A 56,155-nucleotide genomic window follows, 5' to 3' on the forward strand; every position below is an offset into this window, starting at 1 on the left:
TTTTCAATTCTACCGAGAGATGAACGAGCAAGGCCGCAGGACCTTTTGGGCCTGCACGGCCGGCTGGACGCTCGATGGCATGGACTTCATGTTGTTCCCGCTGGCGATCGGCACTCTGGTCACCGCGCTCGGTACTGATCCAAAAACGCTTGGTGGTATCGTGTCGTTGACCGTGCTTTGCAGCGCAGCGGGAGGCTGGCTTGCTGGGTATCTGTCAGACCGGATCGGCCGTGTCCGAACCATGCAAATTACGATTCTGATTTTTTCGATTGGAAGTCTCGCCTCTGCGCTTGCTCAAAACATTGATCAGCTCACGATTGCCCGAGCAGCGCTCGGCATCGGATTTGGCGGTGAGGCTGCCGTGGCGGCCGTCACGCTGTCTGAAGTTGTGGCGGCAAAGTCCCGTGGCCGCGCCATGGGTTTCTACCAATCCAGCTACGCGGTCGGATGGGGCCTTGCCCTAATCGTGCAGGCGATTTGCTTCGCAACATTGACCCCGGATTATGCGTGGCGTGTCATGTTTCTTGTCGGAGCGGCTCCGGCACTCCTGATTTTCTTCATTCGGAGGAACGTCAAGGAACCTCAAGTCGCGATTTTGGCGAGAAGCAAGGAGCCGGCCGTTTCCTTCTTCCGTATTTTCGATCCGGCGAATATTCGTGCCACGCTCACAGGCTCTCTTCTGACCATTGGCGCGCAGGGAGGATTCTACGCCCTGATGACCTGGGTGCCGCAATTCCTGCGGAGTGAACGGAAGATCTCCATTCTGGCTTCGACTCCTTACTTGATGACCCTCATCGGCGGCTGCTTCATCGGATATGTCGCAGGCGGTTGGCTTTCCGACAAGTTTGGCCGGCGGCACGTCTTTCTGTTCTTCTCCGCAGCCGCTGCCGCTTCTGTCTACATCTATACCCACCTTCCTTTGAGCGACGCGGAAATGTTGCTGCTCGGATTTCCGCTCGGCTTCTTCGCGGTCGGTTACTACTCAGCTCTCATGGCCTGCTTGAACGAAATGTTTGCCACTCGGGTCCGGGGCGCTGGTGTTGGTTTTACGTACAATGCGGGTCGTGCCGTTGGCGGATTGTTTCCGTATCTGGTTGGCGCCTTGGCCGCGACCACCACACTGTCGAGCGCGATCAGCATCTTCGCCCTGACGTCGTACGGCTTGGTGTTTGTGGTCGCACTCGTTCTGTTGCGTGAAACCAAAGGTTCCGACCTTTCAGTCTAAGGACCCGAGACCAACGGAATCCGCAGCTTAGGCTGCGGATTCTTCTTTTTTTGGGGTGTATATCGATGAGCGGAAGCGAGGGGGCAATGGCCCGACCATTCATTGGAAGGCCTATGCCGCGAGAGGCGACGCGCAGACTGGTCGCGGGACGCGGTCGCTACGTTGATGATATTTCACAAAGCGGGCAGCTGCACGTGGCGTTCCTGCGCAGCCCGCGTCCGCATGCATCATTCAAGATTACCGACATCGCCGACGCGCAATCATCAGCCGGGGTCGTCGCTGTATTGACGTGTGATGAAATTGAAGCGGCCATCGGTCCTTGGCAGTGCGTTCTCTCAAACGCCCCGAATCTGTTCTCTCCTGAGCAACGGGCGCTCGCGCGCGACTATGTCGTTTTTCAAGGCGAGCCGATCGCGATGGTGCTCGCCGAGAGTCGTGCAGAGGCGGAAGATGCGCTCGAACTGATCGCCATCGAATTTGATGATCTTCCCGCCGTGACTTCGCTCAACGAAGCTTTGTCCGGAAGCGCCCGCACTCATGTGAACGCGAAATCCAATCTTGCCTTCGAATACGCTCAGTCGACACCCGCATTGGACGCGACATTCGAAAAGGCGGAACACGTCGTAAGCCGACGGCTGACGTTCAACCGGAAGACCGGCGTTCCACTCGAGCCGAGGTCGGTTCTTGCCTCGTACGACACGGTCGAAGACACGATGACGGTCTATGCGTCCCACCAAATGCCGCATCAGCTTCAGCTGATCATCGCTCGGCTGCTCGGGATGCAGATCAACGACGTCCGCGTGGTCTGTCCTGACGTCGGGGGAGGCTTCGGTGTGAAGATGCACATCTATCCCGAGGAAATGGCGGTATGTGCGGCGTCCAAGCTTATCGGGAAGCCTGTCAAATATGTCGCGGATCGCATCGAGAGCATGCTCTCCGACATTCACGCGAGGGAATACATCGTCGAAGGAAGTCTCGCGATCGATGCGAATGGCCGCATCAGCGCTTTGAAAGTCGACGCTATCCAGGGTCTCGGCGCTTATTCCGTTTATCCGCGCTCGAGCACGGCAGAGGGAATGAGTGCGCTTCGCGCGATGGGAGGACCGTACAAGATCGAGCAATACGGGGCCCGCCTGAGATCGCTTTTGCAGAACAAGGTGATGACCGGTCAATATCGGTCTGTGGGGCATCCGATCGCGGTGGCAATCACAGAGTCCCTCGTTGAAGAAGCGGTGAAGATTCGGGGAGAGGATCCGATCGAATTTCGGAGACGCAACTTCGTTGCTGACAGCGAGATGCCGTGGATGAGCCCGACCGGCGGGCGGATGCTCGACCTGTCTCACGAAAAGTGTCTCGATAAGCTCCTCGCGCTTTGCGATTACGCCAACTTGAAACAGTCGATCGCAACATGGCGAGAGGAGGGGCGCCTGGTCGGATTTGGCCTCGCGAGCTTTGTCGAATTCACCGCGACAGGTCCGGAAGGCTATGGCCGTTCCAATGTCCCGGTATCGTCACTCGATACGGTCGTCGTCACAATGGACCCTTCGGGGACGGTGACGGCGCAGTGTTCAGCTTCGGAGATCGGGCAAGGGATTCAGCTGGGGATCGCACAGGTGCTCGCCGATGCACTTGGCCTCCCGATTGGCCGCATACGGGTCAAGTTGGGAGACACGCAATCCGCCCCGCATGGCGGCGGCGCATGGTCATCCCGCGGGGCAGCGATCACAGGAGAAGTCGCTTGGCGTGCGGGCCGCAAGCTCAGGTCCGAGTTACTTACTGCAGCCGGTGTCTTGCTGCAGGCTCACCCCGATCAACTCGAGGTTTCGGACGGCGAAATTGTCGAGAAAGAAACCGGGCACGTTCGGATGCAGGTTTCCGAACTTGCGGAGGCTATTCAATTTCGCCCTTACGATTTTCCAAGGGATGTTCGTCCGCAACTGACGGTCTCGGACATGGGCGGCCGCGACGGCGATACCTTTCTCCCGACCAATGGCGTTCAGGCGTCGCTCGTCGAGATTGACAAGATGAGCGGCAAGGTGGCGGTCCTCAAACACTGGGTCGTCGAGGATTGCGGCCGCGTGATTAATCCGCTGCTTGTTGATGAGCAGATCCGAGGCGGGGTTGTTCAGGGTATCGGAGAGGCGCTTTACGAACATTGCCGATATACCGAGGATGGACAATATGCGAGCGGCACGCTCGCTGATTATCTCCTTCCGATGGCCGCTGATACGCCGGACATCGTTGTCGCGCACGTTGAGACGCCATATTCCGGATCAATCCTCGGGGCCAAGGGAGCTGGGGAGGCCGGCACTTGTGCCTCGACAGCGGCAGTCCTCAATGCCGTGAATAATGCGCTCGATCAATTTGGCGGCAGGATCGACACTCTTCCTGTTTCGCCCGTTGCGGTATTGAGTGCCTTAGGCGCATTCGAGGAAGGCGCCGTTTCATGAAGCCTGCCAAGTTTGCTTATGCCAAGCCTATAACACTCGGCGAGGTGTTGACGCTTCTCGATGAACATCGCGATGACGCAGCTATCTTGAGCGGGGGGCAAACCCTCGTGCCGATGCTCAACCTCCGCGTGGCTTCGCCACAGCTGTTGATCGACATCAACGCTGTCCCGGATCTCGATGCGATCACGGTCAACGACTCCACCTTGAGCATCGGATCACGCGCGCGTCACAATCAGGTGCTGCGATCCGAGGCGGTTCAGCGAAGTATTCCGGTGCTGGGCCAGGCGCTCCGCCATGTCGCACACGAGGCTGTTCGCAACCGGGGGACTCTCGGCGGCAGTCTGGCACTGGCAGACCCAGCTGCCGAGATGCCGGCATGCATGGTATGTCTCGATGCCGACATCGTTCTTTGCTCGAACGACGGTACCCGTTCAGTCCCGGCCTCGGATTTTTTCCGGGGAATTTACGATACCGATCGACAGCCGAACGAGTTGATTTTGCGCGTCGAGATTCCAATTCCCGACGCATCCTGGCGCTTTACGTTTCACGAGATTTCGCGGCGTCATGGTGATTTCGCGATGGCTGGTCTCGTTTTCGGTATTCGATGCCAGGAAGGGGCGGTGACGGATTGCCGCGCTGTCTTTATGGGGATCGAATCGTTTCCCAGACGTATCGCAGAGGTCGAGTCCGCAATCGTGGGGACGCAGCTCTCCAGAACGGACGCGATCGATCGGGCCGTCGCTCTTCTTTCCACGGCGCTCGAATGCGAGGACGGCGAAGAATATCCCGCCGCGTATAAGCTGCATCTTGCGAAGCAGCTTTTTTCTCATTGCGCCGTCAAAGCATTCAGCGAGTTCACACATGGATAAAGTCGAGGCGGAGGACAGGATTACGATTTCGGTCCGCGTCAATGGCGAGCCGAAATCGGCGTCGACCACGACCCGTCAGTCGCTGGTTGATTTCCTGCGCCACGGATTGGGACTTACCGGAAGCCATGTCGGGTGCGAGCACGGTGTCTGCGGAGCGTGCAACGTCATCGTCGATGACAGCGTGGTGAGAGGATGTCTCATGTTGGCCATTCAAGCGGATGGCGCGCGTATAACCACGATCGATGCTGCGAACCCTGGCCCTGAGGTTGCCGCACTTCAGAAGGCCTTCTTCGAGCGAGCCGCGCTGCAGTGCGGCTTCTGCACGCCTGGGATGATCATGCAAGCTTCTGAGCTCCTGCAGCGCAACGAATCTCCGACCCGCGAAGAGATTCGGGAAGTTCTTTCAGGCAACTACTGCCGCTGCACCGGCTATCACGCGATCATCGATGCCGTTCAAGCGGCCTCAAAAGCCCTGATCGCAACCAAGCGTTAGCAATCCGCCGACGTTCACAGGTCTTTCGGGCGTTGAGCACAACAAAATTGGAGGAAGACGATGGCATTTAACATGGAAGGCGAGATTGAGCTTCCGGCCAGCCGTGAGATGGTCTGGAGCATGCTCAACGATCCAAGCGTTCTCAAGGCGTGTATTCCGGGCTGCGAGGAACTCTCGGAGACGGACGGCGGGTTTCAAGCCAAGGTCAAGCTTAAGGTTGGTCCAGTCTCGGCACGTTTTTCTGGTCACGTCCAGTTGAGCGAACTTGATGTTCCAAACGGTTATCGCATTTCGGGCGAAGGAGAGGGTGGTATTGCCGGATACGCCAAGGGTGGCGCCACCGTGCGGCTGAAAGATTGCGACGTCGGCACGTTGCTGACTTACCAGGTCGATGCGCAGATTGGCGGCAAACTCGCACAACTCGGGCAACGGCTCATCGCCGGCACAGCGAAAAAGTTGGCGGATCAGTTTTTCCAGACATTTCGTGATCAGCTGCAGAAAGAGCCGGCTTAACGCGAGCGCAACAGAATCTTCATAATTGCGACATGTCTCAGAAATGATTTGCCCAAGCTCTTGGGTTTGGTATTCTGGTCGTTTCTTCCTGCTGAGAGGCTCGAATGGGTGAATTGCACGACTGGTTTCGCAACCAGCATCCGGGGTTAAGAACTTACCGAACTCTTAACGAGAAGCTGTTGCAGGCAGCAAAAGACGACCCGACCCATCGCGCGGTATATCGATTGTTGTCGAACCTGGCGTCAGGATACGCGGCGACGTTTGATGAAGAGCCATTACCGATCGAGGTCGCAGAGCGGGCATATCAACGGCTGCTCATGTTAGTGGCCGAGGCTGAACGTTCACTCGGATCATCGGTCGAAACGCAATTGGCGGTCTTGAACGAAATCGCTGCTGCTGAACTTTATTAAAGGAGATTCATTCACATCAGCGTCACTGACGTCGTGCATGTTATTTGCAGAAAATCGCTTGTCGCGCGTCTATTACGTGATATTCTGATTGTTTCTTTTCTCGGAATGAGGAGGGACTGTACCGTGTCTGAACTTCACGACTGGCTCGCTGCACAGCATCCAGGTTTGCGGACCTACAAAGCCTTCAAGGAACGGACAAGCGCCATGGCGGTGTCCGATCGAGAGCACCGAGCCTTCTACAAGCTCCTATCGACGATGGTCGATCCCTTTATCGATACTTACAACGGTGAGGCTTTGCCTAGCGAACTCGCTGAAAAGACGTTTCGCCGTCTGCTTAGGGTCGTGGAGGATGCGGAGACAAAGATCACTCTCTCTCCCGATATAAGAATGAACGCGCTTAATGAAATAGCGTCGGTCGAATTGGTTTAGGCTATCCACGCAAAAAACCGGACAGGGGCGCCGAAAACTGTTCGCCCCTTGCGGCTTTTCGGGTAGCTTCGTCTCAAATCTGAGACGGAGCTGAAATATGGATGCTCGCTATATCGAAATCGGCGAGCGGCTTCGGGCCTACCGCTTGGGAAAGGGCCTGAATGCCGACCAAATCGCGGAAAAGCTCGGCATTTCGCGGGCTGCCGTTTATCGCGTAGAAGCCGGAGATGTCGTCAAGATCGAGACTCTCGATCGATTGGCAGCCGTACTTGAGACTTCGGTGGCTTCGCTTCTGGGCGTCGGCGTAGAGTATTATTCCAACGCCGTTAGCTATTTTGAACGGATGAGGCAAATCGAGCAGAAGTCCGAGCAGGTGATCGCTCACTTCCCGCCGATGTCGTATCTTCTGACCTCCGAAGATTATTCCAAACATCTCAAGCAAACTCTGATCGAGGCGGCTCCGGCGCCGGATAAGGCGTCGAAGAAGTACATTGCAGAGATCGATCAGATCATTGGGATCCTGGACGAACGAAAGAGCGGCAGGCAAAAGCGCCATCTGAGCGTCGTCAACCTTGTGAACCTGCCTGAAATTGAAAGGTGGCTCAAACTCGGTGTCGTCGGCCGCTTCAATCTCTCAGCGGAAGAGGTGGCAAAGCGGCGTCTGGCTGCCCGTCGAGAGGTCGAGCATCTGATCTCGCTCATCGAAAGCGATCCCATGGGAGTGCAGATTGGAATTATCGAGGAGACGCTTCCCAACGTGACCTTCCAATTGTTTCGAACGTCGGAGCGAACACTCCTGGGACTGAGTCCGTTTAGGCTCGGCGGCGAGCTTCCAAATATCAGGACCGGCTTCGCGATGCTGACGAGCGACGAAGAGCCGGTGCGTTTGTACGAGAAGCTGGTGACGGACCTTTGGCGCAGCGCATACAAAGGAAGCGAAGCTGCCGGTGTATTGCGCGCTGTCCTAAGTCGTTCAGGTGTCGGTTCTCGTGCTGTTCGCCGGGCTTCCTAAGAGGATCTGCGCACCGGCTTTGCGCTCACTCTGGACGGAGCAGTCATCGTCTCGATCTTCAAATAAGTGTCGAGCTGTTCGCGCGTAAGCAATTTGTCCTCGAGGACGACGTCAGCGACCTTTCGCTTCTCCGCCAAAGCCTTTTTCGCGACTTTTGACGCGACTTCGTACCCAAGGATTGGACCGAGCGCCGTCACAAGACCGACGGATTGCTCAACGAGAGCTTGGCAATGCTCGCGGTCGACTTCAATTCCAGTGACGCATTTCGTCGTCAATGTGGTGATAGCCGCAGTGAGGTGGCGGAGACTCGACAGCAGACAGTAGGCAATCGTCGGCTCGAATGCGTTCAGTTGCAGTTGGCCACCCTCGGCGCACATCGTCACCGTCAGATCGTGCCCAATGACGATAAACGCGACCTGGTTGACGACCTCTGGAATGACCGGGTTCACTTTTCCAGGCATGATCGACGAACCCGCCTGAACCGGCGGCAGCCTGATCTCAGCAAAGCCGGCGCGCGGGCCGCTCGACAGCAGTCGAAGATCATTGCAGATCTTGGACAACTTCACGGCAATCCTCTTCAAGACCCCGGAGAAAAGTACGAATGCCCCCATATCCGAGGTGGCTTCGATCAGATTGGACGCGGGGACCAATGGCCGGTGCGCTATCCTTGAAAGCTCCTCAACAGCAAGCGCCGCATATCGCGGGTCGGCGTTGATGCCTGTACCAATAGCTGTTGCGCCTAGATTCACTTCGTAGAACAGACGCACAACGTCGTTCAGGCGTCCAACGTCTTCTTTAATCGTTGCGAAGAAGGCGTCAAACTCCTGGCCAACCGTCATCGGGACCGCGTCTTGAAGCTGCGTGCGCCCGATCTTAAGAATGTCTGCTGTCTCGACAGCCTTGGACTTGAAGGCGTAGGCGAGCTCATCCAGCGCCGCAATCAATGGGTCGGTGGCGAGAATTATCGCTAAACGAACCGCCGTCGGGTAGGCGTCGTTGGTCGATTGCGACATGTTGACGTCGTCATTCGGATGAAGCGAAGAGTAATCGCCACGGCTTTTTCCGAGGATTTCCAACGCGACATTGGTCACCACCTCGTTGGCGTTCATGTTGGTTGATGTGCCGGCTCCGCCTTGCACGGCATCTACGACAAACTGATTCAGATATTTTTCATCCGATACGATCAGTTTGCAGGCCTCTTCGATTGCATCCGCTTTTATTTTCGAGAGATGGCCCAAGCGAAAGTTCGCACGTGCCGCCGCCTGCTTCACATAGACCAAAGCGCGGACAAGCTCGCCGAAGCGTCCGATCGTTATTCCCGTAATCGGGAAGTTCTCAATTGCGCGAAGTGAATGAATTCCCCAATAGACATCCAGGGGGATGTCCATCTCGCCGAGAAGGTCCCGCTCGGTTCTCGTCGGAACACGTTCCCGTTCGATGGTGATCGTGGCGGGAACTTTGATTGGTTCGCTCGAGGAGGGCGGCGCGGTTGGTTCGGTCACCGTGGCGCTCCGTAAATCTTCGGCTTTCTCGTTCATTTTGGTTTCTCTTTATCGTCGGCTGCTGGCACTGACGCGGCCGCCGTGCCTCGCTGACCACACCACGGGGTCGGCGAGAAAACGCTCGATCTCGGCCCGTTCCTGCGCGTGGAGGGTGCTTGAATCCGCGCGAAGCAGATCGTTCCATCCCGCGAGGGCGTGCAGCTTCAATCCGGCCTCGGCCAGTCTATCCCTCGCACCGGGAAATGCATCGTGAAAGAAAACGGAAAGAACATGCTCGAGCTGGGCGCCGGCGGCGCGCAGCCCTCGGGCGAAATTGAGCTTACTTGATGCGTCGGTCGTGATGTCGTCCACGAGGAGTACGCGGAGGCCATCGACGGATCCGCCCTCGACTTGAGCGTCTCTGCCAATGCCCAGCGAGCGCTTTCGCACATAGCGAAAGTCCAGGCTGTTTCGGTCCGCCAGGGAGACCGAGAGCGGAATTCCAGCCGTCTCGGCTCCTACGACAGCGTCAAAGGCGTCGGCGGAAAAGTGAGCAATCAGATAATCACTGACCAAGGTCACCAGTTGGTTGCGCACCTCGTGTTCGCCGAACAACAAGCGAACGTCGATGTACACCGGGCTGGCCCATCCGCCGGCCAAGATATACGGCTGCGAAAGGTTGCAGTGAATTGCTCTCGCCCTGAACAACAACTCGCTGACGCGGCGACCGACTTCCTCTGCTGTCATGGAGAAACCCCGCTGATCGACCAAGGCAAACTTTCTCCGCCGCGAAAGACGATGATCTCTTCGTCCTCGACGCCCACCTCGGCAATAACTCTGCTGGGTTTGCGCTCCAAGGTAATTGTTCCCGTGTTTGGCGGAATCCCGTGGAAGCGGGCGCCATTGAGCGACGCGAAGGCTTCGAAACGATCGAGAGCCTCTTCTTCATCGAAGACTTGGACGTAAGTTTGGAGAGCGGTCGCTCCACTAAAGATGCCCGCGGCGCAACAGGTTGCTTCCTTGCGGCTTCTGATATGGGGGGCGGTATCGGTACCGATGAAGAAGCATCGATCGCCGGACGTCGCAGCGCGTCGCAGCGCCAAACGATGCCGTTCATGCTTCGCGACGGGAAGGCAATACAAATGAGGCCGCAGTCCACCCTGGAACAGCGATGTCCGATTGATGATAAGATGGTGCGGCGTGATCGTTGCCGCCATACGCGCAGCATTGGCGCGAACCACGTCGACGGATTCGGTCGTCGTGGCGTGTTCAAGAACGATGCGCAATCCTTGATGTCGCGCCATCAGCGGCAGGAGATCCCGCTCGATGAATATTGCTTCGCGATCAAAGATGTCGACTTGCGGATCGATGGTCTCGCCATGGATCAGGACCGGCATACCGATCCGCTCCATTCGTTCCAGAACTGAAGAAATCCGTTTTAACGACGTAACACCATGACTCGAATTGGTTGTCGCGCCTGCAGGGTAAAGCTTCGCTGCTATCCAAATTCGTTCCTGGAAACCTCGCTCAATGTCGTCGGAAGAGGTTTCGTCGGTGAGATAACAGGTCATGAAGGGCGTGAAGTCACTGCCTTCCGGACGTGCGGCTAGAATACGATCTCTGTAAGCCGCGGCTGCTTGCGTCGTCGTCACCGGCGGCACCAAGTTCGGCATGATAATGCCGCGGGCAAACTGCGCTGTCGTGAAGGGAAGGACGGCTTTGAGTGTCTCGCCATCCCTGAGATGAATATGCCAGTCATCGGGACGGCGGATGGTTACTGCGCAATTTGAGGCACGCGAAGCAGCCGACACAGTATCAAACAGTCGATGAACGCTCATTGCGCGGCGTCCTCTATGGCAGACCTCATCAAGGAAATCGCTGCGAGAAAGTCCGCGATTTCCATCTTTTCATGCGGGTTGTGCGAGCCATTCTCGTTCCGGACGAAAATCATTGCGCTCGGAACCCCGGCATTCGCGAAAACCGCTGCATCGTGACCGGCGCCACTCGGCATTTCCTCATTGGGAAGGCCGAGACGATCCGCCGATGTCTTCAAGCGCCTGATCCAATCCGGGGCCATTGCGGCAGGAGCAGAATCGATGCGGCGATCCAGCCGAAATTCGACGCCGCGTTCCTCGGATATCATGGCGCATTCGGAGAGGAAGAGATCGTAAAACGCTTCAAGCGTCTCTGTGTGTTGGCTGCGAATGTCCAGGCTAAAGCGCACGGTTCCGGGAATGCGGGCGATGGCATGTTCCCGTGCATCGGTCTCGACAATCCCGGATGTGACGACGATATCGCGCCCCCTCTCCAGGAGGGTCCGCCAGTGGCGGTCAAGATGAGTGACAAGCTCAGCGGTGGCGAATACGGCATCGTGCCGCAGCCATCGAGGCACGGCGCCAGAATGGCCAGCCTCGCCAACACAGGTAATTGCCCGATGCCTGATGTTTCCCCGAATGCCGGTTACAATTCCGATGGGGAGATTTCTCGCGAGCAGAACTGGGCCTTGTTCGATATGAAGCTCAACCCAGGCCGCGATTTCCGATGGATCAAGAAGCGTCTCTTGTCTGGACACCCGCTCGATATCCACTCCGACATCGGCCATGCATTCGGAGAGAGTCCTTCCGCCCGAATCCTTCGCGGCCAGATCAACGTCTCGAAGTTTTCCGAAGAGGGCGCTAGAGCCCATATAGGCTTTGCCAAATCGAGCGCTCTCTTCGCCGCGTAGCGCAAGCAATTTCACAGTCCGGCGTGGTCGGACGCCTCGTCTCTTCATATCAGCTAGAATTGCGAGCCCGGCAATCACCCCTGCGGCGCCATCGAAGTTTCCGCCCTGAGGGACCGAGTCAAGATGAGAGCCGCAGGCGATATAGGGAAGTTTCGAATCCTGTCCCAGAAGCGTGACAACCAAGTTTGCAGCGGCATCGCGTTCGGTCATCAGGCCGATGCGCCGTGCTCTGTCTTCCACAATGTCGAGCGCGATGGATTCCCGGTCGCCGTAGCTGTCCCTGGATATGCCAATGCCGTCCGATGTTGTCCGGCGGAGCTCGTCGAAAATGTCGTTGGCGAGTTCAGCGTCGAACGACGCGATGTCGGGATCGCACGTGTTCACAATCATACCGGATCCACCCACGCCAGGTCAGCCTCGTCGGCTTCTTCGATGAGAACCCTGCCTGTGAGGTCGGATGCTCGTGGAATATCGCGATGCAGGCAAAAGGCCGAAAGGTCGTCGATGATCGTCATCATCGCGGAGGGCTGGATAAATGTCGCCGTGCCGACTTGCACCGCGGTCGCGCCGGCAAGCATGTACTCCACCACGTCATCTGCCGTGGATATTCCGCCACACCCGATCACCGGGATCTTCACCGCTCGCGAACATTGAAAGACCTGACGAAGGACGATCGGTTTGATGGCAGGCCCGGACAAACCACCCATGATATTGCCGAGGGATGGCTTAAAGGTTTTCAAGTCGATCGCCATACTGAGGATGGTGTTGGCGACAACGACAGCATCCGCGCCGCCGTCTTCAGCCGCTTTTGCCACCTCGGCAATGTCGCCGGTGTTCGGCGTCAGCTTGACCCAAAGCGGAAGGTCGGTCGCCTCACGTAGCAGCCGCGTCACCGTCGAAGTCGACGTCGCTCGCATGGCAAACGCCTTGCCGTCTTCTTCGATGTTGGGACACGATATATTCGCTTCTATCGCAGCGACACCGGGCAACGAGAGCTCGCGCGCCAAACTCGCAAAGCCTTCGGCGGTTGGCGCCGAGATGCTCACCACGAGCGGGGTATCAAAGTCGGTGTAGTAAGGAATGACCTCTGTAATGAACTGGGCCACCCCCTTCGATGGGATGCCGATTGCGTTAATCAGGCTTCCCGGCCGTTCAACGACCCTAGGCAAAGGATTTCCAGCCCTCAGCTCCCGCGTGATCGTTTTTGTGACGATTGCGCCCAAGCGATCGAAGTCCATCACCTTGGACAGCCCTTCCGCGAAGGTGCCGGATGCCGGCATGATCGGATTTCGCAAGCGAAGGTCGCCGACCTTCACGCTGAGGTCCGGCTGCGGAGCTGCGTTCATGGCAGCGCCTCCAGCAGATTGAAGACCGGCCCGTCCCAGCAGACCCTGCGATTGACCAGTTTTCCCGAGACGTTGAAATCGCGCACGCAGCAGTAACAAAGCCCGATTCCGCAGGCCATCTGCTGCTCCATCGCGATCTGTCCGCTCAGATTGAATTCGACGGCCAGCCGCTGTTGCACCCGCAATAGCCGTTTTGATCCGCACGTGTAGAAGGCGTCGCAGGAGCCAGAGGCAATGAGCGATCGAAGAATCCGTTCTACGTTCGCTGGACCGCTCGTCGCCTCGGAATCCGTGACCGTGATGACCTCGGCGCCTTGCTCCCGAAAGCGGTTCACTGAAACGAGGAGGTCTGGCGTCCTTGCGCTGAGGATAGCTGTCACGCGAATGCCCTTCGCGCGCGCCGCCTCAGCCAATGGAGCTAACGTTGCCAAACCGGCACCGCGGCCGATCGCAACAATGCTGCGAAGTGCAGGGTCGAGCGTAAATCCCTGGCCGAGAGGCCCCATAATATCGAGCTCGTCGCCGGGCCTGAGAGTTTTCAGCCCGCGCGTACCGGCACCCATCACCTTGTAGAGAAATTGCACCTGACGGCGCGCCAAGTCGGCGCCGTAAACGCTCATGGGACGGCGCAGGAATGGCTGCTCGGCAGAAGGGTGAGGGCAGAGCAATTGGAAGAATTGCCCAGGCGCGGCGCTGGCCGCCTGCTCGCCACAGCCCACGACCAACAGGCGATATTCCGAGTTCACTTCCTCGTTGGAGATCACCGCACCTGGCTCGGCCACCACGGTGGGACTCCATTTTGGAGGACGGATCTGATCAGTGTCGGAAACAAGCAGTCCCATTGGCGCCTTAAACAAAAGAGCGGCCAATCACGTGCATTGGCCGCGAAACCATCGGTCGAAGACGAGGAGCATATTTCGCGTTATTCCAAACTTCAAGATAAATCTATTTTTTGAGACAGATTTGTTGCGACAGCCAGTTCGGCCGGTTCCCGATCATTCTTCGATCAACAAGACCAGTGCTTAGTCTTCTGGTGTCGATGTGCAGGTTGGGAGATGTCGATCTCGCGTACGTCATCTCTGGGGCAATCCGCGTTCGGCGGCTGTGACGATCCTTGAGGGAAGTTGTCGCCTCGATCGTGCGGCAACAGGAACGACGTATCTCATTCGCCGACGCCCGCGAGATGCGCCGATATCGGTCGCCGTTGCGCAATGAATGGCGGCGAAGAATGAGGCTGACGTGCGGTAGTCCTCATGACTTCGCCCCGGCAATCATTCGTTTGAGCGACATGGCTCGCTCATCGATCGGTCCGCACGATCTTATTTGTTCGTGATGAGGCGGTGGCAAAGACGATCGTGCCGCAGGGTATGAGCCGACGGCATTTGTCCGGCTTTGCCCCACCACGGGATTTGTAACGCCACAGCTTTTCGCCGCCCCGGTGACGAGTAGGGCGAGAGAAAAACTTTGCTAATTCAACATCTTGTCTGGATTGCGTGCGATCTGCCTGAGGTTGGCTTGGGGCCGGACGACATCTCCTGTGGCAATACGCATCCGACGGTTCGGCGCAGCTTCGGTTATATTATTTCCCATGCGTGCCGTACCATGGTGGGAGCGCCTATGATAAGGCGTATGGCAATAATGCCGGTAAACAGGCGTCTTAATTGAGGAAATGCCGATCATCCCGCTGTGGATGATCCATGCGCGAGTCGAGATGGCACAAAATTTATATAAAAAACGGGCTTTATTCATTGTCGGCGCGGTCGCCCTTGCGGCAGTGGCTTATGGCAGCAAAGCAACCTGGCTGGGTGGAAGCACGACGGCGCAGACGCCCCCACGTCCGCGCCCGGTGTCCGTTGCGATCGCACGTGCTGAGAAAAAGTTAGTCCCGATCGATGTGGATGCGATCGGGACCGTGACGCCGATTTCGAGCGTGGCGCTGAAGTCGAGGGTCGAGACCACCATCGTCGATGTCCATTTCGAGGATGGTGCACGCGTCAAGGAAGGCGATCTTCTGTTCACGCTCGATGCACGTCAGATCGATGCCCAGATCGCGCAGGCGGAAGGAACGCTCGCTCGGGACAAGTCGCAGCTCGCGTTGGCCGAGCGCGATCTCAAACGCTACACGGAGCTGATCGGGAAAGGCGCGACCACGCAGGTCAACGTGGACAATGCGAAGACCGCGACCGACACTGCCATCGCGACCATTCAGGCCGATCAAGCCATCCTGGATAATCTGAAAGTCCAGAAAAGCTATACGCTGATCAAGGCGCCGATCAGCGGGCGTATCAGCGCGGCCTCGGTCAAGGTCGGTAACTTCGTGCGACCGGCGGACACGGCACCGCTCGCGACCATCAACCAGATGGCCCCCGTCTACGTCACATTCGCGATTCCTCAGCGCGTCCTGAGCGATCTCCGTGATGCGATGAAGGCCAAGCAATCCTCGGTGCTCGCGACCCTTCCGGGCACCGGTAAATCGGAAACCGGCACCATTGCCATGGTCGAGAATACAGTCGATCCGACGACCGGAATGGTCACGGTTCGCGGCATCATGGGCAACGAGCGCGAGCTGCTGTGGCCGGGGATTCTGGTCAACACCACGCTCACTGTACGCAGCGAAGATGCGGTCACTGTGCCATCGGTCGCCGTGCAGCGCAGCCAGACCGGCAATTTCGTCTTCATGATCAAGGATGGAAAGGCACACGTGCAGCCTGTCACGATTAGCCGCACGTTCCAGGGCAACTCGGTGATCGACAGTGGATTGGAGGGCAACGAGGATGTCGTTGTCGACGGCCAATTGTTGTTGTCCAACGGCACGCCCGTCGAGCCGCGCACGCGCAAGGCCGGAGCCTGACCGATGAATCTGTCGGAACTCTGCATCCGCAGACCGGTGATGACGACGCTGATGACGGCGACGATCATTGCTTTCGGCGTCTTCGGCTTCCGGCTTCTGCCGGTCTCGGCGCTTCCAAAGGTCGATTTCCCGACGATCTCAGTGACGGCGACGCTTCCCGGCGCCAACGCCTATACGATGGCTGCGTCGGTTGCAGGCCCGATCGAGCGGCAGCTTTCGACGGTCGCGGGCATTTCGTCGATGTCGTCGAGCTCCTCGCAGGGCACGAGCGTCATCACCATCCAGTTCGATCTGAACCGCAACATCGACGGCGCGGCTCTCGATGTGCAGACGGCGCTGACGATAGCCCAGCGTCGCTTGCCGGTCGAAATGCTGATCCCGCCGAGCTTCCGCAAAGTGAACCCGGCTGACTTCCCGATCCTGTTCATCTCGATGAGTTCGGAGACGCTGCCGCTTTCTACGGTCAACGAGTACGGCGACATCACCGTCGGCCAGACGCTTTCGCAGATTCCGGGCGTTGCGCAGGTTCTGATCTACGGGACGCAGAAGTTCGCAATCCGCGTGCAGGCAGACCCGGAGGCTGCCGCGGCGCGCGGACTGTCGCTCGAAGATATTCGCGCGGCCGTATCGCGCGCGAACTCCTCGACGCCGGTCGGCACCATCAATGGGCCGCAGCAGGACATCGCCCTTCAGGCGTCAGGGCAGTTGGATAAAGCCGCCGACTACCGTCAGGTCGTGGTTGCGTGGCGAAATGGCTCTCCGGTCAAGCTGGAAGACGTCGCCAAGGTCTATGACAGCGTCGAGAACGACAAGGTCGCGACCTGGTTCAACGGAACGCGCTCGATCGTGCTCGCAATCCAGAAGCAGCCCGATGCCAACACGGTGGCGGTCGTGGATGCCGTGCGGGCCAAGTTGCCGTCGTTGCGCGCTCAGATCCCTCCATCGGTCACCATGGACGTGACCCTGGATCGTTCGGTTTCGATCCGTGAATCCGTTGCCGACGTGGAAGAAACGCTGCTGATTGCCGTTGGTCTGGTGATCGTGGTCATCTTTCTGTTCCTGCGCTCGGCCTCGGCGACATTCATTCCCGCGCTTGCAGTTCCGATCTCGGTGCTGGGCACCTGCGCCGTCATGTATGCGCTGGATTACTCCATCAACAATATGACGCTGCTTGCGCTGACGCTGTCCGTGGGCTTTGTGGTCGACGATGCCATCGTCATGCTCGAGAACATCGTTCGCTATATCGAGCGGGGCATGAAGCCTTACGAGGCGGCGCTGAAGGGTGCGCGCGAAATCGGCTTCACCATTCTGTCGATCACGTTCTCATTGATCGCGGTGTTCATCCCCGTGCTGCTGATGGGCGGTATCGTGGGCCGCGTGTTCCGCGAGTTCGCTGTGACCATTTCGGTCGCTATCGTGGTCTCAGGATTTGTGTCGCTGACGCTGACGCCAATGCTGTGTGCCCGCGTGCTGAAGAGCCATGACCCAAATCATCGTCCGAATGTCGTGCTGCGCGGGTTCGAGGTCATGTTTGACGCGTGGCTCAGGGCTTACGAATGGGCGCTCGATCGCGTGCTCGCGTATAAGTTCATCACCCTCATGGTGACGTTCGCAACGCTTGCGGCCACGATCTGGCTTTACGTCATCGTTCCCAAAGGCTTCTTTCCGCAGGAAGACACGGGCTTCCTGACCGGCACCACTGAAGCTGCGACCGATACGTCATTCGCGGCCATGAGTGCACGTCAGAAACTGCTGGCGGATTTGCTGCGAGCCGATCCGGCGATTGAATTCGTCAACAGCACCGTGGGATCGGGCGGTCCGAACCCGACGGCGAACTATGGACGGCTGTTCATCGGATTGAAGCCGAAAGATCAGCGCGATCCCGCTCCCGTGGTCATGGCGCGGCTGCGGCAGAAGGCGCTTCAGGTGCCGGGCTTGCAGGCGTTCTTCCAGAGCATCCAGAACCTCAACATCGGCGGACGGCCATCGAAGAGCCAGTATCAATACACGCTGCAAAGCGGAGACACCGACACGCTTTACCGCGTCGCGCCGGAGATGCGTGAGAAGATCGCGAAGGTGCCAGGACTGCAGGACGTCACGACCGATCTTTACGTCAAGAACCCGCAGCTCACGGTGGAGATCGATCGCGAAAAGGCGGCGGTCTATGGCGTAACTGCGGATCAAATCCGCAATCAGCTTTTCAATGCCTACGGCGCGCGTCAGGTCGGCACCATCTATATGCCGTCGAACGATTATCAGATCATTCTGGAGGCGCAGCCGAAATTCCGCGTCGACCCGACCGATCTGTCGAAGCTCTATGTGAAGACCACCAATAATCAGACCATACCGCTCGAAGCGGTGGCAAAGATGGTGCCATCGGTCGGGCCGCTTATGATCAATCACCAGGGGCAGCAGCCGGCGGTGACGATCTCGTTCAACCTCGCGCCCGGCACCTCGCTCGGCTACGCGGTCGATCAGATCACCAAGATCGAGCAGGATTCAAATCTGCCGGCGACGATTGCCACCGGCTTCTCCGGAACGGCGCAGGTGTTCCAGGACTCGTTGCGCGGGCAGGGCGTTTTGATCCTCGCGGCCGTGTTCGCCGCATTCGTGATCCTCGGTATTCTCTATGAGAGCTTCATCCATCCAATCACAATTATCTCAGGTCTGCCGTCAGCCGGTATCGGCGCGATCCTGACGTTGATGCTGTTCAAAATGGAGCTGTCGGTGATCGCGATGATCGGCATCGTGATGCTGGTCGGCATCGTGAAGAAGAACGCCATCATGATGGTGGATTTCGCCATCGAGCGGCGCACCGTCGGGTTAAGCGCCGAACACGCCATTCGCGAAGCGGCGCTGCTGCGCTTCCGCCCGATCATGATGACGACCTTCGCGGCGATCTTCGGTACGCTGCCGATTGCTCTGGGCGCGGGAGCTGGTGCTGAGCTGCGCCAGCCGCTCGGGGTGTCAGTCGTCGGCGGCCTGTTGGTGTCGCAACTCCTGACACTGTTCATCACGCCGGTGATCTACATCTATCTCGATCGCATCGACCGTCGTCTCAAGAAGCGTCTTGACCCGACCTTGCAGGACACACCCGAGATCGAACCGCCGCGCGTCGCCGCGGCCGAGTAGGGCTTGCTATGAGGACGATGAACACGGGCAGTTGGCGTTACGCGATAGCCATCGCAGCGCTGGTGTTGAGCGCGGCGCCGGCGATTGCGGCAGAAGAACCGATCGAAATTTTCGACGCCCACCTGCATTACAACTGGGAGCCGAAGCCGCTCTATCGGTTGAGCGAAGTGCTGGCGCTGTTCAAGACAAACCGCGTCACCGGCATCCTGGCGACAAGCCGTCCTAACATCGGGACCCACGCGCTGATGGATGCAAAGAAGGACGGCCTTTGGGTCGTGCCATTTATCCGGCCTTACCGGATCCGGGCGGATATCCAGACCTGGTTCAACGACCCGGCGAGCTTCGATCTGATTCAGAACGAGTTCAAGCGCGGCTATTATCGCGGCATCGGTGAGTTTCATCTCACCGGGAAAGCGGCAGCCAGTGACTGGGTGAAGAAGACCGTCGACTTCGCGGTCCTGCATGATCTCTATCTTCACGCCCATGCGGACGATGAAGCCGTCGAAATCCTGATGGGGCACAATCCGCGCGCCAAGATCATCTGGGCGCATACCGGGTTTGGTCTGGCCTCGGATCGTGTGTCGGAGATGCTGGCTAAATATCCGCAATTGTGGGGTGAGTTGTCGTACCGCAGCGGCATCACCGGTTCAGGCGGCAAGCTGACGCCTGCCGAAATCTTAGATCGAGAAGCTGGTGCCGCAGCCGCAGGACGCGGTCGCGTTTGGATTGACCACGCGGAACGACGCCCCGATCAGGTCATCGACAAAGTCCACTTCTGAGCCCGCGAGGAAGGGCACGGAAGACGGGTCCACCAGCACGACCGCACTATCACGCGAAATCACGAGATCGTCGTCCGCCTTGGTGCGTTCAACGTCGAACTTGTATTGGAAACCGGAACAGCCGCCGCCCTCGACGCTGATCCGCAACATGGCCCCGTCACCTTCGGACTTCAGAATAGTGCCGATTCGCTTGGCCGCACGTTCCGAAATCGTGACGCTGCCGGAAGAGGCGGTATCGGTGGCAACGGCGGTCATGAGAGATCTCCAACTAACCCACGGAAAGCAGCCCGCGAAAGGCAACCCGCGAAGCAAATTTGAAAGACTCCGCATGCCATAGTTAAGTACCCGGGGCCGCAGAATCAAACGCCGAAAAGTAGAATAACTCGTATGTCCGTTGGAATGGCAGCCCCCCGAGAGCCCTATGGCTCCGACCCCAGCCAAAGCCGGGGCCGGCGATTTGACGAGCCGCCGAGCCTGCGGCGAAGCGCTTTTCGCCGTGATTGTGACCGCGTCATTCATTCCACGGCCTTCCGCCGGCTCAAGCACAAAACCCAGGTTTTCGTGTTTCACGAGGGCGACCACTACCGCACCCGGCTGACCCATACCCTGGAGGTTGCGCAGATCGCCCGTTCCTTGGCGCGGCAGCTTGGTATCGACGAGGATTTGACCGAAGCGCTGGCGCTGGCCCATGACCTCGGTCATCCGCCGTTCGGCCATGCCGGCGAACGGGCGCTCGATGAGTGTCTGCGGGACTATGGCGGCTTCGATCACAATGCTCAGAGCCTGCGTGCGGTCACGCTGCTGGAGCGGCGTTATCCTGAATTCGACGGCCTGAATCTGACGTGGGAATCGTTGGAAGGCATCGTCAAACACAACGGCCCGCTGACCGATCGCAGCGGTCGTGCGATTGGCCGCTACAAGGATCACGGCGTTCCCGTCGGGATTTCGGACTACATCGCCCAGCACGACCTCGAACTCTGGAGTTTTGCCTCGCTGGAGGCGCAAGTGGCCGCCATTGCTGACGACATTGCCTATGACGCGCACGACATCGACGACGGGCTGCGGGCAGGGCTGTTCACGGTGGACGACCTCGATGCCATGCCGCTGATCGCCGCGATCAACGCCAAAATCAGATCACGTTATCCCGATCTCGAAGAGGTCCGGCGCGGTGCGGAACTGGTGCGCGAACTGATCGCGTACCTGATCGAAGACGTCATCCTGGAAACCGAGCGGCGGCTGGCGCTTGTCAAACCCGCGTCGGTGAGCGAGGTGCGCAGCCACGACAGTGTGATTGTGGCTTTTTCGGCAGAGGCGGCCCAGGCCGAGAGGGAAATCAAAAGCTTTCTCAAAGCTCGGATGTACCGCCACGAGCGCGTCATGAACGTGATGCGTGATGCGGAAGCCGTGGTGCGCAACCTTTTTACCCGCTATCAGGCTGCGCCTGAGGATCTGCCGGCAGAATGGGTGCGGCATGCCGGAGAGGATACATCGGCCGGCCGGGCACGCAGGATTGGCGATTTCATTGCCGGAATGACCGACCGGTATGCCATCGTGGAGCACCAGCGGCTTTTTGACTCGACCCCGGATTTGCGTTAGGCGGCGCCTTCGCATCCCCAAAAGTATGTGTAGCAAGGACTTTTCGATGACTTCGCCCGTGCCTTCCCTTCATTTGTTCGCCGACGTGCTGACGCGTGTCCACGCTGTCTGCGGCGCGCTGGAGCGCGAAGGGGGATTGCCGGCCAATATCGACCTGTCGCGGGTGGTGGTGGAGCCAACCAAGGATGCCGCTCATGGCGACATGGCGACCAACGCGGCCATGGTGTTGTCGAAAGAAGCCAAGGCCAAGCCGCGGGACCTTGCGGAGAAGATTGCGGAGAAGCTACGCGCCGATCCGCTGGTCGAGCGCGTCGAGATCGCCGGACCCGGATTCATCAACCTCACCCTGAAGGCGTCCGCCTGGTTCGGCGCTCTGCTGGCAGTTTTGGAGCAGGGCAGCGGTTATGGCCGGAGCCAGGTCGGGGCGGGCGAGAAAGTCAACGTCGAGTATGTCTCGGCCAATCCGACCGGGCCGATGCATGTCGGCCATTGTCGTGGCGCGGTGTTCGGTGACGCTCTGGCGAGCCTGTTGTCGTTCGCCGGCTATGACGTCACCAAGGAATATTACATTAATGACGCAGGCGCGCAGGTGGATGTGCTCGCGCGGTCCGCGTTTCTGCGTTATCGCGAGGCGCTCGGCGAAAGCATCGGTGAGATCCCGGAGGGGCTCTATCCCGGCGACTACCTGAAACCCGTCGGTGAAGCGCTTGCGCGCGAACATGGCGACAAGCTCGTCAAGCAGAGCGAGGCCGAGTGGCTGCCGGTTGTCCGCACCAAGGCCATCGCCATGATGATGGAGATGATCAAGGGCGATCTCGCCGCGCTGAACATCAAGCACGACGTCTTCTTCTCGGAGCGGTCGCTGATCGAGGGCGGCAAGGACCAGGTCGGCGAGACCATCGCGGGACTACGCGCCAAGGACGACGTCTATGAAGGCCGGTTGCCGCCGCCCAAGGGCGCACCTGTCGAAGATTACGAGGATCGCGAGCAGACCTTGTTCCGGGCAACCGCGTTTGGCGACGATGTCGACCGGCCGCTGAAGAAGTCCGACGGCTCGTACACCTATTTCGCCTCCGACATCGCCTATCACAAAACCAAATTCGACCGAGGCTTCCTCAACATGGTCGACGTCTGGGGCGCGGACCATGGCGGCTACATCAAGCGCGTGCAGGCCGCCATCAAGGCCGTGACCGCCGACAAAGCGACGCTCGACGTCAAGATCGTGCAGCTGGTGAAGCTGCTGCGGAACGGCGAGCCGGTCAAAATGTCGAAGCGCTCCGGTGACTTCGTCACCTTGCGTGAAGTGGTCGATGAAGTCGGCTCCGACGCGGTGCGCTTCATGATGTTGTTCCGCAAGAACGATGCGGTTCTCGACTTCGACCTCGGCAAGGTGATTGAGCAGTCGAAGGACAACGCAGTGTTCTACGTTCAGTACGGGCATGCGCGCGGTCATTCGATCTTCAAGAACGCCCGCGAAACAGTTCCGGATTTGTCCGAAGATGCCTCGGCACGTCTCGCATTTCTGCGCGATGCCAAGGTCGAACGGCTGAACGATCCAGTCGAATTGAATTTAATTCGACAAATTGCACTCTACCCACGAATAGTTGAAGCAGCCGCCTTGGCCCACGAACCGCATAGAATTGCGTTTTATCTCTATGACTTAGCCAGCGACTTTCATGCGCTTTGGACGAAGGGGCGCGACACGCCTCATTTACGCTTCATTATCCAGAATGATGCAGAAATCACATTCGCGCGACTGGCCTTGGTTCAGGGCGTCGTCTCGGTTCTGGCATCAGGTCTCGCCGTGCTTGGCGTGCATGCTCCAGACGAGATGCGGTAGCAGGGGGATTGTGGCCTCTCACGTATGGGGATGCGTGAAGGCGTTGAGTAGCGTTCGCTTCGTCTGAAACGGCGGATGGACAGCTTTCCCGAAGGGGATGCAACATCACGATGGCAGATCGATATCGCGACAGGCTCTTTTCCGCGGACGATAGTTACGCCCGGGAGAGCCGCAGTGCGCCACAGCAGCCCAGCCCCCCGGATGATCCGCTGGCTGAGCTCGCACGCCTGATCGGACAGGCTGATCCGTTTTCGACCTATGGACGTGAGCAGCACTCTGCGTCGCAGAGCGCGCATCAGCACGATCCGCACCAGGCCGAAGAGCCGGCAGGCTACGAGGAAGAGCCAGCAAGGCCTTCGTGGCTGCAAAATCTTGCGTCCTCGCGGCAAGCGCGCGAGCAGAGCTACGATCAGCGGGGCTACGAGCAGCAGGCGTACGGTCATCAGGAGCCGTCGTTCAGCCCGCAGCCGCAGTCGTATGGACAGGATGAGCAATACGATCATCAGTATGCCGATGCGCGTGGCCATGATCCGTACCAGCAGGGCCATGATCATCATGCCGCGGAGCCGCAGTTCGAGATGACGCCGCATTTTGACTCGGCACCACGCTACGAGCGGAAAAATCTGAGTGTGCCACAGGCTCCGCAAGAACCGGAGTGGGGCCACGCGCCGCTGCCTGACAGCGCGCGGTATGACAACGTGCTCTATGGCCAGCCGGATCACGATGCCGGTCACGGAACGCCGTTCAACGTTCAAGATGACTATGGCGATGGTTACGGCGATCAGTCCTACAGCGAGGAAGAGGAGCAGCCGCGCGCACGACGGGGCGGCACCATGACCGTCGTAGTGGTATTGCTGCTCGCCGTGGTCGGGACCGCGGGCGCCTTCGCTTACCGGACACTCGCCGGATCTCCGCGGAGTGGCGAACCTCCGGTCATCAAGGCCGACGCCGGGCCGAACAAGATCATTCCGCCGAGCCAGGGCACCGACAACGCCAACAAGCAGATTTACGATCGCGTCGGCGACAAGAACACGGAGCGCGTGGTCCCGCGTGAAGAGCAGCCGATCGATGTGAATGCCCGGACATCGCCGCGCGTGGTGTTCCCGCCACTGACTCAGAACAACAATCCGCCAACGGTTGCGAGTGCATCGCCGACCGTGAGACCGACGGGCCCAGGACTTGGCAACGGGACGCTGAGCGGCGAGGAGCCGCGGAAGATCCGTACGCTGAGCATCCGACCGGGTGAACAGGATGCGCAAGCCAGTGTCCCTGCGCCAGCGCCCCAGGCTCGGGCAGCAGCTCAACCTGCGCCACAACGGGTTGCAGCCCCCGCAACGACCGCCTCGACACCCGCGCCTAACGCGCCGGTTTCGTTGGCCCCACAAGCCCAGTCGCCGCAAGCGGCGCCCGATACCAGGCGGATGGCGTCCCTGAGCCAGTCGGCAGGGGCTGCCGGTGCCTATGTGCAGGTGTCCTCGCAGAAGAGCGAGGCGGATGCCCAGGCCTCATTCAGGACTTTGCAGGCCAAGTACTCGGGAATCCTCGGGTCCCGGACCTCCACGGTTCGTCGTGCGGATTTGGGCTCGAAAGGGGTCTTCTATCGGGCCATGGTCGGGCCGTTTGGAACCACCGAGGAAGCGGCACAGTTCTGTTCCAGCCTGAAATCGGCTGGCGGGCAGTGCGTCGTCCAAAGGAATTAACGGCGGTTTCCTTGACCCTGGCGGCGCGCACGGGCTAATCGCCCGGTATGACCGTGCAAGCCTTCATCACCGGCGTTTCCGGCCTCGTCCTGACTGACGATGAGCGTGCTTTTCTGCGCGCCCATCCGCCGTGGGGCTTCATTCTGTTCAAACGGAATGTCGAGAGCCCGGCTCAAGTTGCTGCTCTGGTTCAGGAATTGCGCGCAATTGCCGGTCGGCCGGATGCGCCGGTTCTGATCGATCAGGAAGGCGGACGGGTCCAGCGGCTGTCGCCGCCGCATTGGCCGGTCTATCCGCCGGGGGCAATTTTCAGTGTCCTGTATGACCAGGACAACGGGATTGGGCTTGAGGCGGCGAAGCTGACCGCAAGGCTCATCGCCGCCGATCTGGATGAGATCGGCATCAATGTGGACTGCCTGCCGCTGGCGGACGTTCCGGTTGCCGGCGCGAACGCGGTCATCGGCGATCGCGCCTACGGTACGGTTCCGGACAAAGTGGCGGCGATCGCCCGGGCGGTCACCGATGGTCTGGCTGAGGGTGGCATTCTGCCGGTTCTGAAACATATTCCGGGCCATGGACGGGCCACGGCGGATAGCCATATCGGGCTGCCGACGGTCAATACGCCCGCAGATGACCTGACCGGCACCGATTTCGCGGCATTCAAGCCGTTGGCGGACCTGCCGATGGCGATGACTGCACATGTTGTGTTTAGCGCGCTCGATGCCGCCAAACCCGCGACCACTTCTGCGACAATCATCAATCAAGTGATTCGCGGAACGATTGGGTTCCAAGGCCTCCTGATGAGTGATGACGTTTCGATGAACGCCTTGCAGGGATCGATTGCAGAACGGACGCGCGACATTGTCGCCGCTGGCTGCGACATGGTCCTGCATTGCAACGGCAAGCTCGACGAGATGCGGCAGGTCGCTGGTGAAACGCCGGTGCTGGCAGGCGAAGCTCTCAAGCGTGCTGAACGCGCGCTTGCATCGCGCCGTCCGCCGCAACCATTCGACCGCAAGGGTGCGCGGATCAGGCTCGATGAATTGATCGGCCGGGCAGGGAGCCTGACGTCATGACTGCGGAAATTCTCTCATTTGAAACGGGACTGCCCGCCGCGGCGGCGGAGCGGGCCGAAGACGAGCCTGCGCTCGTCGTTGACGTCGAAGGATATGAAGGCCCGCTCGATCTGCTGCTCGCGCTTGCGCGGCAACAGAAGGTCGATCTCGCCAAGATTTCCATCCTGGCGCTGGCGGACCAGTACCTCGTGTTCATCGAAGCCGCGCGCAAGCTGCGTCTGGAGTTGGCGGCCGACTATCTCGTGATGGCGGCCTGGCTTGCGTACCTCAAATCTCGCCTGCTGCTTCCCGAGCCGCCCGAAGCGGCGGGGCCAAGCGCTGAAGATATGGCGAACGCGCTTGCTGAAAGACTGCGCCGTCTCGAACAGATCCGCGAAGCCTCGAACCGCCTGATGACGCGGCCGCAATTGCGCCGAGACATTTTCCCGCGCGGGCAGCCTGAATCCATTGCCCAGATCAAGCAGCAGCGATGGACCGCGACGCTTTACGACTTGCTCTCCTCCTACGCGACCCAGCGCCAGCAGCGTGTGCTGGCGACCGTCCACATGAGCAAGCGCACCGTCTGGTCGCTGGCGGAAGCGCGTGCGTCGCTCGAGCGGCTGGTCGGCATTACCGAGGATTGGGCCAGCCTCGACGAATACCTCATGAATTACGTACTCGATCCCTCGCAGAAGGCGACGGTGTTTGCGTCCAGTTTTGCGGCTGCGCTCGAGCTGGTGCGCGAAGGCACCCTCGACCTGCACCAGAAGGAAGCGTTCGCGCCTTTGTATTTTCGTAAGCCACCGGCGCATTTGCCCCCCGACGCTCATGCAGCGCCGGAAGTGTCGGCAGAGTAATTGGAAGAAGGAGACCAGGCCATGCCAAGTCCCGCACGTGTACATCACCTCGCTCCGGTAGAGGATATTCCGATGGATGAGACCGAAGTCGAGGTCTCGGCCGAGGAAACATCCGCCGTTGAGCAGGAGGCCGCTGCCCAAGTTGAAGGACAAGTCAAAGACGAAGCCGTCAACGTTGACGATGTCGTTGCGGTTGAAGCTGAAGACGACGTTGTCGCGACGGAAGCTGAAGACGAGTCTGCTCTCGGAGAGGCTGACGTTGAGGCTTTTACGAGCGAAGTGGAAGCTGAAGACGAAGCTGTCGCGGATGTTGAAGACGAGTTGTCGACCGATGAGGCTGACGTTGAGCAGGCTGCGTCGGAGGACGATGCTGAGTCTGTTTCCGAAGACGGGGCCGTAGCATCCAGCGAAACCTCATCTTTTGATGAAACTGGTGAGGTCGAAGCTCCCGCGATGGTCGACGAAGGGGCCTCCGTGGATGAGGTTGCTTCAGTTGCTGACACCGCCTCGACCGAGGAAGCTCCGTCGGTCGCTGATGCCGCGCCGATTGTCGACGACGCCCCGGCGGCTGATCCGGCTGCGCGACCGGAGGAATTGCGTCTGCTCGAAGCGATGTTGTTCGCCGCCACCGAACCGCTTGACGAGCCCTCGCTCGCGAAGCGCATGCCCGATGGCGTCGACATCAAGGCTGCGCTCGCTTTGTTGCAGGCCGACTATTCGCTGCGTGGCGTGAACCTCATTCGCATTGCCAACAAGTGGACATTCCGGACCGCCGGCGACCTGTCGTGGTTGATGACGCGCGAGAGCGTCGAAACCCGCCGCTTGTCGCGTGCGGCAATCGAGACGCTGGCAATTATCGCCTACCACCAGCCGGTGACGCGCGCCGAGATCGAGGAAATCCGCGGGGTCGTGACCTCGAAGGGAACGCTCGATGTGTTGCTGGAAACCGGCTGGATTCGTCCCCGCGGACGTCGCAAGACGCCGGGACGGCCGTTGACCTTCGGCACCACGGAAGGGTTCCTCTCACAGTTCAGTCTTGAAGCGCTGGGTGACCTGCCTGGGCTGGAAGAACTGAAGGGGTCCGGATTGCTGGATACCCGTCTGCCGACAGGTTTCAGTGTTCCGTCGCCATCCGATGACCCGCAATTGCGCGAAGATGAAGATCCATTGGAGCCAGGTGACCTCGATTTGGCTCTGGCACCCGCGGTTGAGCCCGAAAAGGATGGGGAAAGCTGATTTTTCGAGCGGGATTTTACCGGTCCGTTCCCTCATTAACGCTCGCGTGAACGCGTTGCTTCAAGCCGTCGCGGGAACGACTTAAGTCCTTGTTTTTGCCAGCCCCGGAGCCTACTTTCCGGTCAAGATTGGTCGGGGCAGCCGACCGCGTATTTGGAGGACGGCCGTAATGGGTTCGATGAGTATTTGGCACTGGATCGTCGTTATTGGCGTCGTGCTGTTGTTGTTCGGGCGTGGGAAGATTTCCGACTTGATGGGTGATGTCGCTCAGGGCATCAAGGCCTTCAAGAAGGGGATGGCCGACGACGAGAAGACCGCTGAGAAGCCAGAGCCTGTGAAGACGATCGATAATAGCGCTCCGCAGACGGCACAGCGTTCAGACGTCGGCAGCAAGGTCTGATATTACGGCCCGCGGCTAGAATCGGACCGCTAGGTCTGCGCCATCACTGACGGAGGCGGGGCCAGACCTCGCAGGCGGAATTTCCTATGTTCGATATCGGGTGGAGTGAACTGGTTGTTATCGGCGTCGTTGCGCTGATCGCCATCGGCCCGAAAGAGTTGCCCGGCGTGTTGCGCATGGTCGGGCAATGGATCGGCAAGGCGCGCCGCATGGCTTCTGAATTTCAGGGCCAGTTCAACGAAGCGATGCGCGAGGCCGAAATGGCCGACATCAAGAAGCAATTCGATGATGTCACATCCGCTGCCAAGGACATGTCACCGACCAATCTTCTGACATCCATCAGCAAGGATGTGGAAGACGCCGTGAAGCTCGACCCGCCGGCGCCGACAACGCCTGCGTCGCCCACGCCGGAAACTTTTGCTGAAGCCGAGGCGCATACGCCGCCGGCGGATGTGCCGTCATCAAACGTGCCGTCTCCCAACGTACCGGACGCCAAAGCGTCATGAGCGTCGAAGATATCGAAGCGACCAAAGCGCCGTTGATGGAGCATCTGATCGAGCTGCGGTCGCGCCTGATCAAGGCGCTGCTGGCGTTCGCGGTGGCCTTCGTGATCTGTTTCTTCTTCGCCAAGCAGATTTACAACGTGCTGGTGTGGCCCTTCGTCTGGGTCGCGGGGCCTGAGAATTCCAAGTTCATCTATACGGCGCTGCTGGAATACTTCCTGACGCAGCTAAAGCTCGCCATGTTCGGCGCCGGCTTCATTTCATTCCCGGTGATAGCGGCGCAGATCTACATGTTCGTCGCACCCGGCCTCTATAAACACGAGCGGGGCGCGTTTCTGCCTTACCTGATTGCGACGCCGATCTTTTTCACGATGGGGTCGCTGCTCGTCTATTTCGTTGTGCTGCCGATGCTGATCCGCTTCTCGCTTGGCATGCAGCAGGCCGGTGGCATTGAGACCGCGCAGATCGCTTTGCTGCCCAAGGTCGGCGAATATCTGTCGCTGATGATGTCGCTGATTTTTGCGTTTGGCATCGCCTTCCAGCTGCCGGTGATCCTGACGTTGCTCGGGCGTATCGGCATCCTGACTTCGAAACAACTTCGTGAAAAACGGCGCTATTTCATCGTCGTCGCGTTTGTGATTGCAGCCGTGCTGACCCCGCCGGACGTCATCAGCCAGGCATCGCTGGCGATTCCGCTGCTGATCCTCTACGAGGGCTCGATCATTGCGGTGGCCATCGTGGAAAAGAATGCCGCAAAGCGTGCGGCCGACACCACCGGCACCCCGCCGTCAGCGCCCCCGACGCCCCCGGCAACCACGCCAGCGGAATAAGCCCTAAAGAGAGGCTGCATTAGTGTCCCGATTCCGAAGTTCGCACGGACCTGCGGCTGGCTCGGATGCGAACTTCGGAATCAAAGGGACACTAACAAGCCTATGATTCTAGTGCCGCTTTTGGATTTGAAGTTCTTCATCGAACTCGCGACCTCAATCTGAAGAACTTCAAATCCGCGGCACTAGGCTATCATTGCAGCCAGACCTCTCGATTCGTGGTTTCCGGGCTTGACCGGGGTGTCCGCGACTTGTTCTAACCCACGCAGAATGAATGCCGATGGCCCGGACAACTCCGGGTTATGACGGGAAATTGCCAAGAAACCGCCATGCACGATATCAAATGGATCCGCGACAACCCTGAGGCTTTTGACAAAGCGCTGAAACGGCGTGGGCTGGAGCCATTGTCGAAGCCGTTGATCGCGCTCGACGAAAAGCGCCGGACGGCGATCGTCGCGGCCGAGCAGGGGCTGGCGCGGCGCAATGCGGCGTCCAAGGAAATCGGCGAGGCCAAGAAGAACAAGGATGAGGCCCGCGCCAACGCTTTGATGGCCGAGGTCGGCGAGCTCAAGACCAAGCTGCCAGAGCTCGAGAGCGCCGCCAAGCTGTTCGAAGACGATCTGAAGAAAGAGCTTTCGGGTATTCCGAACCTGCCGCTCGACGAGGTGCCCGATGGCGCCGACGAGCATGGCAATGTCGAACATCATCACTTCGGCGCCAAGCGCAGTTATGCATTCAAGCCGAATGAGCACGTCGCGCTTGGCGAAGGTCTCGGCTTCATGGATTTCGAAGCCGCCGCCAAGCTGTCCGGCGCGCGCTTCGTCGTGACCAAGAAGGGCCTTGCTCGGCTCGAGCGCGCCATCGGCCAGTTCATGCTCGATCTGCACACCGGTGAACACGGCTACACCGAAATCAATCCGCCGCTGCTCGTACGTGACGATGCGATGTTCGGCACCGCCCAACTGCCGAAATTCAAGGATGACCAGTTCTCGGTTTATGCAGGACCTGCGCAGGCTGATGCGTCGAACTACTGGCTCATTCCCACGGCCGAAGTGCCGCTGACCAATCTGGTTCGTGAATCCATCCTCGACGAAAAAGAGCTGCCGTTGCGGTTGACGGCATTGACGCCGTGCTTCCGCGCGGAGGCGGGCGCGGCAGGGCGCGATACGCGCGGCATGATCCGCCAGCACCAGTTCACCAAGGTCGAGCTGGTCTCCGTCACGGCGCCCGAGCAGAGCAGGGACGAGCACGAGCGCATGCTGGCCTGCGCCGAAGAAGTGCTTCGCCGGCTTGAGCTGCACTATCGTGTGATGACGCTGTGCACCGGCGACATGGGCTTTGCGTCCCAAAAGACTTACGACATTGAAGTCTGGATGCCGGGTCAGGGCGATGGCGGCATGTACCGCGAGATTTCGTCTTGCTCGGTCTGCGGTGATTTCCAGGCGCGGCGCATGGACGCCCGCTCGCGCGGACCCGACGGCAAGCCGCGCTTCGTCCATACGTTGAATGGTTCCGGCACTGCGGTCGGCCGGGCGCTGATTGCGGTCATGGAAACGTATCAGCAGGATGACGGTTCGATTGCCGTGCCGACTGTTCTGCAGCCCTATATGGGCGGCCTCAAAGTGATTTCGAAGGATCAATAGTGAGATGCGAATTCTCTGCACCAACGACGACGGCATTCATGCGCCGGGCCTGAAGATCATCGAGGAGATCGCGAGCAAGATCTCCGACGACGTCTGGGTGGTGGCGCCCGAACTCGACCAGTCGGGGGTGTCGCATTCGCTGTCTTTGAACGATCCATTGCGCTTGCGTGAAGTTGGCCCGCGTCACTTTGCGGTGCGCGGCACGCCGACCGATTGCGTCATCATGGGATCGCGCCACATCCTCGGCGACAAGGGACCGGATCTCGTGCTGTCCGGCGTGAACAAGGGCCGCAACGTCGCGGAAGACGTGGTTTATTCCGGCACCATCGCGGGCGCGCTCGAGGGCACTATTCTCGGTCTGCCGTCATTCGCGCTGTCGCAGGAATTCAGCATGGAGACCCGTAACAAGCCGTTGTGGGACACCGCGCTGAAATTTGGACCAGATGTCATCCGCAACGTGATGAAGCTCGGGGTGCCGCGCGACACCGTCATCAACGTCAATTTCCCATCCTGCATGCCGGACGAAGTGAAGGGCATCCAGGTCACGAAGCAAGGCAAGCGCAATCAGGGATTCCTGCGCGTCGATGGCCGTCGCGACGGGCGCGGAAATCCGTATTACTGGATCGGCTTTGAAAAGCTCGCGGTCGTCGATCCGCCGGCGGAAGGGACTGACCTTGCCGCGCTCGCCGCGAATTTCGTCTCGGTCACGCCGTTGCGGTTGGACCGCACCGACGTTGCGTTCTCGGAAAAGCTGAAAGACGTTTTGAAGTAGAGCGCCTTCGCTCAAAGGAAAACGCTTTAAGCCGCGATGCCCTTGAGCGCGTCCTCGATTGCGCGTGCCAGTGTTTCCATCTGGAACGGCTTTTCGAGCGCGGGCCGATCGCGAAATTTTTCCGGCAGTCCCTGGGCGCCGTAGCCGGTCGCAAACACGAATGGCCGGTTACGCATCTGAACAGCCTCGGCAACGGGAGAGATCACCTTGCCGTTGACGTTGACGTCGAGGATCGCGAGGTCGAAATCGATCGCCTGTACCAGCCGAATTGCTTCGTCGATATCTCCGGCTTCCCCGGCAATGATATAGCCGAGCTCCTCCAGCATGTCCGCGACCATCATGCGGATCATGACTTCGTCTTCGACCAGCAGGATGGAGCGGCGTGGTGACCCCGCTGTAGCAGTGCCCGACATTTGCCCCCCATGGCAATTTTGGACCGTATGGTGCTGAACCAACATAGTTGTTCAGCGCATAACTTGCATCGGATGTTTAGGTTCCATCAAATGGAACCTGCTAAAGTACAAAAATTGATCTGGCGGCGCCCGTCAAATCCAAATTGAGTTCGGATCGTTCGTTTCCGGCTGGAAGTTATCTTGTAAGTGCCATGATGCAGATTCAGTCCCATCCATTGCCTAGTGAAAAGATGATGTTTCAACTCAATCTCAGGCGGCGAGGTATCAGCGATCAGGCTGTCCTGAAGGCGATGGAAGATGTTCCGCGTGAACTCTTCGTCAGCCCGGCCGATCACGATTATGCCTACCGGGATACGGCGCTGGGCATCGACTGCGGCCAGACCATCAGCCAGCCTTTTGTCGTGGCCTATATGACAGAGCAGCTTCAGGTTCGTCCCGAGCACCGTGTGCTGGAAATCGGGACCGGGTCTGGATACCAGGCGGCGATCTTGTCGAAGCTGAGCCGTGAAGTCGTGACCATCGAACGGTTTCGCACATTGGCCGATCGCGCCCGGAAGGTTCTCGCCAGACTTGGCAGCGCCAATGTCGAGGTGGTTCTGGGCGATGGTCTCGACCTGCCCGAAACGCTGGGGACGTTCGACCGTATCATGGTGACTGCGGCCATGGAGGAGGTGCCGCAGGCGCTGCTCAACCGTCTTGAGCCGGGCGGGATGCTCATCGCGCCGGTGGGGCCGCTGCAGAGCAGCCAGATGCTCAAACGATTTCAGAGGAGCGGTGAAGACTATCCGTCACAGGAACTCGTCGCCGTCCGTTTCGTGCCGACACTGCCGGGCGTGGCCCGCGAGTTGTGACACCCAGAGAAAATCGGGCGAACTTCTGAATCGGGGCGCTGGTCAACTCATCGTGTTATTCGTTAAGGCGAAGCACGCGGCATAAACAGTTATTTAACTCCGGATGTGTTTACTCAACTTTGTGCCAGTTGCGTACAAGTGAGTAACCATGTCCCGCTTCGCCGAGTTGATCAGCTCGCGCCGCGTTCCGCATTTTGCGGTTCTGGCGCTCGTTTCAGTGGGGTTCGGAGGATGTAGCGCGGATACATCGACGCGCCTCTCCGATAACTCGTTCTCCAATCCTTTTGCTTCGAGGGGAGCGCCGGAGTCTACGGGCTCGGTCCATCAAGGGTACCCTCAGCAGAACTACCAGCAACACAATTACCAGCAGCCAAGCTACCAGCAGCAAAGCTATCAGCAGGGCTACCCGCAGCCGCAACGCGAGCTGCCGCAATACGCCCGGCCGCGCCCCGCTCCGGTGATCTCTGCGCCGTTGTCTGCGCCCAGCAGTGCGCCGACGTCCGGTGGCGGCCGCGGTATGGCATCGTACACGCCGCCGTCATCGCCGATCGAGCACACCGGCAGCACGCCACCGCCGCGCTCGGTTGCCGCAACGCCAGAGTTCAATCACCAAGGTGGAACGAAGATCATCGTCGGGACGTCCGATACGCTCGACGTGATCGCACGTCGATACAATGTACCGCCGGCTGATATTCTGCGCGCCAACGGCTACAGCGGACCGCGCGTGCTTCAGCCGGGTCAACAGCTCATTATTCCTCGCCGCACGGCGCAGGCCCAGCCACCCGCGTTGTCGCCCGCGCCGAACACGAAGGTCGCGGCAGCGTTGCCTTCCAGCGTACACGTTGCCAAGAGCGGCGACACGTTGATGAACCTGTCGCGCCGTTATCACGTCAGCCCTGCTCAGTTGGCTGCTGCCAATAACATTCCGGTCACGACGCAGCTCAAGATCGGCGACAAGGTCAATATTCCCGGTGGAAAATCCGCGCACCTTGCTGCGGCTCAAGCCCCGGCACCGGCGCTCGCGTCTGGGACTCCGAAGCCGGTCGCCGTGGCCCAAGCTCCGGCTCCTGCGGCTAAACCCGTAGCGGTCGCCTCTGCCGAGCCGGCTCAGAAGGTTCGCCTTGCGTCTGAGGCGCATGATGTTCCTGAAGCGCAGTCTCCGGTGAAGGCTGCAGAGACGACCAATGCGCTGCCGACATTCCGATGGCCGGTGCGTGGCCGGGTGATCATGACTTACGGCACGAGCGTCAACGGCAAGCAGAATGACGGCATCAACGTCGCTGTTCCAGAGGGCACGCCCGTCAAGGCTGCTGAGGATGGCGTCGTTACTTATTCGGGTAATGAATTGAAAGGCTACGGCAATCTCATTCTGGTCCGGCATGCCAACGGCTACGTCACCGCCTATGCTCACGCGAGTGAGCTGATGGTGAAGCGTGGCGATACGATCAAGCGCGGCCAGGTCATCGCTAAGTCGGGCCAGTCGGGTGAGGTTGGATCTCCGCAGCTTCACTTCGAGATCCGCAAGGGATCGACCGCAATCGATCCATTACGGTTCCTCAACGGCGCCTAGCGTTTTCGAGCAACCCGAGCGCATCACGAGTCCAATATCGGTTCTGATTTGATCAGAACCGATATTTTTTTGGCTTGTTTGATTTTCTAGCGCGCTATTTCGAGCATGAAATCGATGAAGGCGCGGACCTTCGCCGGAGCATGCTGCCGGGAAGGATAGAACGCGTATAGCGGGAACGTCTCGCCATTCCACTCGTGAAATAACTCTACGAGTTGTCTGCGCTCGATGAATTCGCGGACTGCATTTTCAGTCACCTGAGCAATACCGGTGCCGGCAATGCATTCCGTCAGTAATGCGTTGCCGTCGCTCAAGGTGAGCCGGCTTGGTGTCTCAACCTTGAGGATCTTGCGGCCTTTGTGGAATTCCCAGTCGAAAGCCTGTCCGGTCGCGGGATCGCGGAAGTGAATGCAGGAATGATTTTTGAGGTCGTTTGGATGGGCAGGCCGGCCGTGGCGTTTAAGATAGGCAGGCGAGGCGACGGTCAAAATTCGCGCGTTCAGCAGTTTGCGCGAGACCAGCGAAGGCGCGGCTTGATCGCCGAAGCTGATCGCGACGTCGATGCCGTCAGCAACGAGGTCGCCGGTCCTGTCCTGTGTGATGATCTCCACCGAGAGCTCCGGATAGCGGGCCAGGAACTCGCCCAGCCGCCCTGCGAGCACACCGGTCGTGACGAGGATGGCCACACGGGCGCGAAGGCGACCACGCACCACGTTGGTGGCGCCGGATGCATGGACGGCGGCTTCCTCGATCGCAGCAAGGGATAGTTTGACGCGCTCGTAGAAGCGGCGGCCTTCCTCACTCAGGCTGACCGAGCGCGTGGTGCGATCGAGCAGCCGGACGCCGACCCGCGCCTCGAGACGGGCTATCGCACGGCTGACACCTGATGCTGTTATTCCAAGGGCCTCGGCGGCCCGCACGAAGCTGCCGCCTTCGACGACGGCGGTCAGCACACTGACGCCCGCCAGCAATCGTCCGTCAAATGACACGCTTCAATTCCTGACTGAATGTCATTAATGATGTGACATAATCGCACTTAAGTCAAAACGCCTGCGGCGCGATAAGAGCACGCCGCTCGTGATCGAACATCGGAATGCAGGACTGAAATCATGGAAAGCATCGAGACCCAAGGAATTCGCTTCCCTCGGCTTGGATTTGGCACCTTCCTCATGACGGGGGATGCCTGTCGTGTTGCGACGGAAAGCGCCTTGTCGCTGGGTTACCGTCATATCGACACCGCCGAAATGTACGCCAATGAAGATGCCGTCGGGGACGCGATCGCGAACTCGGGGATCAAGCGCGGTGATCTGCATGTCACCACGAAGGTCTGGTATGAAAACCTTGCTCCCGATGCCATCCAGCGGGCCTTCGATCTCAGTCTCAAGAAGCTGAAACTCGATTTCGTCGACCTTTACCTGATCCACTGGCCATCGAAGAGCATGGATCTGCCGCGCGCTTTGGAGGCGTTGATGCGTCTGCGCGAGGAGGGACGGACCCGTGCGATCGGTGTCGCCAATTTTACGCTCCCATTGATGAAAACCGCGATCGAGACCGTCGGCGCGCCGATTGCCTGCAATCAGGTCGAGTATCACACCTTCCTCGATCAATCGGTGCTGCTCAAATATCTCCGCGCCAAGGGCGTGCCTCTCGTGGCCTACGCACCGCTGGCAAAGGGCACGGTTGTGGACAGCCCCGAGTTGCAGACGATCGGCCGCAAGCACGGCGTGTCCGCCGCGCAAGTTGCGATTGCCTGGTTGCTCGAGCAGGACAATGTCGCGGCCATTCCCAAGGCGCAAAGCCCGGCCAGCCAACAGGCCAATCTCGATGCCCTGGCTGTGAAACTCGACGATGAAGACCGGCGCGCCATTGCCGCTTTGCCGAAGGGCGGGCGGCGGGTGAATCCGGCTTTTGCTCCGGAGTGGGATGCGCCTGCGGGATAACGATCCCCCGACCTTCTTCCCCTCGCTAGCTCAAAAAAGAGTCAATCATGTACGCCATCACTGGAATTACAGGCCGGGTGGGCGGCGCGGCTGCGCGCGCGCTTCTCGGTCGCGGCGAGAATGTCCGCGCCATTGTTCGCAGCACCGACAAAGGCAGGTCCTGGTCGGAGAAGGGATGCGATGTCGCGTTGGCCGCAATCGATGATGCCGTGGCGCTGACAAAAGCCTTCGCCGGTGCAGACGGGGTGTTCCTGATGACGCCGCCGAATTACGACCCTGAGCCTGGATTTCCACAGACCCGCAAGATCCTGGATGCCGTAAGCGCTGCGATCAAAGCTGCGCGTCCCGGCCGCGTGGTTTATCTCTCGACGGTTGGAGCGCAAGCGAGCCAGGAAAACCTGCTGACCAACGCCACGATCATGGAGCAGGGGCTGCGTGCGCTGTCCGTGTCGGTGACATTGTTGCGCCCAGCCTGGTTCATGGAGAACTCCGCATGGGATGTCGCTGCGGCAAGGGGCGGACACATGCCGTCCTACCTGCAGCCGCTCGATCATCCGATCCCGATGATTGCGACCGCCGACATCGGAGTCGTCGTTGCCGATCTTTTGCAACAGACCTGGACAGGGACACGGATCGTCGAACTTGAAGCGCCGCGTCGCTATTCAGCCAACGACATCGGACGTGCGTTCGCCGAGACGATCGGCCGTCGGGTTCACGTCGAGGCTGTCCCGTGCGAGACGTGGGAGGCGACGTTTCGTTCGCAAGGCATGAAGCACCCGGTGCCGCGGATGCGGATGATCGACGGCTTCAATGAAGGCTGGATCGATTTCGAGGGCGGAGCTGCTGAACATTGGACAGGCCAAACACCGCTCGAGGCGGTTGTCCGTAACCTTGTGAAGGCAGCGGACTAGTGGTCCAATTCTAACATTCGCATCCCGTTTCAGCGGGCATTGCCTGCGAATGTTAGAATTAAAGGACCACTAGCAAACATGAGTTTCTAGTGGAGTTCTGGATTTGACATTCGCTTGACGAACTCGCTGCCGGTTAGGGAGCGAATGTCAAATCCACTCCACTAGACGTGTGATCCGGGCCCGAGATCTGGTTGGCAAGGATCAGGTGCTGGCGGTCAGCCGGACGCCCATGCGGCCGGCCAACTCCTGCGTAAACTGCCAGGCCACACGGCCGGACCGCGATCCGCGCGTGGTGGCCCACTCGAGGGCTTCGCGTTCGAGCTCGCTTTCCGCAATCTTGACGCCGAAGTGGCTGCAATAGCCTTTCACCATATCGAGGTACTCATCCTGGCTGCACTTGTGGAAGCCGAGCCAGAGACCGAAGCGGTCGGACAATGAGACCTTTTCCTCGACAGCCTCGCCGGGATTGATCGAGGTCGAGCGTTCATTCTCGATCATGTCGCGGGCGAGCAGGTGACGGCGGTTGGACGTGGCATAGAGGATGACGTTTTCCGGTCGGCCTTCGATGCCGCCTTCCAGCACCGCCTTGAGCGACTTGTAGGACGCATCATTGCCGTCGAACGACAGATCGTCGCAGAACACGATGAAGTGGAAATCCGACTCGCGCAGCAGCGACATCAGGTTCGGCAGACTTTCGATGTCCTCGCGATGGATCTCAATCAGCTTCAGCCGGCCATTCACCTCGGGCATGGCGTTGACGGTGGCGTGAGCGGCCTTGACCAGCGACGATTTGCCCATCCCGCGGGCACCCCACAGCAGGGCGTTGTTCGCCGGCAGTCCCGTGGCAAACCGTTCGGTGTTTTCAATCAAAATGTCGCGCATCCGGTCGACCCCCTTCAGGAGGCCGAGTTCGACGCGGTTGACCCGCGGAACCGGCGCCAGCCGCCCATCGGGGTGCCAGATAAAGGCGGCCGCGGCCTTCAGGGAATCTGCCGCGGACGGCTTAGCCGTCGAAGCCGACAGGCTGGCGGCGATGGCTTCGAGCGCCTTGGCGATCCGCTCATCGGCGCTGGGGGTGGCGGCAGACGCCGGGCGTTTTGTCGCGGGCTTGGCGGTCTTTCGCTGAGTCGCCTTTTTGGGGCTGGCGAGGCTTGTTTTACGTGACTTTTTCGACATGTTTCCACTTCCTTGCGCCGCACCCTATGCGAGGCTTGCGGGCGGCCGCAACCCGCCCAAATGGAAGGCCTGCCCGCCGTTGCAATTGGGACAATGGCCGCTATAGTCCGCGCAAATTTGGCCAAAACGGCCTAATGCCAACGGCTTGTTCTGCTTGGCATGCACCCCACGAGGATCCTTCGATGCTGATTACCCCTGCCTTTGCCCAGGCTGCCGGTGCTGCCGGTGACACCAACAGTATGCTGATGTCACTGCTGCCGTTCGCGTTGATCTTCGTGATCATGTACTTCCTGATTCTTCGGCCCCAGCAGAAGAAATTGAAGGATCATCAGGAATTGGTGAAGAACATTCGCCGGGGCGATACCGTCATCACCAATGGCGGTCTGGTTGGCAAGGTCACCAAGGTGGTGGACGATGACCAGATCGAGGTGGAAATCTCCGACGGCGTCCGCATCCGCCAGATGCGCGGGATGATTACCGGCGTCCGGACCAAGGGTGAGCCCGCCAAGGATTCAAAGGAAGAATCCGCCGCAAGCTGAGGCTTTCGGTCCGCGACTTTATGTATCTGATCTGACAGGTCATCTCGATGTTGTATTTCTCGCGGTGGAAGGCACTGGCGATCATTCTGACCGCCTTGATCGTTTGCCTTTTCGCGGTCCCGAACTTCTTCCCTGAAGCGACGGTCAAGACCTGGCCGAAATGGGCCCAGCGTCATGTCGTCCTTGGTCTCGACCTGCAGGGCGGTTCTCACCTTCTGTTCGAAGTCGATTCCAACTCGGTGAAGAAGGACAAGCTGGAGGCGGTTCGTGACGATGTCAGGCGCTCATTGCGTGACGCCAAGATCGGCTACACCGGTCTTGCCGTGCGCAACGAGAATGTCGAGGTGCGCGTCAAGGATACCGATTTGACGAATGCGCTGGCGAAGCTGCGTGAACTGTCGCAGCCGCTGGGCGGGATTCTCGGGTCGAGCGGGCAACGCAGTGTGGAAGTCAGCGATGCCGGAGGTGGCTTGATCCGGCTCACGGTGCCGCCGGCCGCGATCACCGAACGGATCCGTCAGACGGTCGAGCAGTCGATCCAGATCATTGAAAAGCGCATCAACGAGCTCGGTACCGTCGAGCCGCTGATTCAGCGTCAGGGTGTCGACCGCATTCTCGTGCAGGTGCCCGGATTGCAGGATCCGACGCGCGTGAAAGAACTCGTCGGCAAGACCGCGAAAATGGAATTCCGGATGGTGGACAGCTCGGTGTCGCCTGAACAGGCCCAGCAGGGCCGGGTGCCGCCGGATTCTGAAATCCTGATGAGCGCATCGTCGCCAAAGATTCCGTATGTCATCAAGAAGCAGGTGTTGGTGCCGGGTGCGGATCTGACCGACGCGCAGCCGGGCTTCGACCAGCGATCCGGTGAGCCGATCGTGACCTTCCGTTTCAACACGTCCGGCGCACGCAAGTTCGCACAGGCGACCCTTGAAAATGTCGGCCAGCCGTTCGCGATCGTCCTCGACAACGAGGTGATTTCGGCGCCTGTGATCCGCGAACCCATCACCGGTGGCTCCGGACAGATCTCCGGCAACTTCACCGTGCAGGGGGCCAACGATCTCGCGATCCTGCTGCGTGCCGGCGCGTTGCCGGCGCCGCTGACCGCGATCGAAGAACGCACGGTCGGACCGGGCCTCGGACAAGATTCGATTGCCGCAGGTGAACTGGCATCTTACGTCGGTTCGGTGCTGGTCATTGTCTTCATGTTGCTGACCTATCGCTTGTTTGGCTTCTTTGCGAACGTGGCGGTGGCGATCAACGTTGCCATGATCTTCGGCATTCTGTCGCTTTTGAACGCGACGCTGACGCTGCCCGGCATCGCCGGCATCGTCCTGACCGTCGGCATCGCGGTGGACTCCAACGTGCTGATCTACGAGCGCATCCGAGAGGAATTGCGCAACGGCCGCACTGCGATCTCGGCGATCGATGCCGGATTCAGTCGCGCGCTGGCCACGATCATGGACTCCAACATCACCACGTTCATCGCGGCGGCTGTGTTGTTCTACATCGGCACGGGTCCGGTTCGCGGCTTTGCCGTCACACTCGGCATTGGTATCATCACCACCGTATTCACGGCGTTCACTGTCACGCGGCTGATCGTTGCGACATGGGTGAGCTGGAAGCGGCCAAAGACCGTTCCGATTTGAGGTAGTTGGCTGTGACTCATACGATCATTATCGCGCTTGCCATCTTCATCGTTATCCTGACGGTGTTGAGCATCTACGGCGTTATTCCAGCCCTTCGCATCGTTCCGGACGATACGAAGTTCGACTTCATGCGCTTTCGCCGGATCAGCTTCCCGATCTCGGCGGCGATGTCGATCCTGGCGATTACACTGTATTTCACCCACGGTTTGAACTTCGGCATCGATTTCAAGGGCGGCATGCTGCTTGAAATCAAAACCAAGTCCGGCCCGGCCGATATCGCCGCGCTGCGCACACAATTGGGCACGCTCAACTTTGGTGACGTTCAGCTTCAGCAGTTCGGCGGTCCAGATGAGGTGCTGATCCGTATTGCCGAACAGCCGGGCGGTGATAAGGCTCAGCAGGAGGCCGTGCAGAAGGTGCGTCAGCTGTTCGGCGACACCATCGACTATCGCCGCGTCGAGGTCGTCGGTCCGCGCGTGTCGGGCGAACTTCTTGCTTTCGGCACGATTGGCCTGATGCTCGCGATCTTCTCGATCCTGATCTACCTCTGGTTCCGCTTCGAATGGCAGTTCGCCCTGGGTGCGATGATCGCGAACGTCCACGATATCGTGCTGACGCTCGGCTTCATGTCCATCACGCAGATTGAGTTCGATCTCACCAGTATCGCGGCGCTGCTGACCATTCTCGGCTATTCGCTCAACGACACCGTCGTCATCTACGACCGTATTCGCGAAATGCTGCGGCGTTACAAGAAAATGCCGATGACCGATCTGCTCAACACATCGATTAACTCGACGCTGTCGCGATCCATCATCACCCACGTGACTGTGACGTTGGCGTTGCTCGCTCTGTTGCTGTTCGGCGGCAAGGCCATCCACAGCTTCGCTGCAACGATGATGTTCGGCGTGGTGCTGGTCGGTACTTATACGTCGATCTTCATCGCAGCCCCGATCCTGATCTACCTCGGCGTCGGCGCCAACCGCGAGAGCGGGGAAGACGAAGATAAGCCGTCGAAAGACAAGTCGTCGAAAGATAAACCGTCGAAGAAGTAAACAGTAAGGACGTGATCCAACGCGGTATCCGATTTGCGTTGGGTCGCGCTCTCAGTTGAAGGGCGCCTGATCTTGTCGCCAGACCGCTCCCAACCCGATGCGCTGCACCTTCCTCGATCCGCGCCGATCGATGCTTATGGCAATGGCGGTTTCCGCTTCGCGGACATGTCGCACCGCGGTTCGTTGTTGTGCCTGCCGGAAGCCATCTGGGCATGGCCTGTCTCGGCCCCGGAGCAAATTACCGAAGCGTCGTTGTTTCGCGTGTTTGAGCAGTCCGCTGACATCGACACCTTGTTGATTGGGACCGGGGCAGGTGTATGGCTGCCGCCGTCGAGCCTGCGCGAAGCGCTTCGGCGGGTGAAAGTCGTTCTGGACACCATGCAGACAGGTCCGGCGATCCGCACCTACAACGTGATGATGGGTGAACGCCGCCGCGTTGCGGCTGCATTGATTGCCGTGCCATGACGACGTCAGCTTCGGGCGATGCCGCGTTTTGTGCCGATCTGGTGCGCACGCGCGACTTCACCAGTTACGCCGCGAGCCTGTTTGTCCCGCCTGCGCCGCGTCGCGCGTGGCTGGCGCTGGCAGCTTTTCGCAGCGAAGTCGCTCACGTGCGCGATCATGTCAGTCAGGCGCTGACGGGCGAGATCCGCCTGCAATGGTGGCGCGATGCTTTGACGGGACATACCGGTGGAACGGCGCATGGCGATGTCACGGGCAATCCCGTCGCTGCTGAGTTACTACGCGCGATCAAGGAATATGGCCTGCCTGTCGAGACCTTCGTTCGACTGATCGATGCGCATGTGTTCGACGTCTACGACGATCCCATGCCGGATATTGCCGCGCTCGAGGCGCATTGCCGCGATACGTCAGCGGCGCTGTATACGCTGCGTGCCCGTACGCTTGGCGTCACCTCGCCTGAAGTTGTGCGGATTGCCGATCACGCGGGTGTTGCCGAGGGATTGGTCGATGTGATGCTTGCGTTGCCGCGACACAGCGCGCGGCGGCAGCTCTATCTGCCGGCCGATCTCATGAACCTTCATGATGTGATCGCCGAAGACGTATTCATGCAAAAATCAGATGAGCCATTGCGGGAAGCTTTGGCTCATTTGCGCCGTGAGGCGCGCAAGCAATTGGATACCGCGATGGCGTTGATGGGGAACGCGCCGGCCGCGGCGCGGCCGGCTTTCCTGCCCGTGGTGATAGTGCAGCGTCTCCTGTCGAAGCTCGACTCATCGAACCCGTTCGATCCGCCGTCGATGTCGCGTCTGGCAACGCTTTGGACGATCTGGCGCGCGGCAAGCGGATCGCTGTTCAAAAGCTGATCCGCGATCCGATCAGGCAGCGTTCGACACGCGCAATGTATCGGCGATCCAATGATCGAGATCGACCAAGGCGCGTGCGCTGATCGCCTGTTTCTTGGCGATGGTCTTCTCGTTGCCGCGCAGCCGCGTGCCGTCGGGCTTTTTGGTCGGCGGCGAGGCGAGCGGCGGGAATAATCCGAAATTGATGTTCATTGGCTGAAACGAGCGCGGTCCGGCATCGATCGTTTCGATGTGCCCGCCGGTGATATGGCCGAGCAACGCGCCCAGCGCTGTTGTCGGCGGCGGTGGCGTGATTGCGTCTCCGCGTACATCTGCGGCAGCGAAGAGTCCCGCAAGCAACCCAATTCCGGCGGATTCGACATAGCCCTCGCAGCCGGTCATCTGGCCGGCAAAACGCAAACGCGGCTGCGCATGCAGTCGCAGTTGCGGGTCGAGCAGCTTCGGGGAGTTGAGGAACGTGTTGCGATGGAGCCCGCCAAGGCGTGCGAACTCCGCGTTCTGCAGACCGGGGATCATGCGAAGGACCTGCGTCTGCGCGCCGTACTTCAGTTTGGTCTGGAAGCCGACGATGTTGTAGAGCGTGCCGAGTTTGTTGTCCTGGCGCAACTGCACGATGGCGTAGGGCTTGACCGTTGGGTCGCGGGGGTTGGTGAGGCCGACCGGTTTCATCGGCCCATGGCGCAAGGTTTCGCGGCCGCGTTCTGCCATCACTTCGATCGGCAGACAGCCGTCGAAGTACGGCGTGTTGGCTTCCCATTCCTTGAAGTCGGTCTTTTCGCCGGAAATCAGCGCATCGACGAAGGCGTCATACTGCTCGCGTGTCATCGGGCAATTGATGTAGTCGGCGCCGTTGCCGCCCGGACCAACCTTGTCATAGCGGGACTGAAACCACGCGATCGACATATCGATGGAGTCGCGATGCACGATGGGCGCAATCGCGTCAAAAAAGGCGAGGGCGGTTTCGCCCGAAAGTGCACGGATAGCCTCGGCCAGCGGTGCCGATGTCAGCGGACCGGTTGCAACGATGACGTTCTGCCATTCTTCGGGTGGCAGGCCGGCGACTTCCTCGCGCTGGATCTCGACCCGCGGATGAGCGACGAGCGCCGCATTGACGGCTGCTGAAAAGCCGTCGCGGTCAACCGCCAGTGCGCCGCCGGCTGGAACCTGGTTGGCGTCAGCGCTACGCATGATCAGGGAGTTCAGCTTACGCAACTCGGCGTGAAGCAGGCCGACAGCGTTATTCGCTGCGTCGTCGGAGCGGAATGAGTTCGAGCAAACGAGCTCGGCGACACTGTCGGTGCGGTGTGCGTCGGTCGTGCGGACTGGCCGCATTTCATGAAGGACAACATTCACGCCGGCATTGGCAATCTGCCAGGCAGCCTCGGACCCGGCGAGGCCTCCGCCGATAATGTGAACGGTATCCGTGGACGCAGCTTTGTTTTCAATTGTCATGGCTCACAACTAGAGCCCGCGGCGGACGGGCGCAACGGGCACGGCGACTCCACCAGAACAATTGAAAGCTTATATACGACAACGCCCGCTAGTCGCGGGCGTGATCCGTTAGTTCGCAGACTTCGGCTGATTAGCCGTTGTAGGCGCCAGCAGCAACGCGGCGGATGTCCGAGCGGTCAAGTCCGATGTCAGCCAGTTCACGGTCGCTGAGCTGCGACAGTTCGGAAACATTGCGCTGATAGTCGCGGAACGCCTGAATAACGCGGATGAGCGAGAGCAACATGATAATCTCCTTCGAATTCTCGATTCAGCTCTTGAAAGCAGCCTCATCGGTTGAAAGGAATATAAGCGAGGTTTCTGCGTTGCAACACAGTAAATGTTGCGATGCAGCTAGGCAAAACATGCATGGCTTATTAAGAAGTGATTAATCTTTCATCTAAGAGCTTAGCGGGAAAGGTGGGGCTTTGGGTTGAAACGCCTCGATTTCGGCAATTTATCGAGGTTTTTTGCCAGCGCTCACTTTTCAGTTCCTTCAACGGAGCGGTCACGGCAACGAGAGCTATGCTTTCTTCGGCGGTGACGGCGGAATAATTCCGCTGAACTAAGATTCTCGGTACTTTTCTTCTTAAAGCTGTGAACAATAGTTCATTATGAGTTTTCACGCAGCCTTGTGTCGCCTGATTGTGAGAATCATGGACGCCTGCGGACGCGCGTGGCATAGCCGCGCGATGCGGAATTTTTCGTCCATGCGCCGTCTGTGTCTGGCCCTGCTGCTTTCACATGCGCTGGCGATACAGACCCTCGTCATCGCCTGGAGCGGGGCGCAGGCGGGAGTGCCCGACGCGGGCGCGTTCACGCAAATCTGCAAGGGCGTTCAATCAGAAGACAGGACCGGCGATACCGCCCCGACCCCTCAACATGGTTTGCACCATGATTGTCTTTCGATCTGCGCGGGTGGTCTCACTGCATTGGAGCCACAGCCCCATGGTCTCGCGCTGATATGGCGTAGCCCATCCCGATCCGAGGAGATCCTGCGCGATACCGGAGCACGCGTTGCGGTTACAACGCAGGTCTTTTCAGCACGTGGTCCTCCGAAGCTGGTCTGAAACCGAACATCGAACTTTCTCAATCAGCTTTCGAGGACATCATGACCACCACTATCCGCAACCCGCTGAGGTTGTTTGCAGGCGCTGGAGTTGCAGCGCTGTCGATCGTCGTATCGCAATCGAGCGCGTTTGCGCACATCACTCTGGCGACCGGTGAAACGCGAGCCAACACATACTACAAGGCCGTACTCCAAGTGCCGCACGGCTGCGACGGACAGCCGACACAGAGCATCCGCGTTCAGATTCCCGAAGGCGTGATCGGTGTGAAGCCGATGCCAAAGCCCGGTTGGACGCTGAACATCACGCGCGGCGCCTATGCCAAGACCTATCAGAGCCACGGCAAGGCGGTGACTGAGGGGCCAAAGGAGATCGTGTGGTCGGGTGGCTCGCTGTCCGACGACAACTACGATGAGTTCGTGTTCACGAGCTTTATCTCCGGTGATTTCCAACCCGGGCAGTCGGTGTATTTTCCGACTACGCAAAAGTGCGCGGGCGGCGAAATCAGCTGGTCGGAGATTCCGGCCGCGGGACAAAGCCCGCATGCCTTGAAGGCTCCGGCGCCGGGGGTGCGGATCGCCTCCGACACGACAACGATGGCGCAGATGGACCATGGTGGCATGGACCACATGCATATGAGCGCGCCCGCTGCGACAGGCGGCGACACGTTCAAGGTCGGTGACTTGGTGGTCTCATCGCCATGGACACGTGCAACACCCGGTGGCGCCAAGATCGCAGGCGGCTACCTGAAGATCACCAACAACGGAAAAACGGACGATCGCCTTGTGAAAGCCACGGCGAGCATTTCCGACCGCGTTGAAGTCCACGAAATGTCGATGACCGATGGCGTGATGAAGATGCGTGCGGTACCGGAAGGCCTGACGATCAAGCCCGGTGAGACTGTCGAACTGAAGCCGGGTGGCTTCCACATGATGTTCATGGACATCAAGCAGCCGCTCAAGCAGGGCGATACGATGAAAGCGACGTTGACGTTCGAGAAGGCTGGCAGCGTTGACGTCAGCTTCAATGTCGGTTCGATTGGCGGAATGTCCGAGCCCGCTCACAAGCATTGATGGTGCTTTACGTGGTGGTGCGGCGGTTCTGCCGCCGCACCATCAGCTGATGTTTATCGGCCGAGCGACGCGGCAAATGCGTCGCCGTCCTTCAATCCAAGCTCGAACGCGTTTCGGATGCCGTCCGGATTCCTGATGTCGAACTGTTTGACATCGATCTTGCGTGACGGCTGCACATAGGTGCGGCCATTGACGACAGGCAGCGACTTATAGATCCGCGTCAGCAACACCAGCGTACGGCCGCCGGCGGCTTCGATCGGTGTGATCGGCTCGACCGGGACATTGTCCACCAGGCCTCCGTCGAGCGCCGGCTGGCTGTTAATGAGAGTCACCGGCATAAACGGCGGCACGCCACTCGTTGCCATCAACGCATCACGAAACTGTTGTGGCGATTGCATCGCGCGGGCAGCGACGAACTCGGGACGAAATCCGAGAGCGCGGCCAAATCGTGGATGCACCGGATGGAACAGTTGTTTCTCGAGCTGATAAGCGCTGATGCCGATGGCCGCGCCAAGCGGTGGAGAAAAGCCACGCGGCAGCCGTGCAATGGCAATCCGTAAATCGGTCATTGCTTGCAGACGCGAGAGGGCGCCAGCGTCGACGGTCTGTTCGAGTAACTCGGCGTACATCGGGCCGACCGGGCAGAGCGGTTGTCCGGCGCGCCACGCAGCGACATCAAAGTTTTTCAATCCCGGGTGACAGGCACCGATCACGCGTGCGCGGGTCGCCGGCCCCATGTCCAGGAGCGAATAGGTTGCGGCAAATGCCCCCGCGCTTGCGCCGACCACCAGTTTGGGGGTGAGACCGATCCGCGATGCGGCGGCCTCATAGAAGCCACCTTGCCAGTAACAACGGTTGCCACCGCCTGCGAAAACGACCGCGTCGAACATGAAGAACTTTCATTGGTGAAAGGCCTTCATGCCCAACTGCGGTCCGAGAAGCAACCGGTCGCGCGCAGTTGCTTTAGTGGTGCTTGCGCCCCCACATGAACAGGCTGACCGGGAATTCAGCCGCATAGCGGTGCACTTTTTCCGTTTGTGGCGGGACGTATGGCGTCGCCGGAGGCTCAACCACCTTGCGGTAAAGATGCCATGTCGCATGGCCGAGCACCGGGATGACCACTGTCAGCCCCAGGAAGAACGGCACCGTGCCGATGACCAGCAATGCGGCAACGATCAAACCCCAGATCGCCATCTGGACCGGATTTTGTGCCACGACGCGCAGGGAGGTGAGGACAGCATCATGCGCGCTGGCATGACGATCCAGCATCATCGGGAAGGACACCACGCTGATGCAGAGCGCCACGAGCGCGAACAGGAAGCCCACACCGCAGCCGATGATGATCAGGCTGAGTCCTTTGGACGTGGTCAGCACCTGATCGAGAAAATTGGGAATGCTGGATGCAGGAGCATAGCCGAATATCGAGCTGTAGATCGATTGCGCGGCCGTGAGCCAGACCAGGAACAGGATGAGCAACCCACCACCAAGCCCCAGCATCGCCCCGATCGACGGCGATGACAGCACCCCGAGCGCATGGGAGGCGGTCGCATCTTCGCCGTTCTCACGCCGCCGGCTGAGATCGTAGAATCCGAGTGCGGCGAACGGGCCCAACAAGGCGAAGCCGGCTGCCAGAGGGAATAGCAACGGCAGGATCGAATAGCCCAATGTCGCGCGTGCCAGCACGATACCGAGCACTGGATAGATCAGCGCCAGCATGATGGCGTGCGTCGGTACGGCTTTGAAGTCTTCCCAGCCGAGTTGCAGCGCATCTTTGATATCGGCGAAGGAGATTTTGCGAACAACAATCGCCTCAGAGGACGATGACGTGGGCGGCGATAGAACAGTACCTGAAACGGGAGTGCTCATGGTGGCTGCCTCTTGATCGCGCAGCGCTCTGCAACGCTGCGGTTGCTATGGTGACACCTGTCTGACAGTAGCACGATCCGGCTGAAGCCGAATGGGAAACTTCTGTGTCTAAGCTTCCAAACTTCGTGAACCGATTTGGATCGGCTGCGTTAGTGCTGTTGGGCTTTATTTATTTTGCGAAGCAGCGTTGGATCTAACGCGTCATGTTGCAGCTTTTTGACGGAATTGACTCAAATACGGTCCTGCGCGCATGCAGTCTTACATTGGCAAGTCATGAGCCCGTGTTTACACTTGTTCCACGACCGGCGCGGCGCTGCCGGAACGAGTCTAAGGATACGGTACTCAAATCCAAATCAATCCATCGTCGGGTTATCGGGAGTTTGAACAATGAGCATTTTCGGAAAAATCATGGGCGCGATCTTTGGCACCAAGGCCGAAGCAGCGGAGCCCGCAGGTGGCGCCGGGACAGCGGCGGGCGGGGCGGCATCGTCGGGCGCGTCAGGTGCTGGTGCAAGCGTACAGATGGTCGATGTTGCGCCGATCCTCGACAAGGCCGTTGCGGCCAAGGGCGAGAAGCTGGAATGGCGTACGTCGATTGTCGACCTGATGAAGGCGCTCGATATCGACTCGAGCCTGAGCGCGCGCAAGGAACTCGCCAAAGAATTGCACTACGACGGCGATACCAACGACTCCGCCAAGATGAACATTTGGCTTCATAAGCAGGTCATGACCAAGCTCGCAGCAAACGGCGGCAAACTGCCGGACGACCTGAAGTAAGCTTTTGGCGTCTCGTCGCGCAGTCAAAAGGCCCGCCTTTGGCGGGCTTTTTTTTATTGCACTGCACTGTCAGATATTCGTCACGATCCGGCTATCCAAACCACTGGCGGAGGAATACAGAATGCCAGGGCGGAATATCGCTATACCGCCGTTGTTTGCCGAAGTGATAATGTCTCAAGAACATCACAAGACAGTCATCGTTGACTCACTCAGGAAGGAAAAACCCATGACCGATCTCAACCGTAGAACCGTGTTGGCGGGCGGCGCCGCGGCCCTCGCCGGAACCGCCGCGCTGAGCGAGGCTGCGGAGGCGCAAGTTGGCGTCAAGACGATTTTCCCCGTCGGACAGACCACGATCCCCGTGGTGGGGATTACTGAAGTTTTCCCGGTTCGCCGCATCTACTGCATCGGCCGCAACTACGCGGCGCATGCCATTGAGCGTGGTTCGGACCCGACCCGTGAGCCGCCGTTCTTCTTTCAGAAGCCGACCGACGCAGTCCAGGTCGTCGCCATCGGGACCGTTGCCGACCATCCGTATCCTTCGCTGACCAAGAACTACCACCATGAGGTTGAACTGGTTGCGGCGCTGAAGTCCGGCGGCACGAACATCCCGGCCGATAAGGCACTGGATTGTGTCTACGGCTACACACTTGGCCTCGATATGACGCGCCGCGATCTGCAGAACGCCATGGGCAACCAAAAGAAGCCATGGGAAATCGGAAAGAGCTTCGATCATTCGGCCGTGCTCGGCCCGATTCATCCGGCGAGCAAAACCGGACACTTCACCAAGGGCGCGATCTCGCTCGCCGTGAACGGCACCGTGCGGCAGAATTCGGACCTGACCAAGATGATCTGGTCGGTTGCCGAGCAGATTTCAAAGCTGTCGGAAGCCTTCGAGCTGAAAGCCGGCGATCTGATTTACTCGGGCACGCCCGAGAATGTCGGTCCAGTGAACAAGGGCGATATTCTGTTGTGCAAGCTGGAAGGCCTCCCGGACATGTCGATCAAGATCGTCTGACGATCTGTCGTCGCCTTTGCGCAAAACAAAAGCCCGCCATTGGCGGGCTTTTTCAATGGCAAATGGAATTTGTTTCAGGCTGTGATGTCGGCGTATTCCGGATGTTTCTGCAGGTAGTCGACGACAAACCCGCAGCCTGCGACAACCTTGAGGTCATTGGCGCGAATTTGCTCCAGCGCGCCTTGCACCAACCTTGATGCAATGCCCCGGCCGCGGAGCGCGGGCGGCGTTTCAGTGTGGGTGATGATGACCTTGCCTGGTGCAAGCCGGTAGTTCGCAAAAGCGATCGCGCCGTTCACATCCAGTTCGTAACGGCTCAACGCTGCATTGTTGCGGACGGCTGTCGTTTCTTCACTCATCGCGGGCGCCTTTCACTTCAGCAGGTCAGCGTATTCGGGATGCTTGCCGATGTAGCCCTTCACGAACGGGCATTGCGCCACGACCTTGAGGCCGTCGGCGCGGACCTGGTCGAGCGCGCCTTTGACCAATCTCGACCCGATGCCCTTGCCTTCAAGTTCCTTTGGCACCTCGGTATGGATGAACGTGATGATGTTGCCGGACAACTGGTAGTAAGACGCGGCAATGTGCCCATCGACTTCGAGTTCGTAGCGGTGTTTGGCTGTGTTGTTCTGGACGGCTTCAGTCATCGATACTTCCGGTTATTGAAGGACTAGGTCTGGAGCGAATGCGTCAGCAGGGCGCGGACTGACCAGGGTTCACCACGGGTCGCGCCAAGGCGCTGGTCCGGTAGCACAAAATCCGTCTCGCGCGCTCTTGTAAAGACGGGCCAGTTTCATACGTCCCCTGCAGGACAATACGTGATGCGGCCGGACGGTCGTTTCGTCCTTTGCCTGAGCCGTTGGTGCTTCAGAGCCGTTGGCCGCCTCGTTTCGAGGGAGGTCGTAAAATGTCTAAGCCTGGCTTTCTCGATATTCATCGGACTTGGGAAGACTGGATCGGCATGGCATTGGGCATGCTGGTCGTGCTGTCGCCGTGGTTGACCGGCGAGCCCAATCATGGCCTCGGTGTCGGTCCCGAGCCGCGTTTTGTGATCCTGGCCACGATGCTGATCGGCATTCTCGTGTTTTGTCTCGCCCAGATGGAATATGTTGCCCTTCGCCGTTGGGAAGAGGGATGTGAAATGGTCCTCGGTCTTGGCCTGATCGCGTTGCCGCATATCCTCGGCTACACCGGAGATGGAGCGCTTCGGTTGTGGCACACCAGCCTTGGTGGAGCGATCGTCCTGCTGGCGATGTTGAAGCTCTGGCAGGATTGGGATCTGACGGATCAGGAGCTGACCGGGCACGGTCAGTGAGAGCGAAGTTATTCTCGAGGGCTTTGATCAAAGCTCTGAGATCAAGCATCGTCGCGTAAAGCAGGGCGCCGGCCCGAATTCGGGCCGGCGGCCAAATCACTCCGCGGCTTCGTCGGTTTGCCGCTTTTTCGGCTTCCCGGCCTTTGCCAACACGGGTTTCAAGAACTGACCCGTGTAGCTGCGAGGTGCCTTGACGATGTCTTCGGGCGGCCCCCAGGCGACGATCTCGCCGCCGCCGTCACCACCTTCGGGACCGAGATCGATCACCCAGTCCGCTGTCTTGATGACCTCGAGATTGTGCTCGATCACCACCACGCTGTTGCCTTGCGACACCAGTTCGTGGAGCACCTCGAGCAGCTTGGCCACGTCGTGGAAATGCAATCCCGTGGTCGGCTCGTCGAGAATGTAAAGCGTGCGGCCCGTTGCGCGCTTGCTCAACTCCTTGGCGAGCTTCACGCGCTGTGCCTCGCCGCCGGACAACGTCGTCGCTTGCTGGCCGACATGAATGTAGCCAAGGCCGACACGTTGCAGCGTCTTGAAGGTTTCCCGCACCCGAGGCACGGCCTTGAAGAACTCTGTGGCCTCGTCGACCGTCATATCGAGTACGTCGGCGATGCTCTTGCCCTTGAACAGAACTTCCAGGGTTTCGCGGTTGTAGCGCTTGCCCTTGCAGGTGTCGCAGGTGACGTAGACGTCCGGCAGGAAGTGCATCTCGATCTTGATCAGACCGTCGCCCTGGCAGGCCTCGCAGCGGCCGCCCTTGACGTTGAACGAGAAGCGGCCCGGCTCATAACCGCGCGCCTTGGATTCCGGCAGGCCCGCAAACCATTCGCGGATCGGCGTAAAGGCGCCGGTATAAGTCGCCGGATTTGACCGCGGGGTGCGGCCGATCGGCGACTGATCGATATCGATGATCTTGTCGATATGCTCCAGCCCCTCGATACGGTCATGCGGGGCAGGGCCTTCCGATGCATTGTTGAGCTTGCGCGCGATCGCCTTATACAGCGTGTCAATCAACAGCGTGGATTTGCCGCCTCCCGAGACGCCGGTGACGCAGGTGAACAACCCGAGAGGGATCTCGGCGGACACGTTCTTGAGATTGTTGCCGCGCGCGTTGATGACCTTCAGGGTACGCCGATGGTTCGGCGGCCGCCGCTCCTCGATCGGCACGAACAGCTCGCCCGTCAGGTATTTGCCCGTCAGCGATTTCGGATTCGACTTGATCTGCTGCGGCGTGCCCTGGGCGACGATGCTGCCGCCCTGGACACCCGCTCCGGGGCCAACGTCCACGACATAATCCGCCGTCTCGATCGCATCCTCGTCATGCTCGACCACGATCACGGTATTGCCGAGATCGCGCAGCCGCCGCAGCGTATCGAGCAGGCGGGCATTGTCGCGCTGGTGCAGGCCGATCGACGGCTCGTCGAGCACGTACAGCACGCCCGTCAGTCCGGAGCCGATCTGTGACGCCAGCCGGATGCGTTGGCTTTCGCCACCGGACAAGGTGCCGGACGAGCGGGACAGCGTGAGATAGTTCAAGCCGACGTCGAGCAGGAACGACAGCCGCTCGCGGATTTCCTTCAAAATCCGCACCGCGATTTCGTTCTGTTGCTTGTTCAGCGTCTTGGGAACTGACTCGAACCACTCGCCCGCGCGCAGAACGGACATCTCTGAAATCTCGCCGATGTGCTTGCCGCCAATCTTGACGCACAATGCCTCCGGCTTCAGACGATGGCCGTGACAGGCTTCGCATGGAATGTCGCTGAAGTATTTGCCCAGCTCTTCGCGCGCCCATTCACTTTCGGTTTCGCGGAAACGACGTTCGATATTGGTAACGACGCCTTCAAAAGGCTTTTTGGTGTCGTACGAGCGAACGCCGTCCTCATAGGAGAACTTGATTTCGTCATCGCCTGAACCGAACAGGATTGCGTTCTGCGTTTTCTTCGGCAGGTCCTTCCACTTGGTATCAAGCGTGAACTTGTAGAACTTGCCGAGCGCCTGCAGCGTTTGGATGTAATAAGGAGAAGACGACTTCGCCCAGGGCGCAATCGCTCCCTTGCGCAGCGTCTGTTCCTTGTCGGGAATGACCAGATCGGCATCGATGTGCTGCTCGACACCCAGGCCGCCGCATTTCGGGCAGGCGCCATAGGGGTTGTTGAACGAGAAAAGCCGGGGCTCGATCTCAGGGATCGTAAAGCCGGATACCGGACAGGCGAATTTCTCCGAGAAGAGAATGCGCTCGGGACCGCTTTTGTCGTGGATCTTGGCCGTCTTCTTTTCCGGCTTCTTCTCGGCTGCGGCATCGCTTGCAGCGGGAACGTCGGCGAATTCGACCACCGCCAGCCCTTCCGCGAGTTTCAGCGCCGTTTCGAACGACTCTGCGAGGCGTTGTGCCATGTCGGAACGCACGACGATGCGATCGACCACGACATCGATGTCATGCGGGAATTTCTTGTCGAGGGCCGGTGCATCGGCGAGTTCGTAGAACTTTCCGTCGATCTTGACCCGCTGGAAGCCTTTCTTGAGGTAATCCGCCAGTTCCTTTTTGTACTCGCCCTTGCGGCCGCGCACCACGGGCGCCAGCAGATAGAGGCGGGTGCCTTCCGGCAGCGCAAGCACGCGATCGACCATCTGCGAGACGATCTGGCTTTCGATCGGCAGGCCTGTTGCGGGCGAATAGGGAATACCGACCCGCGCCCACAACAGGCGCATGTAGTCGTAGATCTCCGTCACCGTGCCGACGGTGGAGCGCGGATTCTTCGACGTTGTCTTCTGTTCGATGGAGATGGCCGGCGACAGTCCGTCGATCTGATCGACGTCCGGCTTCTGCATCATCTCGAGGAACTGGCGGGCGTAGGCGGACAACGATTCGACGTAGCGGCGTTGCCCCTCGGCGTAGATGGTGTCGAATGCCAGCGACGATTTGCCGGAGCCCGACAAACCGGTGAACACCACGAGCTTGTCGCGGGGGATTTCGAGATCGACGTTCTTGAGATTGTGTTCGCGGGCGCCGCGGATCGTAATCGCGCGCAGACTCGATGCTGCAGCAGTCGGTTTGCGGCTCGCCTTCACTACTTCATCCATGGAATCGTTTCCGGTGACGCGCCGCGCGCAAACAGAACATCATCCCCGGAAACGCGGAGAGACTGTCACCAGTTGCTCGGCCAGATTTCAATGCTCGGAACATAGGAAGAACGATTGAAGATTTCCAGTCCCAACGATGAGCCATCAACCGTTTGATTCGGTTCCGTGGGTGGAGTTCCGCTTGCGCCGATAACGCCATTTCAGAAAACGCAAAACAAAAAGGCCGGCTCAAAGAGCCGGCCTTTCCGTAATTCCCTGAGAAGCTCAGGTCAGACGAAGATCAATACTTCGCGACGACCGGGCCAGCCCAGTTGAAGTGATAGTTCACGCCAACCTTCACAGTGTGCAGGTCGTCCTTGTAGCTGACAGCGCCAAGGCCGCCGCCGACCGTAACGTTCGTGGTGTCGAAGTTGTAGTACTGGTACTCAACCTTCGCCGACCAAGCAGGAGCGAACATGTATTCGAAGCCGCCACCGACGGTGTAGCCGGTGTCCTGACGGTCAGTGGTCACGAGGCCGAAGTTAACGGCATCAATGTCCTTGTTGTCGCGGAACGCAACACCGCCCTTGGCGTAGATCATGCCAGGACCCCAGGTGTAGCCGAGGCGACCGGTGACCGAAGCGAGCCAATCGCTGCGATCGCGGAGAGTGCCGATGCCATCCGAGAAGGTGCGATCGTTGTTCGAAATGCCGCTGATCTGACCTTCGATACCGACAACCCAGTTCGGAGCGAACTGGTAGTCTGCGCCGAGCTGACCGCCGCCGAGGAACGCTGCATCGCGGTTCGAACCAGAGAGGCCAACGATGTTCGATGCGAAGCCGTCATCACCGCCGAAAGCAGCGCCGATGTGACCACCGACGTAGATGCCGGACCAGTTGAACACAGGTGCCGGAGCGTAAGCAG

Annotated in this window: 54 protein-coding genes (2 of these 54 only partly in view); 36 read left to right on the forward strand and 18 right to left on the reverse strand. The window is 59.4% G+C overall.

Annotated features, from left to right (window positions below):
* The 8 genes from ACP0KA_RS24130 to ACP0KA_RS24165 form a co-directional block, all read left to right on the forward strand.
* On the forward strand, nt 1-1,225 hold the 3' portion of the coding sequence (locus ACP0KA_RS24130) for an MFS transporter (protein ID WP_424631234.1). The gene continues 53 nt to the left of window position 1, outside the view; the window shows 1,225 of its 1,278 coding nt (coding positions 54-1,278); its start codon lies beyond the left edge, outside the window; its stop codon occupies nt 1,223-1,225.
* Nucleotides 1,226-1,311: 86 nt separating this feature from the next.
* On the forward strand, nt 1,312-3,675 hold the full coding sequence (locus tag ACP0KA_RS24135; protein WP_424631235.1) for a xanthine dehydrogenase family protein molybdopterin-binding subunit: 2,364 nt from the start codon (nt 1,312-1,314) through the stop codon (nt 3,673-3,675).
* On the forward strand, nt 3,672-4,544 hold the full coding sequence (locus ACP0KA_RS24140) for an FAD binding domain-containing protein (protein ID WP_424631236.1): 873 nt from the start codon (nt 3,672-3,674) through the stop codon (nt 4,542-4,544). Before ACP0KA_RS24135 ends, ACP0KA_RS24140 begins: the two co-directional genes overlap by 4 nt.
* Nucleotides 4,537-5,037 carry a (2Fe-2S)-binding protein gene (locus ACP0KA_RS24145; RefSeq protein ID WP_424631237.1) on the forward strand — a complete coding sequence of 167 codons (501 nt, stop codon included), beginning with the start codon at nt 4,537-4,539 and terminating at the stop codon, nt 5,035-5,037. The genes ACP0KA_RS24140 and ACP0KA_RS24145 overlap by 8 nt, the downstream gene beginning before the upstream one ends.
* A 60-nt stretch (nt 5,038-5,097) precedes the next feature.
* A complete protein-coding gene (locus ACP0KA_RS24150) occupies nt 5,098-5,550 on the forward strand; it encodes a CoxG family protein (protein WP_424631238.1) in 453 nt (150 codons plus the stop codon).
* Between the two features lie 104 nt (nt 5,551-5,654).
* A complete protein-coding gene (locus ACP0KA_RS24155; protein ID WP_424631239.1) occupies nt 5,655-5,960 on the forward strand; it encodes a hypothetical protein in 306 nt (101 codons plus the stop codon).
* A gap of 123 nt (nt 5,961-6,083) precedes the next feature.
* Nucleotides 6,084-6,389 (forward strand): hypothetical protein, encoded by a 306-nt coding sequence (locus ACP0KA_RS24160; protein WP_424631240.1) that lies wholly within the window; start codon nt 6,084-6,086, stop codon nt 6,387-6,389.
* A gap of 97 nt (nt 6,390-6,486) precedes the next feature.
* A complete protein-coding gene (locus ACP0KA_RS24165; protein WP_424631241.1) occupies nt 6,487-7,401 on the forward strand; it encodes a helix-turn-helix domain-containing protein in 915 nt (304 codons plus the stop codon).
* On the opposite strand, the gene ACP0KA_RS24170 is transcribed toward ACP0KA_RS24165, so the two are convergent.
* The 6 genes from ACP0KA_RS24170 to ACP0KA_RS24195 are packed head-to-tail and all read right to left on the reverse strand — an operon-like array spanning nt 7,398 to nt 13,738.
* On the reverse strand, nt 7,398-8,939 hold the full coding sequence (locus ACP0KA_RS24170) for an aspartate ammonia-lyase (protein WP_424631242.1): 1,542 nt from the start codon (nt 8,937-8,939) through the stop codon (nt 7,398-7,400). The genes ACP0KA_RS24165 and ACP0KA_RS24170 overlap by 4 nt on opposite strands.
* A gap of 12 nt (nt 8,940-8,951) precedes the next feature.
* The gene (locus ACP0KA_RS24175; RefSeq protein WP_424631243.1) at nt 8,952-9,629 is read right to left on the reverse strand and encodes an orotate phosphoribosyltransferase; all 678 of its coding nucleotides are present in this window, start codon (nt 9,627-9,629) and stop codon (nt 8,952-8,954) included.
* Nucleotides 9,626-10,720: a dihydroorotase gene (pyrC, locus tag ACP0KA_RS24180; protein ID WP_424631244.1), complete on the reverse strand. Its 1,095-nt coding sequence runs from the start codon at nt 10,718-10,720 to the stop codon at nt 9,626-9,628. The genes ACP0KA_RS24175 and pyrC overlap by 4 nt, the downstream gene beginning before the upstream one ends.
* Complete coding sequence (locus ACP0KA_RS24185) at nt 10,717-11,997, reverse strand: Zn-dependent hydrolase (RefSeq protein ID WP_424631245.1); 1,281 nt, start codon at nt 11,995-11,997, stop codon at nt 10,717-10,719. The genes pyrC and ACP0KA_RS24185 overlap by 4 nt, the downstream gene beginning before the upstream one ends.
* On the reverse strand, nt 11,994-12,953 hold the full coding sequence (locus tag ACP0KA_RS24190) for a dihydroorotate dehydrogenase (RefSeq protein ID WP_424631246.1): 960 nt from the start codon (nt 12,951-12,953) through the stop codon (nt 11,994-11,996). Before ACP0KA_RS24190 ends, ACP0KA_RS24185 begins: the two co-directional genes overlap by 4 nt.
* Nucleotides 12,950-13,738: a dihydroorotate dehydrogenase electron transfer subunit gene (locus ACP0KA_RS24195; RefSeq protein ID WP_424631247.1), complete on the reverse strand. Its 789-nt coding sequence runs from the start codon at nt 13,736-13,738 to the stop codon at nt 12,950-12,952. The genes ACP0KA_RS24190 and ACP0KA_RS24195 overlap by 4 nt, the downstream gene beginning before the upstream one ends.
* A gap of 926 nt (nt 13,739-14,664) precedes the next feature.
* Here ACP0KA_RS24195 and ACP0KA_RS24200 point away from each other — a divergent pair.
* Genes ACP0KA_RS24200 through ACP0KA_RS24210 form a run of 3 tightly spaced genes read left to right on the forward strand, consistent with a single transcriptional unit; the run spans nt 14,665 to nt 19,715 of the window.
* A complete protein-coding gene (locus tag ACP0KA_RS24200; RefSeq protein ID WP_424631248.1) occupies nt 14,665-15,804 on the forward strand; it encodes an efflux RND transporter periplasmic adaptor subunit in 1,140 nt (379 codons plus the stop codon).
* Between the two features lie 3 nt (nt 15,805-15,807).
* The gene (locus tag ACP0KA_RS24205) at nt 15,808-18,936 is read left to right on the forward strand and encodes an efflux RND transporter permease subunit (protein WP_424631249.1); all 3,129 of its coding nucleotides are present in this window, start codon (nt 15,808-15,810) and stop codon (nt 18,934-18,936) included.
* Between the two features lie 17 nt (nt 18,937-18,953).
* Complete coding sequence (locus ACP0KA_RS24210) at nt 18,954-19,715, forward strand: amidohydrolase family protein (RefSeq protein ID WP_424631250.1); 762 nt, start codon at nt 18,954-18,956, stop codon at nt 19,713-19,715.
* Here the strand turns inward: ACP0KA_RS24210 and erpA are convergent.
* Nucleotides 19,614-19,970, reverse strand: coding sequence for an iron-sulfur cluster insertion protein ErpA (gene erpA, locus ACP0KA_RS24215; RefSeq protein WP_424631251.1), 357 nt, complete (start codon nt 19,968-19,970; stop codon nt 19,614-19,616). The genes ACP0KA_RS24210 and erpA overlap by 102 nt on opposite strands.
* Before the next feature lie 132 nt (nt 19,971-20,102).
* On the opposite strand from erpA, the gene ACP0KA_RS24220 reads away from it, so the two are divergent.
* The 11 genes from ACP0KA_RS24220 to surE all read left to right on the forward strand — a co-directional run bounded on the left by ACP0KA_RS24220 (nt 20,103) and on the right by surE (nt 32,144).
* A complete protein-coding gene (locus ACP0KA_RS24220; protein WP_424631252.1) occupies nt 20,103-21,311 on the forward strand; it encodes a deoxyguanosinetriphosphate triphosphohydrolase in 1,209 nt (402 codons plus the stop codon).
* A 46-nt stretch (nt 21,312-21,357) separates the two neighbouring features.
* On the forward strand, nt 21,358-23,151 hold the full coding sequence (gene argS, locus ACP0KA_RS24225; RefSeq protein ID WP_424631253.1) for an arginine--tRNA ligase: 1,794 nt from the start codon (nt 21,358-21,360) through the stop codon (nt 23,149-23,151).
* A 110-nt stretch (nt 23,152-23,261) separates the two neighbouring features.
* Complete coding sequence (locus ACP0KA_RS24230; protein ID WP_424631254.1) at nt 23,262-24,851, forward strand: SPOR domain-containing protein; 1,590 nt, start codon at nt 23,262-23,264, stop codon at nt 24,849-24,851.
* A gap of 47 nt (nt 24,852-24,898) precedes the next feature.
* The gene (gene nagZ / locus ACP0KA_RS24235; RefSeq protein ID WP_424631255.1) at nt 24,899-25,927 is read left to right on the forward strand and encodes a beta-N-acetylhexosaminidase; all 1,029 of its coding nucleotides are present in this window, start codon (nt 24,899-24,901) and stop codon (nt 25,925-25,927) included.
* A complete protein-coding gene (locus tag ACP0KA_RS24240; protein WP_424631256.1) occupies nt 25,924-26,763 on the forward strand; it encodes a segregation and condensation protein A in 840 nt (279 codons plus the stop codon). Before nagZ ends, ACP0KA_RS24240 begins: the two co-directional genes overlap by 4 nt.
* A 453-nt stretch (nt 26,764-27,216) precedes the next feature.
* The gene (scpB, locus tag ACP0KA_RS24245) at nt 27,217-27,999 is read left to right on the forward strand and encodes an SMC-Scp complex subunit ScpB (protein WP_424631703.1); all 783 of its coding nucleotides are present in this window, start codon (nt 27,217-27,219) and stop codon (nt 27,997-27,999) included.
* A gap of 169 nt (nt 28,000-28,168) precedes the next feature.
* Nucleotides 28,169-28,399 carry a twin-arginine translocase TatA/TatE family subunit gene (locus tag ACP0KA_RS24250; RefSeq protein ID WP_424631257.1) on the forward strand — a complete coding sequence of 77 codons (231 nt, stop codon included), beginning with the start codon at nt 28,169-28,171 and terminating at the stop codon, nt 28,397-28,399.
* 86 nt (nt 28,400-28,485) lie between these two features.
* The gene (gene tatB, locus ACP0KA_RS24255; RefSeq protein ID WP_424631258.1) at nt 28,486-28,905 is read left to right on the forward strand and encodes a Sec-independent protein translocase protein TatB; all 420 of its coding nucleotides are present in this window, start codon (nt 28,486-28,488) and stop codon (nt 28,903-28,905) included.
* Nucleotides 28,902-29,732 (forward strand): twin-arginine translocase subunit TatC, encoded by an 831-nt coding sequence (gene tatC, locus ACP0KA_RS24260; RefSeq protein WP_424631259.1) that lies wholly within the window; start codon nt 28,902-28,904, stop codon nt 29,730-29,732. Before tatB ends, tatC begins: the two co-directional genes overlap by 4 nt.
* Before the next feature lie 326 nt (nt 29,733-30,058).
* Nucleotides 30,059-31,372, forward strand: a complete 1,314-nt coding sequence (serS, locus tag ACP0KA_RS24265) for a serine--tRNA ligase (RefSeq protein WP_424631260.1) — start codon at nt 30,059-30,061, stop codon at nt 31,370-31,372.
* A 4-nt stretch (nt 31,373-31,376) separates the two neighbouring features.
* Complete coding sequence (surE, locus tag ACP0KA_RS24270) at nt 31,377-32,144, forward strand: 5'/3'-nucleotidase SurE (protein ID WP_424631261.1); 768 nt, start codon at nt 31,377-31,379, stop codon at nt 32,142-32,144.
* Between the two features lie 26 nt (nt 32,145-32,170).
* Here the strand turns inward: surE and ACP0KA_RS24275 are convergent, their stop codons facing one another.
* A complete protein-coding gene (locus ACP0KA_RS24275; RefSeq protein ID WP_424631262.1) occupies nt 32,171-32,557 on the reverse strand; it encodes a response regulator in 387 nt (128 codons plus the stop codon).
* 194 nt (nt 32,558-32,751) lie between these two features.
* On the opposite strand from ACP0KA_RS24275, the gene ACP0KA_RS24280 reads away from it, so the two are divergent.
* Both ACP0KA_RS24280 and ACP0KA_RS24285 read left to right on the forward strand, forming a co-directional pair.
* A complete protein-coding gene (locus ACP0KA_RS24280) occupies nt 32,752-33,408 on the forward strand; it encodes a protein-L-isoaspartate(D-aspartate) O-methyltransferase (protein ID WP_424631704.1) in 657 nt (218 codons plus the stop codon).
* A 148-nt stretch (nt 33,409-33,556) separates the two neighbouring features.
* Complete coding sequence (locus ACP0KA_RS24285) at nt 33,557-34,978, forward strand: peptidoglycan DD-metalloendopeptidase family protein (RefSeq protein WP_424631263.1); 1,422 nt, start codon at nt 33,557-33,559, stop codon at nt 34,976-34,978.
* 86 nt (nt 34,979-35,064) lie between these two features.
* Here ACP0KA_RS24285 and ACP0KA_RS24290 read toward each other — a convergent pair whose 3' ends face one another.
* Nucleotides 35,065-35,964 (reverse strand): LysR family transcriptional regulator, encoded by a 900-nt coding sequence (locus ACP0KA_RS24290; protein ID WP_424631264.1) that lies wholly within the window; start codon nt 35,962-35,964, stop codon nt 35,065-35,067.
* 120 nt (nt 35,965-36,084) lie between these two features.
* Between ACP0KA_RS24290 and ACP0KA_RS24295 the strand changes: the two genes are divergently transcribed.
* Entirely contained in the window at nt 36,085-36,915 is an 831-nt protein-coding gene (locus tag ACP0KA_RS24295; protein WP_424631265.1) for an aldo/keto reductase, read from the forward strand.
* A gap of 47 nt (nt 36,916-36,962) precedes the next feature.
* On the forward strand, nt 36,963-37,826 hold the full coding sequence (locus ACP0KA_RS24300) for an NmrA family NAD(P)-binding protein (protein WP_424631266.1): 864 nt from the start codon (nt 36,963-36,965) through the stop codon (nt 37,824-37,826).
* Between the two features lie 201 nt (nt 37,827-38,027).
* On the opposite strand, the gene ACP0KA_RS24305 is transcribed toward ACP0KA_RS24300, so the two are convergent.
* Complete coding sequence (locus tag ACP0KA_RS24305) at nt 38,028-39,002, reverse strand: ATP-binding protein (protein ID WP_424631267.1); 975 nt, start codon at nt 39,000-39,002, stop codon at nt 38,028-38,030.
* A 182-nt stretch (nt 39,003-39,184) separates the two neighbouring features.
* Here ACP0KA_RS24305 and yajC point away from each other — a divergent pair, with 182 nt between their 5' ends.
* The 5 genes from yajC (at nt 39,185) to ACP0KA_RS24330 (ending at nt 43,564) form a co-directional block, all read left to right on the forward strand.
* Nucleotides 39,185-39,541, forward strand: a complete 357-nt coding sequence (gene yajC / locus ACP0KA_RS24310) for a preprotein translocase subunit YajC (protein ID WP_424631268.1) — start codon at nt 39,185-39,187, stop codon at nt 39,539-39,541.
* A 47-nt stretch (nt 39,542-39,588) separates the two neighbouring features.
* Nucleotides 39,589-41,187: a protein translocase subunit SecD gene (gene secD, locus ACP0KA_RS24315; RefSeq protein ID WP_424631269.1), complete on the forward strand. Its 1,599-nt coding sequence runs from the start codon at nt 39,589-39,591 to the stop codon at nt 41,185-41,187.
* A gap of 11 nt (nt 41,188-41,198) precedes the next feature.
* A complete protein-coding gene (gene secF / locus ACP0KA_RS24320) occupies nt 41,199-42,239 on the forward strand; it encodes a protein translocase subunit SecF (RefSeq protein WP_424631270.1) in 1,041 nt (346 codons plus the stop codon).
* Nucleotides 42,240-42,308: 69 nt separating this feature from the next.
* The gene (locus ACP0KA_RS24325; protein WP_424631705.1) at nt 42,309-42,704 is read left to right on the forward strand and encodes an Mth938-like domain-containing protein; all 396 of its coding nucleotides are present in this window, start codon (nt 42,309-42,311) and stop codon (nt 42,702-42,704) included.
* A complete protein-coding gene (locus ACP0KA_RS24330) occupies nt 42,701-43,564 on the forward strand; it encodes a phytoene/squalene synthase family protein (RefSeq protein ID WP_424631271.1) in 864 nt (287 codons plus the stop codon). Before ACP0KA_RS24325 ends, ACP0KA_RS24330 begins: the two co-directional genes overlap by 4 nt.
* A 12-nt stretch (nt 43,565-43,576) precedes the next feature.
* Here the strand turns inward: ACP0KA_RS24330 and trmFO are convergent, their stop codons facing one another.
* Both trmFO and ACP0KA_RS24340 read right to left on the reverse strand, forming a co-directional pair.
* Complete coding sequence (gene trmFO, locus ACP0KA_RS24335; protein WP_424631272.1) at nt 43,577-45,016, reverse strand: methylenetetrahydrofolate--tRNA-(uracil(54)-C(5))-methyltransferase (FADH(2)-oxidizing) TrmFO; 1,440 nt, start codon at nt 45,014-45,016, stop codon at nt 43,577-43,579.
* Nucleotides 45,017-45,146: 130 nt separating this feature from the next.
* The gene (locus tag ACP0KA_RS24340; protein WP_424631273.1) at nt 45,147-45,299 is read right to left on the reverse strand and encodes a DUF1127 domain-containing protein; all 153 of its coding nucleotides are present in this window, start codon (nt 45,297-45,299) and stop codon (nt 45,147-45,149) included.
* Between the two features lie 463 nt (nt 45,300-45,762).
* Here ACP0KA_RS24340 and ACP0KA_RS24345 point away from each other — a divergent pair, with 463 nt between their 5' ends.
* Both ACP0KA_RS24345 and ACP0KA_RS24350 read left to right on the forward strand, forming a co-directional pair.
* Complete coding sequence (locus ACP0KA_RS24345) at nt 45,763-46,122, forward strand: hypothetical protein (RefSeq protein WP_424631274.1); 360 nt, start codon at nt 45,763-45,765, stop codon at nt 46,120-46,122.
* 41 nt (nt 46,123-46,163) lie between these two features.
* On the forward strand, nt 46,164-47,192 hold the full coding sequence (locus ACP0KA_RS24350; protein WP_424631275.1) for a DUF1775 domain-containing protein: 1,029 nt from the start codon (nt 46,164-46,166) through the stop codon (nt 47,190-47,192).
* A 53-nt stretch (nt 47,193-47,245) separates the two neighbouring features.
* On the opposite strand, the gene ACP0KA_RS24355 is transcribed toward ACP0KA_RS24350, so the two are convergent.
* Both ACP0KA_RS24355 and ACP0KA_RS24360 read right to left on the reverse strand, forming a co-directional pair.
* A complete protein-coding gene (locus ACP0KA_RS24355) occupies nt 47,246-48,082 on the reverse strand; it encodes a patatin-like phospholipase family protein (protein ID WP_424631276.1) in 837 nt (278 codons plus the stop codon).
* Between the two features lie 73 nt (nt 48,083-48,155).
* Nucleotides 48,156-49,058, reverse strand: a complete 903-nt coding sequence (locus ACP0KA_RS24360) for a DUF2189 domain-containing protein (RefSeq protein WP_424631277.1) — start codon at nt 49,056-49,058, stop codon at nt 48,156-48,158.
* Between the two features lie 387 nt (nt 49,059-49,445).
* On the opposite strand from ACP0KA_RS24360, the gene ACP0KA_RS24365 reads away from it, so the two are divergent.
* Both ACP0KA_RS24365 and ACP0KA_RS24370 read left to right on the forward strand, forming a co-directional pair.
* On the forward strand, nt 49,446-49,835 hold the full coding sequence (locus ACP0KA_RS24365; protein ID WP_424631278.1) for a DUF3597 domain-containing protein: 390 nt from the start codon (nt 49,446-49,448) through the stop codon (nt 49,833-49,835).
* 226 nt (nt 49,836-50,061) lie between these two features.
* A complete protein-coding gene (locus tag ACP0KA_RS24370; protein WP_424631279.1) occupies nt 50,062-50,853 on the forward strand; it encodes a fumarylacetoacetate hydrolase family protein in 792 nt (263 codons plus the stop codon).
* A gap of 74 nt (nt 50,854-50,927) precedes the next feature.
* On the opposite strand, the gene ACP0KA_RS24375 is transcribed toward ACP0KA_RS24370, so the two are convergent.
* Nucleotides 50,928-51,212, reverse strand: a complete 285-nt coding sequence (locus ACP0KA_RS24375; protein WP_424631280.1) for a GNAT family N-acetyltransferase — start codon at nt 51,210-51,212, stop codon at nt 50,928-50,930.
* 12 nt (nt 51,213-51,224) lie between these two features.
* Nucleotides 51,225-51,500 carry a GNAT family N-acetyltransferase gene (locus ACP0KA_RS24380; RefSeq protein WP_424631281.1) on the reverse strand — a complete coding sequence of 92 codons (276 nt, stop codon included), beginning with the start codon at nt 51,498-51,500 and terminating at the stop codon, nt 51,225-51,227.
* A 260-nt stretch (nt 51,501-51,760) separates the two neighbouring features.
* On the opposite strand from ACP0KA_RS24380, the gene ACP0KA_RS24385 reads away from it, so the two are divergent.
* Nucleotides 51,761-52,168, forward strand: a complete 408-nt coding sequence (locus tag ACP0KA_RS24385) for an SPW repeat protein (RefSeq protein ID WP_424631282.1) — start codon at nt 51,761-51,763, stop codon at nt 52,166-52,168.
* A 96-nt stretch (nt 52,169-52,264) separates the two neighbouring features.
* On the opposite strand, the gene uvrA is transcribed toward ACP0KA_RS24385, so the two are convergent.
* Both uvrA and ACP0KA_RS24395 read right to left on the reverse strand, forming a co-directional pair.
* A complete protein-coding gene (gene uvrA / locus ACP0KA_RS24390) occupies nt 52,265-55,252 on the reverse strand; it encodes an excinuclease ABC subunit UvrA (RefSeq protein WP_424631283.1) in 2,988 nt (995 codons plus the stop codon).
* A gap of 280 nt (nt 55,253-55,532) precedes the next feature.
* On the reverse strand, nt 55,533-56,155 hold the 3' portion of the coding sequence (locus ACP0KA_RS24395) for an outer membrane protein (RefSeq protein WP_424631284.1). 97 nt of this gene lie beyond the right edge of the window; 623 of the gene's 720 nt are visible here — the last part of the coding sequence; its start codon lies off the right edge, out of view — the gene reads right to left on this strand; its stop codon occupies nt 55,533-55,535.

The sequence above is a fragment of the Bradyrhizobium sp. SYSU BS000235 genome, from assembly GCF_049747295.1.
Taxonomy (GTDB): Bacteria; Pseudomonadota; Alphaproteobacteria; order Rhizobiales; family Xanthobacteraceae; genus Afipia.

Excerpts from the sequence above, each read along its gene's own strand:
- ACP0KA_RS24135 (WP_424631235.1), top strand. The coding sequence starts at position 1,312 with ATGGCCCGACCATTCATTGGAAGGCCTATGCCGCGAGAGGCGACGCGC.
- ACP0KA_RS24140 (WP_424631236.1), top strand. The coding sequence starts at position 3,672 with ATGAAGCCTGCCAAGTTTGCTTATGCCAAGCCTATAACACTCGGCGAG.
- ACP0KA_RS24145 (WP_424631237.1), top strand. The coding sequence starts at position 4,537 with ATGGATAAAGTCGAGGCGGAGGACAGGATTACGATTTCGGTCCGCGTC.
- ACP0KA_RS24150 (WP_424631238.1), top strand. The coding sequence starts at position 5,098 with ATGGCATTTAACATGGAAGGCGAGATTGAGCTTCCGGCCAGCCGTGAG.
- ACP0KA_RS24155 (WP_424631239.1), top strand. The coding sequence starts at position 5,655 with ATGGGTGAATTGCACGACTGGTTTCGCAACCAGCATCCGGGGTTAAGA.
- ACP0KA_RS24165 (WP_424631241.1), top strand. The coding sequence starts at position 6,487 with ATGGATGCTCGCTATATCGAAATCGGCGAGCGGCTTCGGGCCTACCGC.
- ACP0KA_RS24170 (WP_424631242.1), bottom strand. The coding sequence starts at position 8,939 with ATGAACGAGAAAGCCGAAGATTTACGGAGCGCCACGGTGACCGAACCA.
- ACP0KA_RS24175 (WP_424631243.1), bottom strand. The coding sequence starts at position 9,629 with ATGACAGCAGAGGAAGTCGGTCGCCGCGTCAGCGAGTTGTTGTTCAGG.
- pyrC (WP_424631244.1), bottom strand. The coding sequence starts at position 10,720 with ATGAGCGTTCATCGACTGTTTGATACTGTGTCGGCTGCTTCGCGTGCC.
- ACP0KA_RS24185 (WP_424631245.1), bottom strand. The coding sequence starts at position 11,997 with ATGATTGTGAACACGTGCGATCCCGACATCGCGTCGTTCGACGCTGAA.
- ACP0KA_RS24190 (WP_424631246.1), bottom strand. The coding sequence starts at position 12,953 with ATGAACGCAGCTCCGCAGCCGGACCTCAGCGTGAAGGTCGGCGACCTT.
- ACP0KA_RS24200 (WP_424631248.1), top strand. The coding sequence starts at position 14,665 with ATGGCACAAAATTTATATAAAAAACGGGCTTTATTCATTGTCGGCGCG.
- ACP0KA_RS24205 (WP_424631249.1), top strand. The coding sequence starts at position 15,808 with ATGAATCTGTCGGAACTCTGCATCCGCAGACCGGTGATGACGACGCTG.
- ACP0KA_RS24210 (WP_424631250.1), top strand. The coding sequence starts at position 18,954 with ATGAACACGGGCAGTTGGCGTTACGCGATAGCCATCGCAGCGCTGGTG.
- erpA (WP_424631251.1), bottom strand. The coding sequence starts at position 19,970 with ATGACCGCCGTTGCCACCGATACCGCCTCTTCCGGCAGCGTCACGATT.
- ACP0KA_RS24220 (WP_424631252.1), top strand. The coding sequence starts at position 20,103 with ATGTCCGTTGGAATGGCAGCCCCCCGAGAGCCCTATGGCTCCGACCCC.
- argS (WP_424631253.1), top strand. The coding sequence starts at position 21,358 with ATGACTTCGCCCGTGCCTTCCCTTCATTTGTTCGCCGACGTGCTGACG.
- ACP0KA_RS24230 (WP_424631254.1), top strand. The coding sequence starts at position 23,262 with ATGGCAGATCGATATCGCGACAGGCTCTTTTCCGCGGACGATAGTTAC.
- nagZ (WP_424631255.1), top strand. The coding sequence starts at position 24,899 with ATGACCGTGCAAGCCTTCATCACCGGCGTTTCCGGCCTCGTCCTGACT.
- ACP0KA_RS24240 (WP_424631256.1), top strand. The coding sequence starts at position 25,924 with ATGACTGCGGAAATTCTCTCATTTGAAACGGGACTGCCCGCCGCGGCG.
- scpB (WP_424631703.1), top strand. The coding sequence starts at position 27,217 with ATGGTCGACGAAGGGGCCTCCGTGGATGAGGTTGCTTCAGTTGCTGAC.
- ACP0KA_RS24250 (WP_424631257.1), top strand. The coding sequence starts at position 28,169 with ATGGGTTCGATGAGTATTTGGCACTGGATCGTCGTTATTGGCGTCGTG.
- tatB (WP_424631258.1), top strand. The coding sequence starts at position 28,486 with ATGTTCGATATCGGGTGGAGTGAACTGGTTGTTATCGGCGTCGTTGCG.
- tatC (WP_424631259.1), top strand. The coding sequence starts at position 28,902 with ATGAGCGTCGAAGATATCGAAGCGACCAAAGCGCCGTTGATGGAGCAT.
- serS (WP_424631260.1), top strand. The coding sequence starts at position 30,059 with ATGCACGATATCAAATGGATCCGCGACAACCCTGAGGCTTTTGACAAA.
- surE (WP_424631261.1), top strand. The coding sequence starts at position 31,377 with ATGCGAATTCTCTGCACCAACGACGACGGCATTCATGCGCCGGGCCTG.
- ACP0KA_RS24275 (WP_424631262.1), bottom strand. The coding sequence starts at position 32,557 with ATGTCGGGCACTGCTACAGCGGGGTCACCACGCCGCTCCATCCTGCTG.
- ACP0KA_RS24280 (WP_424631704.1), top strand. The coding sequence starts at position 32,752 with ATGCAGATTCAGTCCCATCCATTGCCTAGTGAAAAGATGATGTTTCAA.
- ACP0KA_RS24285 (WP_424631263.1), top strand. The coding sequence starts at position 33,557 with ATGTCCCGCTTCGCCGAGTTGATCAGCTCGCGCCGCGTTCCGCATTTT.
- ACP0KA_RS24295 (WP_424631265.1), top strand. The coding sequence starts at position 36,085 with ATGGAAAGCATCGAGACCCAAGGAATTCGCTTCCCTCGGCTTGGATTT.
- ACP0KA_RS24300 (WP_424631266.1), top strand. The coding sequence starts at position 36,963 with ATGTACGCCATCACTGGAATTACAGGCCGGGTGGGCGGCGCGGCTGCG.
- ACP0KA_RS24305 (WP_424631267.1), bottom strand. The coding sequence starts at position 39,002 with ATGTCGAAAAAGTCACGTAAAACAAGCCTCGCCAGCCCCAAAAAGGCG.
- yajC (WP_424631268.1), top strand. The coding sequence starts at position 39,185 with ATGCTGATTACCCCTGCCTTTGCCCAGGCTGCCGGTGCTGCCGGTGAC.
- secD (WP_424631269.1), top strand. The coding sequence starts at position 39,589 with ATGTTGTATTTCTCGCGGTGGAAGGCACTGGCGATCATTCTGACCGCC.
- ACP0KA_RS24330 (WP_424631271.1), top strand. The coding sequence starts at position 42,701 with ATGACGACGTCAGCTTCGGGCGATGCCGCGTTTTGTGCCGATCTGGTG.
- trmFO (WP_424631272.1), bottom strand. The coding sequence starts at position 45,016 with ATGACAATTGAAAACAAAGCTGCGTCCACGGATACCGTTCACATTATC.
- ACP0KA_RS24340 (WP_424631273.1), bottom strand. The coding sequence starts at position 45,299 with ATGTTGCTCTCGCTCATCCGCGTTATTCAGGCGTTCCGCGACTATCAG.
- ACP0KA_RS24345 (WP_424631274.1), top strand. The coding sequence starts at position 45,763 with ATGCGCCGTCTGTGTCTGGCCCTGCTGCTTTCACATGCGCTGGCGATA.
- ACP0KA_RS24350 (WP_424631275.1), top strand. The coding sequence starts at position 46,164 with ATGACCACCACTATCCGCAACCCGCTGAGGTTGTTTGCAGGCGCTGGA.
- ACP0KA_RS24355 (WP_424631276.1), bottom strand. The coding sequence starts at position 48,082 with ATGTTCGACGCGGTCGTTTTCGCAGGCGGTGGCAACCGTTGTTACTGG.
- ACP0KA_RS24360 (WP_424631277.1), bottom strand. The coding sequence starts at position 49,058 with ATGAGCACTCCCGTTTCAGGTACTGTTCTATCGCCGCCCACGTCATCG.
- ACP0KA_RS24365 (WP_424631278.1), top strand. The coding sequence starts at position 49,446 with ATGAGCATTTTCGGAAAAATCATGGGCGCGATCTTTGGCACCAAGGCC.
- ACP0KA_RS24370 (WP_424631279.1), top strand. The coding sequence starts at position 50,062 with ATGACCGATCTCAACCGTAGAACCGTGTTGGCGGGCGGCGCCGCGGCC.
- ACP0KA_RS24375 (WP_424631280.1), bottom strand. The coding sequence starts at position 51,212 with ATGAGTGAAGAAACGACAGCCGTCCGCAACAATGCAGCGTTGAGCCGT.
- ACP0KA_RS24380 (WP_424631281.1), bottom strand. The coding sequence starts at position 51,500 with ATGACTGAAGCCGTCCAGAACAACACAGCCAAACACCGCTACGAACTC.
- ACP0KA_RS24385 (WP_424631282.1), top strand. The coding sequence starts at position 51,761 with ATGTCTAAGCCTGGCTTTCTCGATATTCATCGGACTTGGGAAGACTGG.
- uvrA (WP_424631283.1), bottom strand. The coding sequence starts at position 55,252 with ATGGATGAAGTAGTGAAGGCGAGCCGCAAACCGACTGCTGCAGCATCG.